Origin of the sequence: Actinobacillus suis ATCC 33415 (genome assembly GCF_000739435.1) — a bacterium.
GTDB lineage: Bacteria > Pseudomonadota > Gammaproteobacteria > Enterobacterales > Pasteurellaceae > Actinobacillus > Actinobacillus suis.
The window spans coordinates 749,156-806,826 of record NZ_CP009159.1; the positions used below are offsets into that span (position 1 = coordinate 749,156).

At 39.2% G+C, this 57,671-nt stretch carries 47 protein-coding genes and 1 tRNA gene (2 of these 48 running past the window's edge); 24 read left to right on the plus strand and 24 right to left on the minus strand.

All coding sequences use genetic code 11. The features are described 5' to 3' along the window. Positions 1 to 271 carry the 5' portion of an iron uptake system protein EfeO gene (gene efeO, locus ASU1_RS03505; protein WP_014991481.1) on the minus strand. 542 nt of this gene lie to the left of the window's left edge, so the window shows 271 of its 813 coding nt (coding positions 1-271); its start codon is at positions 269 to 271; the stop codon falls past the left edge of the window. A gap of 176 nt (positions 272 to 447) precedes the next feature. Here efeO and uvrB point away from each other — a divergent pair, with 176 nt between their 5' ends. From uvrB to pepP, 4 genes are all read left to right on the plus strand, one after another. Then, on the plus strand, positions 448 to 2,469 hold the full coding sequence (uvrB, locus tag ASU1_RS03510; RefSeq protein ID WP_014991482.1) for an excinuclease ABC subunit UvrB: 2,022 nt from the start codon (positions 448 to 450) through the stop codon (positions 2,467 to 2,469). Position 2,470: 1 nt separating this feature from the next. Next, positions 2,471 to 3,694 carry a hypothetical protein gene (locus ASU1_RS03515; RefSeq protein WP_014991483.1) on the plus strand — a complete coding sequence of 408 codons (1,224 nt, stop codon included), beginning with the start codon at positions 2,471 to 2,473 and terminating at the stop codon, positions 3,692 to 3,694. Between the two features lie 399 nt (positions 3,695 to 4,093). After that, on the plus strand, positions 4,094 to 5,317 hold the full coding sequence (locus tag ASU1_RS03520) for an ATP-binding protein (protein WP_039195011.1): 1,224 nt from the start codon (positions 4,094 to 4,096) through the stop codon (positions 5,315 to 5,317). A gap of 423 nt (positions 5,318 to 5,740) precedes the next feature. Then, positions 5,741 to 7,027, plus strand: a complete 1,287-nt coding sequence (pepP, locus tag ASU1_RS03525) for a Xaa-Pro aminopeptidase (RefSeq protein WP_014991485.1) — start codon at positions 5,741 to 5,743, stop codon at positions 7,025 to 7,027. Positions 7,028 to 7,207: 180 nt separating this feature from the next. Here pepP and ASU1_RS03530 read toward each other — a convergent pair whose 3' ends face one another. The 4 genes from ASU1_RS03530 to purE all read right to left on the minus strand — a co-directional run bounded on the left by ASU1_RS03530 (position 7,208) and on the right by purE (position 11,205). Next, on the minus strand, positions 7,208 to 8,404 hold the full coding sequence (locus ASU1_RS03530) for an amino acid aminotransferase (protein ID WP_039195012.1): 1,197 nt from the start codon (positions 8,402 to 8,404) through the stop codon (positions 7,208 to 7,210). Positions 8,405 to 8,535: 131 nt separating this feature from the next. Further along, entirely contained in the window at positions 8,536 to 9,624 is a 1,089-nt protein-coding gene (purK, locus tag ASU1_RS03535) for a 5-(carboxyamino)imidazole ribonucleotide synthase (RefSeq protein ID WP_014991487.1), read from the minus strand. Between the two features lie 110 nt (positions 9,625 to 9,734). Next, complete coding sequence (locus tag ASU1_RS03540) at positions 9,735 to 10,700, minus strand: asparaginase (RefSeq protein WP_039195013.1); 966 nt, start codon at positions 10,698 to 10,700, stop codon at positions 9,735 to 9,737. 10 nt (positions 10,701 to 10,710) lie between these two features. After that, positions 10,711 to 11,205 (minus strand): 5-(carboxyamino)imidazole ribonucleotide mutase, encoded by a 495-nt coding sequence (gene purE, locus ASU1_RS03545; protein WP_014991489.1) that lies wholly within the window; start codon positions 11,203 to 11,205, stop codon positions 10,711 to 10,713. 223 nt (positions 11,206 to 11,428) lie between these two features. On the opposite strand from purE, the gene sspA reads away from it, so the two are divergent. After that, positions 11,429 to 12,073, plus strand: coding sequence for a stringent starvation protein SspA (gene sspA, locus ASU1_RS03550; protein WP_014991490.1), 645 nt, complete (start codon positions 11,429 to 11,431; stop codon positions 12,071 to 12,073). Continuing rightward, the gene (locus tag ASU1_RS03555) at positions 12,073 to 12,489 is read left to right on the plus strand and encodes a ClpXP protease specificity-enhancing factor (protein WP_014991491.1); all 417 of its coding nucleotides are present in this window, start codon (positions 12,073 to 12,075) and stop codon (positions 12,487 to 12,489) included. The genes sspA and ASU1_RS03555 overlap by 1 nt, the downstream gene beginning before the upstream one ends. 151 nt (positions 12,490 to 12,640) lie before the next feature. Here ASU1_RS03555 and ASU1_RS03560 read toward each other — a convergent pair whose 3' ends face one another. Then, positions 12,641 to 13,414: an FNR family transcription factor gene (locus tag ASU1_RS03560; protein WP_014991492.1), complete on the minus strand. Its 774-nt coding sequence runs from the start codon at positions 13,412 to 13,414 to the stop codon at positions 12,641 to 12,643. Between the two features lie 264 nt (positions 13,415 to 13,678). Between ASU1_RS03560 and ASU1_RS03565 the strand changes: the two genes are divergently transcribed. From ASU1_RS03565 to galU, 5 genes are all read left to right on the plus strand, one after another. Then, positions 13,679 to 14,104, plus strand: coding sequence for a universal stress protein (locus ASU1_RS03565; RefSeq protein WP_014991493.1), 426 nt, complete (start codon positions 13,679 to 13,681; stop codon positions 14,102 to 14,104). Positions 14,105 to 14,300: 196 nt separating this feature from the next. Continuing rightward, positions 14,301 to 16,925, plus strand: coding sequence for an alanine--tRNA ligase (alaS, locus tag ASU1_RS03570; RefSeq protein ID WP_014991494.1), 2,625 nt, complete (start codon positions 14,301 to 14,303; stop codon positions 16,923 to 16,925). 89 nt (positions 16,926 to 17,014) lie between these two features. Beyond that, positions 17,015 to 17,209 carry a carbon storage regulator CsrA gene (gene csrA / locus ASU1_RS03575; protein ID WP_005622704.1) on the plus strand — a complete coding sequence of 65 codons (195 nt, stop codon included), beginning with the start codon at positions 17,015 to 17,017 and terminating at the stop codon, positions 17,207 to 17,209. A gap of 30 nt (positions 17,210 to 17,239) precedes the next feature. Then, on the plus strand, positions 17,240 to 17,395 hold the full coding sequence (locus ASU1_RS11720) for a phosphomannomutase (RefSeq protein WP_081541505.1): 156 nt from the start codon (positions 17,240 to 17,242) through the stop codon (positions 17,393 to 17,395). Between the two features lie 841 nt (positions 17,396 to 18,236). Beyond that, positions 18,237 to 19,124: a UTP--glucose-1-phosphate uridylyltransferase GalU gene (gene galU / locus ASU1_RS03585; protein WP_014991495.1), complete on the plus strand. Its 888-nt coding sequence runs from the start codon at positions 18,237 to 18,239 to the stop codon at positions 19,122 to 19,124. A 56-nt stretch (positions 19,125 to 19,180) separates the two neighbouring features. Here galU and priC read toward each other — a convergent pair whose 3' ends face one another. Next, a complete protein-coding gene (priC, locus tag ASU1_RS03590; RefSeq protein ID WP_039195018.1) occupies positions 19,181 to 19,699 on the minus strand; it encodes a primosomal replication protein PriC in 519 nt (172 codons plus the stop codon). A gap of 476 nt (positions 19,700 to 20,175) precedes the next feature. Between priC and ASU1_RS03595 the strand changes: the two genes are divergently transcribed. Together ASU1_RS03595 and ASU1_RS03600 are read left to right on the plus strand one after the other, a co-directional pair. Further along, entirely contained in the window at positions 20,176 to 21,255 is a 1,080-nt protein-coding gene (locus ASU1_RS03595) for a porin (RefSeq protein ID WP_014991497.1), read from the plus strand. Between the two features lie 578 nt (positions 21,256 to 21,833). Then, positions 21,834 to 23,312 (plus strand): nicotinate phosphoribosyltransferase, encoded by a 1,479-nt coding sequence (locus ASU1_RS03600; protein ID WP_014991498.1) that lies wholly within the window; start codon positions 21,834 to 21,836, stop codon positions 23,310 to 23,312. Between the two features lie 78 nt (positions 23,313 to 23,390). On the opposite strand, the gene cpdB is transcribed toward ASU1_RS03600, so the two are convergent. Next, positions 23,391 to 25,373 carry a 2',3'-cyclic-nucleotide 2'-phosphodiesterase gene (gene cpdB, locus ASU1_RS03605; protein WP_014991499.1) on the minus strand — a complete coding sequence of 661 codons (1,983 nt, stop codon included), beginning with the start codon at positions 25,371 to 25,373 and terminating at the stop codon, positions 23,391 to 23,393. 307 nt (positions 25,374 to 25,680) lie between these two features. On the opposite strand from cpdB, the gene ASU1_RS03610 reads away from it, so the two are divergent. Together ASU1_RS03610 and pta are read left to right on the plus strand one after the other, a co-directional pair. Beyond that, positions 25,681 to 26,889 carry an acetate kinase gene (locus ASU1_RS03610; protein ID WP_014991500.1) on the plus strand — a complete coding sequence of 403 codons (1,209 nt, stop codon included), beginning with the start codon at positions 25,681 to 25,683 and terminating at the stop codon, positions 26,887 to 26,889. A gap of 54 nt (positions 26,890 to 26,943) precedes the next feature. Then, positions 26,944 to 29,082 carry a phosphate acetyltransferase gene (gene pta / locus ASU1_RS03615; protein ID WP_014991501.1) on the plus strand — a complete coding sequence of 713 codons (2,139 nt, stop codon included), beginning with the start codon at positions 26,944 to 26,946 and terminating at the stop codon, positions 29,080 to 29,082. 104 nt (positions 29,083 to 29,186) lie between these two features. On the opposite strand, the gene ASU1_RS03620 is transcribed toward pta, so the two are convergent. Further along, positions 29,187 to 29,369, minus strand: a complete 183-nt coding sequence (locus tag ASU1_RS03620; RefSeq protein WP_005622847.1) for a YegP family protein — start codon at positions 29,367 to 29,369, stop codon at positions 29,187 to 29,189. A 175-nt stretch (positions 29,370 to 29,544) separates the two neighbouring features. Here ASU1_RS03620 and dld point away from each other — a divergent pair, with 175 nt between their 5' ends. Continuing rightward, positions 29,545 to 31,239, plus strand: a complete 1,695-nt coding sequence (dld, locus tag ASU1_RS03625; protein WP_014991502.1) for a D-lactate dehydrogenase — start codon at positions 29,545 to 29,547, stop codon at positions 31,237 to 31,239. A gap of 74 nt (positions 31,240 to 31,313) precedes the next feature. On the opposite strand, the gene ASU1_RS03630 is transcribed toward dld, so the two are convergent. The 8 genes from ASU1_RS03630 to ASU1_RS03665 form a co-directional block, all read right to left on the minus strand. Further along, entirely contained in the window at positions 31,314 to 32,402 is a 1,089-nt protein-coding gene (locus ASU1_RS03630) for a lytic murein transglycosylase (protein ID WP_014991503.1), read from the minus strand. Between the two features lie 57 nt (positions 32,403 to 32,459). After that, positions 32,460 to 33,377, minus strand: a complete 918-nt coding sequence (truB, locus tag ASU1_RS03635) for a tRNA pseudouridine(55) synthase TruB (protein WP_014991504.1) — start codon at positions 33,375 to 33,377, stop codon at positions 32,460 to 32,462. Further along, on the minus strand, positions 33,378 to 33,761 hold the full coding sequence (rbfA, locus tag ASU1_RS03640) for a 30S ribosome-binding factor RbfA (protein WP_014991505.1): 384 nt from the start codon (positions 33,759 to 33,761) through the stop codon (positions 33,378 to 33,380). A 169-nt stretch (positions 33,762 to 33,930) separates the two neighbouring features. After that, the gene (gene infB, locus ASU1_RS03645; RefSeq protein ID WP_014991506.1) at positions 33,931 to 36,450 is read right to left on the minus strand and encodes a translation initiation factor IF-2; all 2,520 of its coding nucleotides are present in this window, start codon (positions 36,448 to 36,450) and stop codon (positions 33,931 to 33,933) included. Positions 36,451 to 36,470: 20 nt separating this feature from the next. Then, complete coding sequence (gene nusA, locus ASU1_RS03650; protein WP_014991507.1) at positions 36,471 to 37,952, minus strand: transcription termination factor NusA; 1,482 nt, start codon at positions 37,950 to 37,952, stop codon at positions 36,471 to 36,473. 16 nt (positions 37,953 to 37,968) lie between these two features. Next, the gene (rimP, locus tag ASU1_RS03655; protein WP_014991508.1) at positions 37,969 to 38,430 is read right to left on the minus strand and encodes a ribosome maturation factor RimP; all 462 of its coding nucleotides are present in this window, start codon (positions 38,428 to 38,430) and stop codon (positions 37,969 to 37,971) included. Positions 38,431 to 38,649: 219 nt separating this feature from the next. Next, a tRNA-Met gene (locus tag ASU1_RS03660) sits at positions 38,650 to 38,726 on the minus strand. 84 nt (positions 38,727 to 38,810) lie between these two features. After that, positions 38,811 to 41,951 carry a type I restriction endonuclease subunit R gene (locus tag ASU1_RS03665; RefSeq protein ID WP_014991509.1) on the minus strand — a complete coding sequence of 1,047 codons (3,141 nt, stop codon included), beginning with the start codon at positions 41,949 to 41,951 and terminating at the stop codon, positions 38,811 to 38,813. Positions 41,952 to 42,199: 248 nt separating this feature from the next. Here ASU1_RS03665 and ASU1_RS03670 point away from each other — a divergent pair, with 248 nt between their 5' ends. Next, entirely contained in the window at positions 42,200 to 42,703 is a 504-nt protein-coding gene (locus ASU1_RS03670; RefSeq protein ID WP_014991510.1) for a transposase, read from the plus strand. A gap of 132 nt (positions 42,704 to 42,835) precedes the next feature. Here ASU1_RS03670 and ASU1_RS03675 read toward each other — a convergent pair whose 3' ends face one another. The 5 genes from ASU1_RS03675 to accD form a co-directional block, all read right to left on the minus strand. Continuing rightward, entirely contained in the window at positions 42,836 to 43,480 is a 645-nt protein-coding gene (locus tag ASU1_RS03675) for an abortive infection family protein (protein ID WP_014991511.1), read from the minus strand. Then, positions 43,464 to 44,768 carry a restriction endonuclease subunit S gene (locus ASU1_RS03680; protein WP_039195709.1) on the minus strand — a complete coding sequence of 435 codons (1,305 nt, stop codon included), beginning with the start codon at positions 44,766 to 44,768 and terminating at the stop codon, positions 43,464 to 43,466. The genes ASU1_RS03675 and ASU1_RS03680 overlap by 17 nt, the downstream gene beginning before the upstream one ends. Before the next feature lie 149 nt (positions 44,769 to 44,917). After that, positions 44,918 to 46,567, minus strand: a complete 1,650-nt coding sequence (locus ASU1_RS03685) for a class I SAM-dependent DNA methyltransferase (RefSeq protein ID WP_039195022.1) — start codon at positions 46,565 to 46,567, stop codon at positions 44,918 to 44,920. A 119-nt stretch (positions 46,568 to 46,686) separates the two neighbouring features. Further along, positions 46,687 to 47,991 carry a bifunctional tetrahydrofolate synthase/dihydrofolate synthase gene (gene folC, locus ASU1_RS03690; protein WP_081541512.1) on the minus strand — a complete coding sequence of 435 codons (1,305 nt, stop codon included), beginning with the start codon at positions 47,989 to 47,991 and terminating at the stop codon, positions 46,687 to 46,689. Between the two features lie 55 nt (positions 47,992 to 48,046). Continuing rightward, complete coding sequence (gene accD, locus ASU1_RS03695; protein WP_039195023.1) at positions 48,047 to 48,940, minus strand: acetyl-CoA carboxylase, carboxyltransferase subunit beta; 894 nt, start codon at positions 48,938 to 48,940, stop codon at positions 48,047 to 48,049. Between the two features lie 339 nt (positions 48,941 to 49,279). On the opposite strand from accD, the gene mazG reads away from it, so the two are divergent. The 5 genes from mazG to ASU1_RS03720 all read left to right on the plus strand — a co-directional run bounded on the left by mazG (position 49,280) and on the right by ASU1_RS03720 (position 55,080). Beyond that, the gene (gene mazG / locus ASU1_RS03700) at positions 49,280 to 50,062 is read left to right on the plus strand and encodes a nucleoside triphosphate pyrophosphohydrolase (RefSeq protein ID WP_039195028.1); all 783 of its coding nucleotides are present in this window, start codon (positions 49,280 to 49,282) and stop codon (positions 50,060 to 50,062) included. A gap of 89 nt (positions 50,063 to 50,151) precedes the next feature. Beyond that, positions 50,152 to 50,880, plus strand: a complete 729-nt coding sequence (locus tag ASU1_RS03705; protein ID WP_039195030.1) for a response regulator — start codon at positions 50,152 to 50,154, stop codon at positions 50,878 to 50,880. Between the two features lie 74 nt (positions 50,881 to 50,954). Then, positions 50,955 to 52,181 (plus strand): ATP-binding protein, encoded by a 1,227-nt coding sequence (locus tag ASU1_RS03710; protein ID WP_039195031.1) that lies wholly within the window; start codon positions 50,955 to 50,957, stop codon positions 52,179 to 52,181. 110 nt (positions 52,182 to 52,291) lie between these two features. After that, positions 52,292 to 54,214, plus strand: a complete 1,923-nt coding sequence (locus ASU1_RS03715) for a MacB family efflux pump subunit (protein ID WP_039195033.1) — start codon at positions 52,292 to 52,294, stop codon at positions 54,212 to 54,214. 92 nt (positions 54,215 to 54,306) lie between these two features. Further along, a complete protein-coding gene (locus tag ASU1_RS03720) occupies positions 54,307 to 55,080 on the plus strand; it encodes a Nif3-like dinuclear metal center hexameric protein (protein ID WP_039195035.1) in 774 nt (257 codons plus the stop codon). A gap of 58 nt (positions 55,081 to 55,138) precedes the next feature. Here ASU1_RS03720 and glpX read toward each other — a convergent pair whose 3' ends face one another. Continuing rightward, positions 55,139 to 56,137, minus strand: a complete 999-nt coding sequence (glpX, locus tag ASU1_RS03725; RefSeq protein ID WP_039195036.1) for a class II fructose-bisphosphatase — start codon at positions 56,135 to 56,137, stop codon at positions 55,139 to 55,141. 184 nt (positions 56,138 to 56,321) lie between these two features. On the opposite strand from glpX, the gene zapB reads away from it, so the two are divergent. Then, positions 56,322 to 56,540 carry a cell division protein ZapB gene (gene zapB, locus ASU1_RS03730; RefSeq protein ID WP_018650966.1) on the plus strand — a complete coding sequence of 73 codons (219 nt, stop codon included), beginning with the start codon at positions 56,322 to 56,324 and terminating at the stop codon, positions 56,538 to 56,540. 58 nt (positions 56,541 to 56,598) lie between these two features. Continuing rightward, entirely contained in the window at positions 56,599 to 57,180 is a 582-nt protein-coding gene (locus ASU1_RS03735; protein WP_039195039.1) for a thymidine kinase, read from the plus strand. Between the two features lie 53 nt (positions 57,181 to 57,233). On the opposite strand, the gene ASU1_RS03740 is transcribed toward ASU1_RS03735, so the two are convergent. Further along, positions 57,234 to 57,671 carry the end of a sugar efflux transporter gene (locus ASU1_RS03740; RefSeq protein ID WP_014991524.1) on the minus strand. Its footprint extends 771 nt past the window's final position, so only the last 438 of its 1,209 coding nucleotides appear in the window; the start codon falls outside the window, past its right edge — the gene reads right to left on this strand; it ends in the stop codon at positions 57,234 to 57,236.

Consider the following 57,671-nt stretch of genomic DNA (forward strand, 5'->3'; position numbering starts at 1 on the left):
CATCAATACGAGGATCTAAATCACCAAAACTTTCGGCAATCGGTTCTGAACGTTCAAAATACATTCGTGCAAGCGGGTAAATTTGCTTCGCTTTTTGCACATCGCCTTGGTTTAAATAATCAACAAACTTTTCCGTATCCATCACTAATTGATCAATCTGTTCAACCACAAATTGCTTATATGCTTCGGTTTCTTTCGTTAAATCTAAAGCAAAAGATTGGGTCGTGAGTAGTAAACCCGAAAGCAAAGCTGCTAATTTTGTTAACTGCATAAAAATGTCCTTTTAGCTAAATATAGTGTTGCAACTATATTCTTATTAATAATCATTATCAAATTAATACTGGTAATTTTGTTATCTAATTCACATTTTTATTTGCAAATTTTCTTAAAAAATTCACCGCTTGCTTATGTTAAAATAACGATAAATTTTCTCGGATAGGATGTTATATGAGCAAGCAAGGCAAACCTTTTATTTTACACAGCCCATTTAAACCCACTGGCGATCAGCCATCAGCGATTGCTAAATTGACCGAAGGGTTAAATGACGGATTGGCGCATCAAACATTACTTGGGGTAACCGGTTCGGGTAAAACCTTTACTATTGCGAATGTGATCGCTCAACTCAATCGTCCGGCAATGTTGCTTGCGCCGAATAAAACGCTTGCCGCCCAGCTGTATGCGGAGATGAAAGCCTTCTTCCCTGAAAATGCGGTGGAGTATTTCGTTTCCTACTATGACTATTACCAACCGGAAGCCTATGTGCCGAGTAGTGATACCTTTATCGAAAAAGATGCGTCGATTAATGAACAAATCGAACAGATGCGACTGTCGGCAACCAAATCATTCCTTGAACGCCGAGACACCATCGTAGTTGCCTCGGTTTCCGCCATTTACGGTTTGGGGGACGTGGATGCCTATATGCAAATGATGCTGCATTTGCAAGTGGGGGCGATTATCGACCAACGAGAGCTCCTCGCTCGTCTTGCCGAATTGCAATATACCCGCAATGATCAAGCATTTCAGCGTTCGACTTTCCGTGTGCGTGGCGAAGTAATTGATATTTTCCCTGCCGAATCGGATGAAATTGCGTTACGTGTTGAATTGTTTGACGATGAAATCGAAAGCCTTTCGTTGTTTGATCCGCTTACCGGACATAGCTTGGGCAAAGTGCCTCGCTATACTATTTATCCGAAAACGCACTACGTTACCCCTCGTGAACGCATTTTGAATGCGATTGAAGAAATTAAACAAGAGCTGGTGGAACGCCGCGAGTATTTCATCAAAGAAAATAAATTGTTGGAAGAACAACGTATTACTCAACGCGCGCAATTCGATATTGAAATGATGAATGAGCTGGGCTATTGCTCGGGCATTGAAAACTATTCACGCTATCTGTCGGGCAGAAAAGAGGGTGAACCGCCTCCGACATTATTCGACTATATGCCGGCGGACGGCTTGCTGATTATTGACGAAAGCCACGTTACCGTGCCGCAAATCGGCGGTATGTATCGAGGCGACCGAGCCAGAAAAGAAACGTTGGTGCAATACGGTTTCCGCTTGCCGTCTGCATTGGATAACCGCCCATTACGCTTTGAAGAATTTGAACGCCTTGCACCGCAGACGATTTATGTTTCGGCAACACCGGGCAATTATGAATTAGAAAAATCAAACGGTGATGTGGTGGATCAAGTGGTTCGCCCAACGGGATTATTAGACCCGATCATAGAAGTTCGCCCTGTGGCCACGCAAGTTGATGATGTGTTATCGGAAATCCATAAACGAGTGGCGGTTGATGAACGAGTGTTAATTACTACGCTAACCAAAAAAATGGCGGAAGATTTAACCGATTATCTCGATGAACACGGCGTGCGTGTGCGTTATCTGCATAGCGATATTGATACGGTTGAACGGGTAGAAATTATTCACGACTTGCGTATGGGAATGTTTGACGTATTGGTCGGCATCAACTTATTGCGTGAGGGCTTGGATATGCCGGAAGTGTCGTTAGTAGCGATTTTAGATGCGGATAAAGAAGGCTTTTTACGTTCCGAACGTTCATTAATTCAGACCATCGGACGTGCAGCTCGAAACCTGAACGGTAAAGCAATTCTTTACGGCGACCGCATTACTAACTCTATGCAAAAAGCGATTACCGAAACCGAACGCCGCCGAGAAAAACAACAAAAATACAACGAAGAACACAGTATTACTCCGCAAGCCCTCAACAAAAAAGTAGGCGAATTGCTCGACATCGGACAAACCAACAAGCCGAAACGAGGCAAACAAGCGGTCAAAGTCGAAGAAAAATTTGCAAATACCTACAAACCAAAATCCCGCAAAGAGCTGGAAAAAGAACTTAAACAGCTCGAGCAACAAATGCGAGATTTCGCTAAAGATCTCGAGTTTGAAAAAGCGGCAGCGGTAAGGGATAAAATTGGGCAGTTGAAGGCGGTGTTGTTGGAGGTTTAGTATGAGTAATAATCTTTTTGAAAGAGAAGCAGATATGCAACTTTGGTTAAAGAATAAACTTGAAGAATGTGAGGGATTAAGCGAGCTTATTGTAAATATAGAACAACTAGAAGAATTCTTTCCAAACAATGAGGAAGAGCAAAAGATTTATACTAGTTTTAACAATTGCTTAGAAGCATTACATTTAAATACTATTTTCTCAGCAGATGAAAACATCTCTCTTGCAGATAATGAGATTTTGAAACCCGATTTTGTACTATATGCACCAGAATCTCAAGGAGTAGTGATTGTTGAATTAAAAAATTCTGCAAATGCAGCTAGACAAGCAGGAACAGAAATCAGTGCATATTCAGCGGAATTAAAAAATCATCTTTTATTTTTATCTGATGGCGATATTTTTAATGTCATTATTTCACCAGAGTGGAGAACTTTATTAAAGCGTAATGTATTGCATGAAATTTTCTGGAAGCATAGGAATGTTTTATGTTTAAAGCCTATTAAGCTGGAAGATGGAGAAATTAAATTAGAAATCTTATCAATTAAAGAATTATTAAATACCCCATTAAAATATAATATTCCCGAGGAGTATCTGTGTGGTTACCTAATCTGTCTATATGACGATGAACTTTATAAGAAATCTGATAAATATGAAGCAAACTTTGACACTAATATTAATCAAATGAAGGCGGCTTTATCTCTTATGGCAACAGAGGGAGAGCATAAAGCAAGTCATGGATTTGCTTTTTTATGGAAAGATAACGGATTAGTTCCAAATGGTTATTCTCTTTGCCCATATAATATAACCTTGATGAATATTGCTCCATTTCAATCAGTGGAGCGTTTTTTACAGAATGATAGCGATTTATCTAATATGCAAAGAAGATGGCTTGAATTAGTTAGAAAAGAAGATCCAACAGGGCATGGCTATACTTTTAATAGTATTACAGGTATAGGAGAAAAATTTTTATCATCTTTTTGTAAACCTAGATGTGAAGGTTATGACTATTGGACAGTCCATAAAAGAATAATGTTTGAAACTAATCGGGCTAATTTAGTTGCTTTTGTTGGATGGGGTATTTTTAAATCTGTATTTAATGAGAAATTATTAATTGAATATAGTAAAGGTAACTTGAATACGTCTATAGACAGCCCTAAATTAGGTTTAGAGACTATAGATACTATTATTGATAAGTGTCATGAATATATTAATCCTTCTTGGCTTTAGATGAAAACGACGTTTAAGAGTAGATGAAGGACTATCTCTCAATAGCGGATGCCTCCTGATGCGTGCTTGTTTGGTAAGATATGCCAAAAGTATTATCGAGAGTTTTATCTTACAACTTTCTCCTTTCTCTGATTTTTGTAAAGCTGTGACTTTACTTAAATCTGTCTCTCTCCCGCAGGGGAGAGAGTCGTTTAACAAGCGGTTAAATTTCTTGAAAACTTTGCAAATTGCAAAAATCTAGCAAATTTGGCCGCTTATTTTCCGTAAACAATAAAGAAAACACCTAAAAGTTAGTTTAATTTACGATTTCATCTTAAATTAAACTAATTTTTCCTTTACTTGTATTGTATTTTTTAGTTTAATTTAAGATGTAATCTTAGATTAAACTTATTTTTGCCTATGAACTTATATTCTCGTCAAATGAAGCCGTTGATTGAGGCTTTAATCAAACAATTTCCTGCGGTGTTGGTGACAGGTCCAAGACAAGTGGGAAAATCAACGCTGTTACAGCATATTAGTGAAGATTATCAATATGTGACCTTTGATGATCCTATGTTGCTATCAATGGCAAAAAACGATCCTGGCCTATTTATGCTTAACTATTCAGGTAAGTTGATTTTAGACGAAGTGCAATATGCACCGGAGCTATTTTCTAGCTTGAAATTGGCGATTGATAAGCAAAAAATGTCAGGGCTGTATTTGCTTTCGGGATCGCAAGCCTTTCATTTAATGCAAAATGTAACGGAAAGCCTTGCGGGGCGAGTGGCGGAGTTGAAATTACAAGGTTTCTCATTGCGAGAAATTCAACAGCTCGATTTTTCGTTGCCTTTTATTCCTAACCAAGATTATCTTTCCGCCCGAGAAAAAGCTGCTCAACCGATTGAAAACATTTGGAAAATTATTCATCAAGGTTATATGCCACGCTTGTATGAGCAAGAAACGAACTGGGAAATTTACTATGCTTCCTACGTTTCCACCTATATTGAACGAGATGTTCGCTCGCTTACGAATGTGAGTAATATCACGGATTTCACTCGTTTTATGGTGGCGATTGCCGCTCGTAGTGGCGAACTGCTAAATTACAGCAATGTGGCACAGGAAGTGGGCGTATCGGTGGATACTATCAAGCGTTGGACGGCAATTTTGGAAACATCGGGCATTATTTATTTGCTCAAGCCGTACAGCAATAATCATCTAAAACGAGCGATTAAAACCCAAAAAGTGTATATGTTGGATACGGGCTTAATGGCGTGGCTAACCAAATGGCTCACGCCCGAAACTATTTCAAAAGGGGCTAAAAGCAGTCAATTCTTTGAAACTTTTGTCGTGAGCGAAATCATTAAATCGTTCTATAACAAAGGGATAGAGCCGCCGATTTATTTTTATCGGGATACTAACCAAAAAGAAATCGATTTACTGATTGAATATGACCGCACTTTATACCCGGTGGAAATTAAAACATCGGCAAGTCCTGATAAAAAAATGGTCAAAGCCTTCGGTATTTTGAAAGATAATCTGCCCGAATCAGAAATTAAAATCGGCACGGGCGTAATTATCAACCAATATCCGCAACGCCTTTGGTTAGCGGAAGATTTGGTTGCCTTGCCTGTTTGGTATATTTAAGTTTAATTTTACAGCTTCCCTTCTCTCTGATTTTCGCAAAGCTGTGACTTTGCTCAAATCTGCCTCTCTCCCGCAAGGGGAGAGAGTCATTTAACAAGCGGTTGAATTTCTTGAAAACTTTGCAAATTGCAAAAAATTCAGCGAATTTGACCGCTTGTTGTATGTTTTAATGTAGGCGGATTGTATTAGAAATACGTTATAGCACATTACACTCTCGCCCCTTGCGGGAGAGAGACAGCTTGTTGAAGCGTGTAGCGAAACAAGCAGAGAGAGGGGAAATACCTTAAAAGTCAGTTTAATTTACGATGTTATCTTAGATTAAACTGACTTTTTCTTTTTTTATGCAGTTTCTTTGTGAAATTTGCGAGAAATCAGACCGCTTGCTTGTGTTAGAATAAACAGACATTTGAAGAGGAGAATAGTATGGATCTTGCCTACCTAGCTGAATTGCCGAGAGAAGAATTTATTGAGCGTAGAAATCGTGTATTTGAGCAAATGCAGGATAATTCTGCGTTGGTGGTGTTTACCGAAACTGAGAAACGCCGTAATAGCGATTGCGATTATTTGTTCCGACCTGATAGTTATTTCTGGTATTTAACCGGTTTTGCCGAGCCGAAATCGGCATTGTTGCTGATTAAAAAAGACGGCAAAAATGAGAGCGTGATGTTTGTGCGTAAAAAAGATCCGCTAATGGAAACCTGGAATGGTCGCCGTTTGGGTATTGAAAAAGCCCCTGAAGCTTTGAACGTAGATTTGGCGTTTGATATTGAGGATATTTCCCGTGTTTTTGCAGAAAAAACGCAAAATTTGACCGCTTGTTATTATGCCAAAGGCTTACAGGAATGGGGCGATAGCGTGGTGGCGGAACAGTTTGTTGACGTGATTGACTGGCTGCCCATGTTGTCAGAAATGCGGTTGATTAAATCGACAGCGGAAATTGCATTGATTCAGCAAGCCTGTCATATTTCGGGCTTGGCACATATTCGTGCGATGAAACAAACTCGTCCTAATCGTTATGAATTAGAAATTGAGGGCGAAATCCAGCACGAATTTACCCGCTTTGGGGCGAGATTCCCTGCTTATAATTCGATTGTGGCAAGCGGTGAAAATGCCTGTATTTTGCACTACAACGAAAATGATCAGGTATTAAAAGACGGTGATTTATTGCTGATTGACGCAGGTGCGGAATTTGCTCATTATGCGGGCGATATTACTCGAACCTTCCCGATTAACGGTAAATTTTCTGAACCGCAACGAGAGATTTATCAGCTCGTGTTGGACGCAATGAAAGAAGCGGCTAAATGGCTTGTTCCGCAAAGTTCGATCAAAATTGCTAATGAAAAGGCAGTACAAGTGCTAACCGAAGGTTTAGTCCGCTTAGGTATTTTAAAAGGCGAAGTGGAGCAGTTAATCGCCGATAAAGCCTATCGTCAATTTTATATGCACGGCTTGGGGCATTGGTTAGGGCTAGATGTTCACGATGTGGGCAATTATGGCACGGAGCGAGATCGCCCGCTTGAAATCGGTATGGTGCTAACCCTTGAGCCGGGTTTATACATTTCAAGTGATGCAGATGTGCCAGAGCAATACAAAGGCATTGGCGTACGAATTGAGGATAATTTATTGATTACCGAATATGGTAATAAAAATCTGACAAGCGGCTGCCCGAAAGAAATTGCTGATATTGAAGCGATTATGAATGTTCAGTAGATAGGAAAAGTAAATAACCACAGAACGCACGGAATACACGGGAAAGTTATTTGTATGACGTGAAAACTGTGGTTTTTTATTACCTAAAAGCTATACATAAAAATAACCACGAACTATACAGCGTTCACAGAATAAATTTTCCGTGTATTCAGTGTAGTCCGTGGTTTTACAAAATAGTGATTAAAGCACTTTTACAATCGCTTCGCAAAGGGCATCAATGTTTTGGTCGGTGATACCTGCAACATTAATACGACCAGAACGTACCACATAGATTGCGAACTCTTCACGTAGGCGATCCACTTGTTCCGGTGTTAAACCGCTAAATGAGAACATACCGTTTTGTTGTGCGATAAAGTCGAAATCTTGTTTTGCGCCTTTCTCTTTTAATAATTGCACCATACGGTTACGCATTGATTTAATACGATCACGCATTTCATCTAACTCAGCGACCCATTCTGCACGTAACGCTTCATCACCTAATACACGAGCAACTGTGCTTGCGCCGTGTGATGCCGGGTTAGAGTAAAGCACACGAATAATTGATTTAATTTGGGTGAATGCGTTATTGGCTACTTCGGCATTTTCTGCAACTAAGGTAAATGCACCAACACGCTCGCTATATAAACCGAAGTTTTTCGAATATGAGCTTGCGATTAATAATTCTTTGTGGTTTTTCACAAATGCACGTAAACCGTATGCATCTTGGTCTAAACCGTTGCCGAAACCTTGGTAAGCGAAGTCAAATAACGGTAACCAACCTTTTTCTGCAGAAAGTTTCGCTAATGCATCCCATTGTTCAGGGGTTGGGTCGATACCGGTCGGGTTATGGCAGCAACCGTGTAATAACACTACATCGCCGGCTTCCGCTTGGCTTAAATCGGCGAGTAAGTTATCCCAATCTAAACCGTGTATATCTTTATTGTAATAACGATAGCCTTTCACATTTAAACCGACCGCTTCGGCAATTGCATTGTGGTTTGGCCAAGTCGGGTTTGAAATCCAGATATTTTTTGCTGACGTTTGGCGTTTGATAAATTCAGCCGCAATACGTAACGCGCCTGTACCACCTAAGCTTTGTGCGGTTTTTGCACGACCTGAAGCGATAATTTCCGCCCCTTTACCGAATAAAAGTTCTTGCGTGTAAGAATTAAAAGCTTGTACGCCGTCAATCGTGAGGTAGTTTTTATTCGTTTCTTGTTCTAACAATAACGCTTCGGCTTTTTTAACCGCTTTCACGATAGGCGTTTTACCTTCCGCATTCATATAAACACCGATACCGAGATTGATTTTCCCTGCACGTTGTTCCGCTTTAAATGCTTCGCCTAAACCTAAGATTGGATCTGCCGGAGCAGCCTGAATATGGTTGAACATTGACATGTGTTGTCCTCTAAAAAGTTGTGTTTGAAATTAGAAATACTTATACAATTCATTAGCTATTTTAGCAATAGAAAAGCAGTCTGTTTTTCAAAATTTTTTGCAAATTTCAGAAGAAAACAGACCGCTTGTACTTATTTGAGTTTATTAATTGCCCAATCTAACCCCGAATGGAAATCGTCGGTTAAATGCGGATGAAGCTGTTCGAGTAATTGAACCAACTGAGCTTGTTCCGGATGACATAAATTAATATGTCCAACTTTACGTCCAGCACGTACTTCTTTACCATACCAATGTAATTGTGAGAACGGCACTTCCAGCCACGCATTATTGTGTTCAATACCAATTAGATTGACCATCACGCTCGGTGCAATTTGTTTAAGTTGCGGTGTCGGCAAGTCAAGTAATGCACGTAAATGCAATTCAAACTGGCTAATTGAGCAGCCTAGCTGCGTCCAATGTCCACTGTTATGTACACGAGGAGCAAGTTCATTAATTAATAATTTCTCGCCCACCACAAAACATTCCATCGCCATTACGCCGATATAGTCTAAGTCTTGCATAATCGTGCCAAGCATTTGCTCCGCTTGGGTTTGGTAAGTTTGCTGATTTGGTAAATTCACATCACAAACGGAGTAACGCAAGATGCCGTTTTGTTGCAAGTTATGGCTAATCGGATAGAAACGGGTAGAGCCGTCACGGAAACGAGCGCCGACAATTGAAATTTCTCCATCAAACGGAATAAATTTTTCTGCAATCACTTCACCGAAAAGATCCGGCGTGATTTGGTCAATGCTGTCTTGCGTCACAATCCATTGACCTCTGCCGTCATAACCGCCGGTACGGCGTTTTACCACCACTTTTTCACCGACATTGCTGAATACGCTTTGCCATTGCTCGGCAGATTCCAATAATTGCCATGGTGAAGTAGAAAGCTGAAGTTTGTCTAACAGTGATTTTTGGGTGAAACGATCTGCGGTTGTGCCGAATACGTTTAAATTGACAAAGTTTTTATGATTACCGAGTAATTGGGTGAGTGGCGTTTCTGCCCAACGCTCGATTTCTGCGGTAATGATACTGTTTTCTTCAAGGTCAAAAACCGGTGCATCAAAAGCAAGCGGTTTTACTTCAATATCAAGCGGTGCGCCGGCATAGCGTAACATTCTGCCGAGCTGACCGTTACCAAGCACATAAATTGGAGGATAAATAGCACTTTTTTGCATTTTTTATGATTCCGTTTGCGGAAAGTTAGAGACTCCGATTTGCAATTTTTGGGGTAAATTTGACCGCTTGTACGGCTCGGAAACCTCAAACTTTCTGTGTTTATCAGAGATTAAAAATATTCGGCGAGTGGTTTACTCAAGTTTTGGTTTAGCAAGACTAACAATTTGATACGTGCTTTTTGACCGCTTAAACCGGTAGTGAAAATGACGTTTTGTTGTTTAAGTTGTTTACCGCCGCCTAAATAGTCGTATACATCTTGAGTGACACCGTTAAAGGCACGAGAAACTAACACAACAGGAATATTAGCTCGTAATAGCGCATCTAAACCGGCTAAACAACTCGGCGGTAAATTACCTGCGCCGAGAGCTTCAATCACCACACCATCACAGCCGTGATGAGCAAGCTGTTCAAGTAAGAAACTATCCATTCCGGCGTAACTCTTGACGAGCTGCACGTTGGTACGGGTAATTGTTTGAGCTGGGAAGCGTTCATATTCGATTAATTGTTGGAAATATAGCACGCGGTTTTTAGCAATTAATCCGCAAGGACCGAATGTTGGCGTTTGGAATGTCGCTACGTTGGTCGTATGCGTTTTAGTCACAAATTTAGCGTTATGGATTTCATCATTCATCACCACTAATACGCCTTTGTCTTGGCTTTCCGGACAAAGCGCAACCAAAATCGCACTTTGTAAGTTAATTAAACCGTCCGAACCCAATTCGTTACTTGAACGCATTGCACCGGTAATCGCAACCGGTACATTTACATTCAGTGCTAGGTCAAGGAAATAAGCAGTTTCTTCTAATGTATCCGTACCGTGGGTAATCACGATACCATCATAGTTTTCTTCATTAACCGCTTTTTCAATACGTGTTTTCAATAGCAACCAATGCTGTAAAGTAATATGCGGTGAAGGCACATTCAGTACAGATTCTTGGCTGAGCTGAGCAGGGTGGTTTAAACGTTCTAACGCGGCAAGTAGCGGATTTTTCTCAGAAGGCGAAACCTTACCGTCTTCGCCTTCACTCATTGAAATAGTACCGCCTGTATGTAGGATTAAAAGTTTCTTTGTCATGAAAAATAGATTAATTACGTGGATCTGGATTGTCTAATACCGATTGCGTTTGTTCATTGCGGAATGCGTGTAATTTTTTCGCTAATTCAGGATCAAAAGCTGCTAAAATTTGTGCAGCTAATAAACCGGCATTCGCTGCACCTGCAGGACCAATCGCAAGTGTACCAACCGGAATGCCTTTTGGCATTTGAACGATAGAGTATAAACTATCTACGCCACTTAGCATCGAACTTTTTACCGGCACGCCTAACACTGGCACAATCGTTTTTGCCGCAATCATACCCGGTAAATGTGCCGCACCGCCTGCACCTGCGATAATCACTTTATAACCGTTTTGTTCGGCACTTTCCGCAAATGAGAAAAGCTTATCCGGTGTGCGGTGTGCTGAAACCACCTCGACATGATAAGCAAGCTTAAACTGATCTAAAATTTGTGTTGCTTCCGACATAGTTGCCCAGTCGCTTTTTGAACCCATAACAATCGCAATTTCAGGTTTTTGTGACATAGTTGTTCCTTGATAAATGAAATAGAGGAAAGTATTCGAATTATAGCATGATAGGCAAACGATTGCTTTAGAAATTATGCTAACTGAAAACAATCTGAACAATGTAAAGAATTATCCACAAAGCACAATTTAAAGCTATTAAAGGGATGACGAAATGTGTTACTATATGCGACCATTTTTTCAAATTCATGTAGTTGCAATCAGAATCGGAGATAGAATATATATGACGAGTAGTGCGAATAAACGTTCAGTAATGACCCTTTTTTCAGATAAAAATGATGTGTATAGCCATCAAGTACGAATCGTATTAGCGGAAAAAGGCGTTCCTTACGAAATTGAAAATATTAGCCCTGATACGATTTCTGAAGATTTAATGGAAGTAAATCCTTACGGTAATGTGCCCACATTAGTTGATCGTGATTTAGTGTTATTCAATTCACGTATCATTATGGAGTATTTGGACGAGCGTTTTCCTCATCCACCATTAATGCCTGTATATCCGGTGTTACGTGGTAAATGCCGTTTAACTATGCACCGCATTGAGCAAGATTGGTACTCGCTGATTGATATCGTAAATAAAGATCCTGAATCAAAAGAAGCGAAAAAAGCTTTACTTCAATTACGTGATGAAATGTTAGCTTTAGGCCCAGTATTTGCAGCAACACCTTATTTTATGAACGAAGAGTTTAGCTTAGTGGATTGCTACGTAGCGCCGTTATTGTGGAAAATGCATAACTTAGGCGTGGAATTTACCGGTGCTGGCAGCAAAGCGATTAAAGCATATATGACTCGAGTTTTCCAACGTGAAAGTTTTGTGCAATCAATTGGTGGGGCCGCGCCTAAACACTTAATGGATGAAAAAGACTAATGAAACCTTTACGCCCTTATCTTTATCATGCTTATTACAGCTGGATTATCGATAATGACAATACGCCGTACTTGCTAGTCAATACAGATTATCCGGATGTGGATGTGCCAACAGAATTTATTCGTGACGGTAAGATTATCTTAAATATTGCACCTCGTTCTATTGGACAATATATTGTAACCGATGAAGCAATTCGTTTTAATGCGCGTTTCCAAGGAATGTTACGAGACGTATATATTCCACTTGGTGCATTAGAAGCCATCTATGCACAAGAAACGGGGGACGGTATTATGTTTCAAGATGAGCCTTATTACAGCGAGCAAGCTTATCATGAGCGTAATGTTATTTCTCACGAGGAAACGGCTAAACCTAAAGTTGTGAAGAAAAAGGCAACGCATTTGAAACTGGTTAAATAATTCATTGATTGTTAAGCGGTTAAATTTTATCGAACTTTTGCAAGTTTTGAGACAAATTTAACCGCTTATTTATATGCGAAATAAGCCCTATTGGCTGAATATAAGAAAAAAGCCACCATGAAAAGGTGACTTTCTTTGTTTTTAATATTATTTACGCCGTTGTTTGTGCAATAATCGGAGATTGTGAACGCGTCACACCTGCCATATCCGTAAGTTCATCCATACGGTTAATCGTAATATACTTACCTTGCACAGTAATCATACCACTTTTTTGGAAACGGCCTAATAAACGGCTGATCGTCTCGATGGTTAAACCTAAATAGTTACCGATATCTCCACGTGTCATTGTTAAACGGAATTCACGTGCCGAGAAACCACGAGCAGAGTAACGCTGAGACAGATTATGCAAAAATGCAGCTAATTTTTCTTCCGCACTCATTTTTGAAAGTAAAAGAATCATTTCTTGATCGCTTTTAATTTCATTACTCATTAAGCGCATAATTTGGTGCCGAATTTTAGGCATTTTACCAGCAAGATCATCTAAAATATCAAATGGAATTTCGCAAATCATTGACGTTTCAAGCGCTTGTGCGAAACCAACGTGTTTCATATTAGTAATCGCATCAAAACCGACTAAATCACCAGGCAAATGAAATGCTGTAATTTGTTCTTCACCGCTCTCGCTGATGGTATAACTTTTGATTGTACCTGAACGAATTGCATAAATAGAACGAAGTTCATCACCTGATTGGAAAATAATCTGAGATTTTTGGACAGGTTTTTTTCGCTCAATAATATTATCAAGCTGAGTTAATTCATGTTCGTTCAGTGTGAATGGTAAACAGAGCTGACTAATACTGCAATTTTGGCAATGAATAGTACAAGCTGTACGATTCGTATTTTTTACGTCAGAAACGATTTTCATAAGACTTACCGTATTGTAAAGTAGGCAAAAGTTTGATTTGGCGCAAATATTATCACTAATTATTGTTAGAATAAAGATATATCAGAATTAATTTAAGTGAAAAAGTTATTTTCAATACAGCTTTTATTTTTATTTTGAAGAAAACTGACTCCATTATTTGAAACATTTTTTCAAAAATGAGATCTAGTTCAAACTTTAATTGGAAAGAATATGCTAGTATTTGAACCAAAGATAAGATTTAGACAGGCAAATAAGGAGTCTATTATGTACAAACATATTTTAGTCGCAGTTGATCTTTCTGAAGAGAGTCTCATTTTACTCCGTAAAGGTGCGGATCTTGCTGAAAAATGTGGTGCGAAACTCTCGCTTATCCACGTTGATGTCAATTTTTCAGACCTCTATACAGGTTTAATCGACATTAATATGTCTTCTGTACAAGATAGTGTCGTGCAAGAAACCACTAAAGCACTCAACGAACTTTCTTCTAAAATCTCGTATCCGGTATCAGAATGTTTAAATGGTACCGGCGATTTCAGTCAAGTATTGGAAGAGGCAGTTGAAAAACATCAAATTGATTTATTAATTACCGGACATCACCAAGATTTCTGGAGCAAGTTTATGTCTTCAACTCGCCAAGTGATGAATAATGTTAGTGTTGATATGCTCGTCGTGCCGTTAGCAGACGAATAAAATTTTTATAAGAAGGTTTTATAACCCGACCGCTTGAAAACATCTCCGTTTTCAAGCGGTCTTTTTGATGCATTATATTAAAAATAAATTAAAAAGTTTTTTACTTGCCAATTAGCAAAGAAAAGAAAAACGTGTAGAATAGTAAGGCTTACAACTAACATTATTATTTGTTATACATTTTTAGAGTGCTATTTAAATGAAAACAACTTCAGAAATTAGACAATCCTTCTTGGATTTCTTCCATAGTAAAGGACATACCGTTGTACCAAGCAGTTCTTTGGTACCAGAAAATGACCCTACCTTATTATTTACTAATGCAGGGATGAACCAATTTAAAGATGTTTTTCTCGGCTTAGAAAAACGACCTTATACTCGAGCAACTACCGCGCAACGCTGTGTTCGTGCCGGTGGTAAACATAATGACTTAGAAAATGTAGGCTATACGGCACGCCATCATACTTTCTTTGAAATGATGGGTAACTTCAGTTTTGGTGATTACTTTAAACAAGATGCAATTCAATTCGGCTGGGAATATTTAACTTCTCCGCAATGGCTTGGGCTTCCGAAAGAAAAATTATATGTAACGGTTTATGAAACGGATGATGAAGCTTATGACATTTGGAATAAAATTGTAGGTGTACCAACTGATCACATTATTCGTATCGGTGATAACAAAGGCGCACCTTATGCTTCGGATAACTTTTGGGCAATGGGCGATACTGGTCCGTGTGGTCCTTGTACAGAAATCTTTTATGATCACGGAGATACTTTCTGGGGTGGTTTACCAGGAACGCCAGAAGAAGATGGCGACCGTTATATCGAAGTATGGAATATCGTATTCATGCAATTTAACCGTCAAGCAGACGGTACCATGGAAAAGCTACCGAAACCATCTGTAGATACGGGTATGGGTTTAGAGCGTATGACGGCAGTAATGCAGCACGTAAACTCAAATTATGAAACAGATATTTTCCAAACATTGATTAAAGAAGTTGCAGGTTTATTAAATGTAACCGATTTAGACAATAAGTCTTTGCGTGTTGTGGCAGACCATATTCGTGCTTGTTCATACTTAATTGCGGATGGAGTTATTCCGTCAAATGAAGGACGTGGTTATGTATTACGTCGTATTATTCGTCGAGCAGTACGTCATGGTAACTTATTAGGTGCAAAAGAAGCTTTCTTCTACAAATTAGTACCTACACTTGCAACCGTAATGGGACATGCAGGTGAGATTTTAACCCAAAAACAAGCGCATATTCAGAAAACGCTAAAAGCGGAAGAAGAGCAGTTTGCTCGTACACTTGAGCGTGGTTTAGCATTATTAGAAGATGCTTTGACTAAAGTAGAAAATAATACGCTTTCAGGTGAAGTTGCATTTAAACTTTATGATACTTACGGCTTTCCATTAGATTTAACTGCCGATGTATGTCGTGAACGTAATATCACGATTGATGAAGCAGGTTTTGAAGCAGAAATGAGCGCTCAGCGTGAGCGTGCTAAAGCAAGCAGTAACTTTGGTACTGACTATAACAATGTGATCAAAGTAGATGGCCAAACTGACTTTATCGGCTACGATAACTTAGAAGCTCAAGCGACAGTTGTTGGTTTATTTAGTAATGGTAAGGCAGTTGATACAATCCACTCAGGCGAGTCAGCAGTTATTATTCTTGATCAAACTCCATTCTATGCAGAAATGGGGGGACAAGTTGGTGATAGCGGTTTAATTTCTACAGAAATTTGCGAATTTACTGTAAGTGATACTCAAAAATATGGTCAAGTTTTTGGACATATCGGCCAATTAACATCAGGTAGTTTGGCTATTGGTGATAAAGTTACTGCACATGTGGAAATAAACCGTCGTCAGGCAATCACAGCAAATCATAGTGCAACACACTTATTACATTCAGCATTGCGTGAAGTATTAGGTGATCATGTAGCACAAAAAGGTTCATTGGTGTCTGAAGATGCATTGCGTTTCGATTTCTCTCAACCAGAAGCCATTACCAAAGCGCAGTTAGAAGAAATTGAACGTATCGTAAACCGTAAGATTCGCGAGAATATTCAAGTAGTTATCGAAACAATGGATATTGAGTCTGCGAAGCAAAAAGGTGCGATGGCATTATTCGGTGAGAAATATGGTGATGTTGTCCGAGTTGTCGGCATGACTGAGTTCTCAATTGAACTTTGTGGAGGTACCCACGTCCAACACACAGGCGAGATTGGTTTATTCAAACTAGTTTCTGAAGGCGCTGTTGCTGCAGGTGTAAGACGTGTAGAAGCCGTAACAGGCGAAAAAGCAATGGATTGGTTACATAATCAGCAAAGAGTCATTCAGCAAAGTGCTGAATTATTAAAAGCGGATAGTAACTCATTAGTTGAAAAAATTCAGCAGCTTCAAGATAAGGCTAAGCGTACAGAAAAAGAGCTTCAACAGCTTAAAGATAAATTTGCTGCACAAGCCGGTTCTGAATTAGCAAAACAAGCTAGTCAAATTAACGGTGTAAATGTCATTGTTCAGAAACTTGAAGGTGTAGAAACTAAATCGTTACGTACGATGGTTGATGATCTTAAAAATCAATTTGAAAATGCCATTGTCGTTTTTGGTAGCGTAGCAGATGATAAAGTAAACTTAATTGTTGGTGTTACAAAGGATCTTTCAAGCAAAGTTAATGCTGGTGAACTGGTAGGTGCTATGGCACAACAGGTTGGTGGTAAAGGTGGTGGGCGAGCTGATATGGCGATGGCTGGCGGTTCAGAACCACAACATCTTGATTCAGCACTCAAATTTGCGCAAGAATGGATTCAAGCGAAACTTTAATAATTTAAAAGAGGCAAGGCTGAGGGATAAAGCCTTGCCATAAAAGTTCTATATGAGTGTAATAGAGCTTTTAACCCAGGAGATTAACTATGCTTATACTAACTCGTAAAATTGGGGAAAGTTTACTAATAGGGGACAACGTTGAGATAACTGTACTCAGTGTTCGAGGTAATCAGGTAAAATTGGGTGTAAACGCACCAAAAGAAATCTCAGTTCACCGTGAAGAAATTTATCACAGAATTAAAGCATTGGCAGATGATACTGCTGATGAGAAGCAAGAATAAATATTTCTCCAATTAGTAGAGATAAGGATCATGAGTAAACTTACTTGTTCTAAAGCCTATGATATTCGTGAGCAATTCAGTATTGAATTAAATACGGATATTGCCTATCGAATCGGAAGTGCTTTGGGCCAATTTCTGAATCCGAAAAGTATTACTATTGGTGATGATGTACATATTAACGAGTAATGAACTTAAAAGTACAACTCACCATTAATTACTAGATTCAGGTGTAAATGTTATTGATTTGGAATTAACGGATACGGAAGATGTTTACTTTAAACTTCATTTTTGAAAATGATAGATGGCGGTATTCAAGTAACCGCTAGCTATATCCGAAGGACTACAATAGGATGAAATTGGGGCGGATTGACGCCCAATTAGTGCCGATACAGGTTTAGTGGAAAATAATTTCCCAGTAGCAATAATGTGGTGTATATGCACAGAAAAGAGTGCAAGGAGAATATGTAGAGCATCTGTTTTATATATTGACGCACATAAACTTACCTCAAAAAAAACGGTGGGAATAGCTGCAGGACATTGTATGTTGATGCTATTAAGCACAATTCAAGGCAAAAATGTACCGGTTGAATTTGTTAAGGTTCATAATAATCCGAATGGGTCTTTCCAAAATGGTATTCCTAATCTGATTCTTCATGAAAATCAAGCAGATTCTATTCAAGCTGAGTGATCAAATAAGGCAGATATCGGATGCATTTGATGGTGGTTTTAGCTGTTACTTCTTTTTTGATGAAAAAGCCGGATTTTTAAAGTTACAATGTAGCAAGCTTATTGTCTCTAATTTACGTAGTTCGAATACAGAACTCGTAGCCAGTTTAAATTTAGAGATGAGGGGCGGAAGCAATTAAGGTAAGAAAAAAATAGGTGAAACTCTTGCTTTACTTCTTCGGTAATTGTTAGAATTTAGACAAAATTAGACCGCTTGCATAAATTGCTAGCGGTTTTTTATCAATGCGCATAAAAGCGTATATTTATTGATGCAATCGCATCTATTTATAAGGATTATATAATGAAAGTGATTATTCCTGTAGCGGGTCTTGGTACTCGTATGCTTCCGGCGACTAAAGCAATTCCAAAGGAAATGTTAACAATTGCAGATAAGCCGTTAATTCAATATATTGTTAATGAGTGTGTGGCCGCAGGCATTAAAGAAATTGTGTTAGTAACACATTCATCAAAAAATGCTATCGAAAACCATTTTGATACGTCTTTTGAGCTTGAAACAATGCTTGAAAAACGTGTAAAACGTCAATTATTAGATGAAGTACGTTCAATTGTACCGAAAGACGTAACATTAATGCATGTACGCCAAGGGCAAGCAAAAGGTTTAGGCCACGCAGTGTTATGTGGTAGAGCGGTTGTGGGTAATGAACCGTTTGCTGTTGTTCTTCCTGATGTGATTTTAGCGGATTTCACAGCAAATCAGAAAACTGAAAACCTTGCAGCAATGATCAAACGCTTTAATGAAACTAAACATAGCCAAATTATGGTTGCTCCGGTACCAAAAGAAGATGTAAGTAGCTATGGTGTAGCCGATTGCGCAGGTGTGGAAATTCCGGCGGGTGAGACAGCGAAAATCGTGAAAATGGTGGAAAAACCAAGTGTTGAAGAAGCACCGTCTAACTTAGCGGTTGTTGGTCGTTACGTATTCTCTGAAAACATTTGGGATCTGCTTGAAAAAACACCAGTGGGCGTAGGTGATGAAATTCAATTAACTGATGCGATTGATATGCTAATTGAGCAAGAAACCGTGGAAGCATTCCATATGACTGGGCGTACTTTTGACTGTGGTGATAAATTAGGCTATATGCAAGCATTTACTGAATATAGTTTACGTCATGATAAGTTTGGCGATGATTTTAAAGACTTCATCAAAAAATTAGCTAAAACATTATAATTTTAAAAGGAAGGCGCTTTTATAGCGCCTTTCTTATTACCTTCTCTAAAACATAATTATTTAAATTGTGTTTGCTCTTCAAGATCCTCAATTGCCTTTAAGCACTTCATTTTACGGTATTCTGTTTCTTGAATCTGCCTTTCTAACAAGACTTTGTCAGCTTCTGAAGCATTATAACGCTTTTCAACTAACCAGCTAATTTTCTCATTTAATGCTCTTAATGCTTTCCGGTATTCATTTAAACGGCGGGTAGGCGCAAGCGAATGAATATTTTTAGGGAATTGAAAGGATGACTGAAAGAGCAGAGTATCATTACTTTGCGTTAATTTTAAGGTCTTAACAGCTTGTGCTAATGCTTCATATTGATGAAAAAGTTTAGCCGCATATGCATTAGCATAATCTTCAGAATATTGTTTATTTAATTCATTTGCTGTTTGTGTTATTTCTTGAACAAAAAATGATACTTTTTGTTTGGATATAGAGAATATATTTTCAGAAATAATCACCTCATAATCATAAAAAGGTAAAAAAATATCTAATTGTTTTTGTACTAAAATTGGAAAGTTTCTAATCATATCGGTGTAGTTAAGAGTGATTTTTAACTATTATAAATTGATTTTTAATGATTGTAACCGTTTGCTTTTGTGTAAAAACTCTACTAAAAAATAAGAATTTTCTAAATTTGTGAGCTTTATCACAAAAAAAATAACTTTTTTTGTAAGTTTAATAAATATCAAAGTTATACAAAAAATGACTTTTATATCAATAACTTAGATAAAGCTTAAATTTGGAGTGTTTTATCTTTTTTTAAGCAAATTTCATTTTGATTTGTAAATGTTTTTTGCAACCTGTTGTTTTTAAATGGTTTTTTACGCATTTGTGTTTGGAGTGTAGCACTATTGACAGGTTATGTTGATTTTGCCATTATTCGCTCGCAATCACATTTACTGAAGAATTCTTACACGGTAAATGTTAGTTTTGGAAAATTACTCTTACACCTTATCGAGAGTAATTTTAAATAAACTTAAAATTAAAAATTAAGGTGAACATTATGAAAAAAACTCTAGTTGCATTAGCAGTAACGGCATTCGCAGCATCAGCTTCAGCTGTAACAGTGTATGACGCAGAAGGTACTAAAGTACAGGTTGATGGTTCTTTACGTTTAGTGCTTGAACAAGCAAGTTCAAAAACTAAATATGCAAACGGTCAAACAGTAAAAAATAAAAATGCGCATTCACAATTACGTAATGCTGGCTCACGTTTTGGTGTACGTGTAAATCATGACTTAGGTAATGATTTCTATGCATTAGGTCGTTTAGAAATTCGTTTTGATAAAAACAATTCAGATGATCAATTTGGTGATTTATACGCTAAACGTGCATATGTTGGTTTAGGTAGCAAACAGTATGGTGAAGTAACATTTGGTCGTCAATTAACAATTGCTGATGATTACGGTCAAACAGATGATTACGAATACGGTATCGTACCATCATATATCGCAACTTCAGGTAACCAAGTGATCCGCTATGACTATAAAGGTATTGAAGGTTTACAGATCGGTGCAAACTATAACTTTGCAGAAAAACGTGATGCGGCTGGTGAAGTATTACCGAATGAACTTAAAAATGCATATGGTTTAGGTGCGGTATATGAAACGCAATTAGGTGGTAACACATTTAATGTTGAAGGTGGTATCGGTCGTTCTAACTATGCAACAGGTACAAACCACAAACATTACCAAGATGGTTATGAAATCGCATTAGGCTATACTATTGGTGATTTAAAATTAGTTGGTGACTTTGGTTATAAATATGAAAAAGATGGTAGCGAACGTACGAAAGCATTCTTCGTAGCACCAGGTTTCCAATACCAAGTGATCCCAGCTTCACGTATCTATGGTAACTACTTATATGAGCGTGCAGAAACAACTGTAGCTAAAGCTGATTCTGCAAAAGAGAAAACTCACGGTTTCTTATTAGGTGTTGACTATCAATTCCACAAACAAGTTGTAGCATTTGTTGAAGGTAAATACGTTCAAACTAAAGACTACGATGCAGTGGGCAATGGTTACAGCTATAACGGCAAAACAACTGATAAAGCTATCGGTGTAGGTATGCGTGTTTACTGGTAATATTCTTGCCAACGCTTAACTAAATAAGCTTAAAACCCCAATGGTGAAAACTGTTGGGGTTTTGTTTTTTATGAAATATTAACTACGGAATACACAGAGTACGCGGAAGGAATGGGGCATGTTTGTTGATGTAAGATAATAAACCAAACTATATATATTTCGGCAATAATCAAAGGATTAAGCTTTCTGTGTAATCCGTGTGTTCTGTGGTGGTTAAATAAAGAAAGTAGTACAAGCTAATATTTCTAAATATATAAAATAATTTTCTATTTAACATAATCTACATTATGCGAAGTAAAATGATTGTAACTTTGATAGCATATCTAGTGTTATTCTTTTTAGTTTTAATGCTATCTATAAGCGGTCAAATTTGTACAGGCATTTGCAGCTTTTGATACTAGTTAATATTAACTCTATAATGCGAGTTACATATAAGATCACCAAATGCATTTGGTTAATATATATTACAAATTTGTTGTTATCTGTACATATGGTTATAGAAATAAAATAAATCCTTATCATTTGTTTGTTGCATATGGTAGACTTTATTTTAGTTTAAAAAAGATTAAGGTAGCATTATGTGTAGTTTATTAAACAAATATCAAAGATCGAGTGCGATTCCATCCTTATTATGCGACTTTTATAAAACGTCTCATCGAATTCAGTATCCTGAAAATACGCAAATTCTGTATAGCACCTTTACCCCTCGTAGCAATAAACAAGCGCCTTATTTAATCCGTGTTGTTTCTTTTGGAGTCCAAGCATTTATTACTAAATATTTAATCCATTACTTTAATGATAATTTTTTTAATCGCCCAAAAGCTGAGGTTGTATCAGAATATTCGCAATTTATTGCTCAAACACTACAGATTAAGGATTCCGGTGAACATATTGCGCAATTGCATCAATTAGGCTATTTACCTATTCGTATCAAGGCGATTCCGGAAGGAAAATCGGTTGCAATTAAAGTGCCGGTAATGACGATTGAAAATACACATCCGGATTTCTTTTGGTTAACCAACTATTTAGAAACGCTGATTAATGTCTGTTTATGGCAGCCTATGACGTCTGCATCAATTGCATTTGCTTATCGCTCTGCTCTGGCTAAATTTGCAGAGAAAACCTGTGATAATAAAGCTCATATTCCATTTCAATCGCATGACTTTTCAATGCGAGGAATGAGTTCGTTAGAATCCGCTGAGATGTCCGGAGCCGGTCATTTAACCAGTTTTTTAGGTACGGACACTATCCCAGCGATTTCATTTATCAGCAGTTATTATGGTTCACAGAACTTAATTGGCACTTCTATACCCGCTTCTGAACATTCGGTTATGAGTGCGCATGGTGTGGATGAGCTACCTACTTTCCGCTATTTAATGCAGAAATTTCCGGATAGTATGTTATCAATTGTAGCGGATACGACCGATTTTTGGCATAACATTAGTGTTAACTTGCCATTACTAAAAGATGAAATTATGGCTCGCCCTGCGCATGCTAAGGTCGTTATTCGTCCTGATAGCGGTGATTTTTTTGCAATTCTTTGCGGAAATTCGACCGCTTGTAATGAGCATGAGCGTAAAGGTTTAATTGAATGCTTATGGGATATTTTTGGTGGAACAATTAATACCAAGGGCTATAAAGTTTTAGACCCTCATATTGGCGCTATTTACGGTGATGGTGTGACTTACGATAAAATGTTATCCGTGTTGAAAGGGCTTGAGCAAAAAGGCTTTGCTTCAAGTAATATTGTGTTTGGTGTTGGGGCACAGACTTATCAGCGCAATACGCGAGATACGCTTGGTTTTGCGGTAAAAGCAACTTCAATTACAATCAATGGTGCTGAGAAAGCGATTTTTAAAAATCCTAAAACAGATGACGGCTTAAAAAAATCACAAAAAGGTCGAGTAAAAGTAATTGCTTTCGATCATTATATTGATGAGTTAACTGCTAAGGATGATTTTTCTGATGATCTATTAGAACTGATTTTTGAAAACGGTAAATTAGTGAAACAGATTAGTTTTGATCAAATTAGAGCGAATATCAATATGCAACGATAAAACCACGGAATACTCAGATAGATTAGATAAAATATCGGTGTAATCCGAGTATTCCGTGGTAATTAAAAATAACGCAAATTATTTCGTTAAATCAACTTGATATACAGCAAAACCAATTTCGTCTGTGCCGACTAAAGTCATTGGATATTGCGCTTTTTCTTTAATAAATGCTGCTGCTTTTTCGGTTGGAGAAGTTTCAAAACGAACATCTAATTTAGCTTTTGCATTAATTGGTGCAATGCGCCAGTTCTTGTCTGCCGTTGGTACAACATGACCGTTTGCTTTACTTTCTGCCGAAATGTAATTTGCTAAAATCTGACGATTTTCATCAGGTGCAGCAAAAACGATATGGCTATCACCAGTACCTGGGAATTTACCGCCGTATGCACGGTAATTGTTGGTCGCAATTAAGAACTCTTGCTTCGGATCAACTGGTTTGCCATTGAAAGTCAAATTAACCACACGATGTGCATTTTCATTGATTAATTTGCATTCACCATCGTAACGCGCCGGTTGAGTAATATCAAATTGGTACTCTACTCCATCAATTACGTCAAAGTTATAAGTACGGAAACCGGTCCAATCTAATAAACCTTGAGGTTGTGAGCTAGCCGGATCAATTTGTTTGAACATACCGGCACTGCACTCTAACCACTCTTTTAACTCTGCTCCAGTCGCTTTTACTACCACTAAAGTATTTGGATAGAGATATAAGTCTGCTGCGTTACGGAAAGTTAATTGACCTTTATCCACTTCGGTAAAGCCTGTTGGGTCATTTTTACGACCGCCTGCTTTAAATGGCGCGCCGGCACTTAATACTGGTAAGCCGGCAAGTTCCGGTAAACCTTTAACAACAACGTTTTCTACATAAGCTTTTTGCGCTTGGTTTACAATTTGGATCGTTGGATCATCTTGTACTAACGCTAAGTAGCTATACATATTATCTGTAGCTTTACCAATCGGTTGTGACACAAATTTACGGGTTGCTTCGTGTGTTTCTTTAAGTAATGTTGTAATTTCCGGATGATTTTCAATCGTTGCTTTTTTCTTTTCAGCGTCATAGATCGGGCGCAGTGCCGCTTTTCCGTCTACAACTGCCCATTTACCGTTCTGCTCCGCTAAACTTAAATCAACCACGCTGAGGTTATTACCCCAATAGCCGGCCATACTTTCAGGAACACCTTTCATTGTGCCTTTTGCAATATCGGCATTCGGTGATTTTTCAAATTCTTTATTTGGGAATAAGCGGTGCGAGTGACCAAAAATAACCGCATCAATGCCTTTCACATCAGCAAGGTAGAATGCACAGTTTTCTGCTCCTTCTTTATATGGTTCATCAGAAGGGCCTGTGTGTGCTAATGCGATAATCACATCAGCACCCTTCGCTTTAACAATTGGTACATATTTTTCGGCAGTTTTGACAATATCACGTGCTTCAACTTTGCCTTCAAGATTTGCTTTATCCCAAACCATAACTTGTGGTGGAACAAAGCCGATATAACCGATTTTTAATGTTTGAGGTTTGCCGTTTGTATCAACGATAGCTTTTTCTTGAATAAAGTAAGGCTGGAAGAACGGTTCGTCTGTACCTGGTTTTACAATATTAGCATTCACGATCGGGAACTGCGCTTGTTTAATCACGTTATTTAAGTAGCTTAAACCATAGTTAAATTCGTGGTTACCGAGCGTACCGACTTCATATTTCATTGCATTAAGTGCCTTAATAGCCGGATCTGCTTTTCCTTCTTTTGAACCCACCGCTGCTTGGTAATCGGCGATTGGGTTACCTTGGATTAAGTCACCGTTATCCACCAACACACTATTTTTCACTTCTTTACGAGCTTGTTCAATTAAACTTGCCGTACGAGTAAAACCGAATTTTTCGGTTGGTGCGTCTTTATAATAGTCAAAGTCGGTTAAAAAACTATGAATATCAGTTGTTGCAATAATACGTAAATCCGCATTATTACTTGCCCCACCAGCTGCAAATGCAAAACGTTGTGTGCCTAACACAAGCATTGCGCTTGCACCTAATTGAATAAAACGTCTTCTATTTAGCATAGAAACACTCCTCCTTGTTTGACATAAAAAATTGCAAATTATTGTAAGAAAATAACCGCTTATGCTCTAGCGCTTTTTTCCTATTTCGTGATCGAGTGCAAATAAAAATTGGTCCTTTATTCAGAATTTGTACTTTAATTTGAAATAAAACGCTGGCTCGAATCAAATTTTAAGCAGTTTTTCACTATTATTTTGGAATAGGAATTTATTTTATGTGCCGAAAAGTGTATTCTTATAAAGACGTACACACGCCACTGTGTGTCAATTTATCAATCCTTTCATAAACAAAGAAAAAAAGGTGTTTGACATGTCTAAAAACTTAATCCTTATCCTTAACTGTGGTAGCTCTTCTCTAAAATTTGCTATCTTAGATCCTAAAACAGGTGATGAAAAATTATCTGGTTTAGCAGAAGCATTTCATTTAGAAGACGCTCGTATCAAATGGAAATTAAACGGCGAAAAAGGCAATGCAGATTTAGGTGCGGGTGCAGCACATAGCGAAGCATTAACATTCATTGCAAATGAATTATTATCGGAAGAATTAAAGGCAAGCATTGGTGCTATCGGTCATCGTATCGTTCACGGTGGTGAGCAATTTACTTCATCTGTAGTTATCAATGACGATGTAGTTAAAGGCATCGAAAACGCAATTCAATTCGCACCACTTCACAATCCGGCTCACTTAATCGGTATTCAAGAAGCGTTCCGTATTTTCCCTGAATTAAAAGAGAAAAACGTTGCCGTATTCGACACGGCTTTCCACCAAACAATGCCGGAAGAAGCATTCTTATACGCACTTCCATACAAACTATATAAAGAAAATGGTATTCGTCGTTATGGTGCGCACGGTACTAGCCACCTATTCATCACATCACAAGTTGCTGAATTAGCAGGTAAACCGGTAGATCAAACAAACGCAATTATTTGTCACTTAGGTAACGGTGGTTCTGTATCTGTTGTTCGTAACGGTAAATGTATCGATACTTCAATGGGTTTAACACCATTAGAAGGTTTAGTGATGGGTACTCGTTCAGGTGACATCGATCCTGCAATCATTTTCTACCTATACAAAAACTTAGGTATGTCAATGGAGCAAATCGAAGATACATTAGTGAAAAAATCAGGTCTTTTAGGTTTAACAGAAGTAACTAGCGACTGTCGTTATGCAGAAGATAACTATGACGATGCATCAAAACCGGAAGCAAAACGTGCATTAGACGTATACAGCTACCGTTTAGCAAAATATATTGGTGCATATATGGCAATCTTAGGTGATTCTCACTTAGACGCTATCGCATTTACTGGCGGTATCGGTGAAAACTCAGGTCACGTACGTGAATTAACCTTAAATCACTTAAAATTATTCGGTATCAAATTAGATAACGAACGTAACTTAGCAGCACGCTTCGGTAAATCAGGTACAATTACTGCTGATGACTCAGCATTCAAAGCAGTAGTAATCCCTACAAACGAAGAATTAGTGATTGCACAAGATACAGCTAAATTAGCATTATAATTCCAAGGGGCAGACAATTCTGCCCTTTTCCTATTTCACATAAACGGATTAAATATGTCTAGAACGATTATTCTTATTCCAACCACAACCGGCGTGGGTTTAACAAGTGTTAGCCTTGGTTTAGTTCATGCATTAGAGCAAAAAGGCACAAAAGTTGGCTTTTTAAAACCTATCGCACAACCGATTACCGGTGAAGATACTTTAGACCGCTCTACTTCTATCATTAAAGCTGCACAAACCACAGAAGTGGGCGAACCATTTATGCTAAGCGAAGCGGAAGCGTTAATTGGTCAAAACCAAAGTGATGTTTTATTAGAAAAAGTGGTTGAGCGTCACCAACAGTTATCAAAAAATAATGAAGTTATCGTTGTTGAAGGTCTAATTCCAACACGTAAAAACTCATACGCAAATAGCGTAAACTATGATATTGCTCAAGCGTTAGATGCGGAAATCATCTTAGTTGCGGCACCAGGTTCAGATAAACCGGCACAATTAAAAGAACGCATTGAAGCGGCTGCTTCAGAATTCGGTGGTCGTCACAACCCTAACTTATTAGGTGTGATCATCAACAAATTTAATGCACCGGTTGATGAATCTGGCCGTACTCGCCCGGACTTAACGGAAATTTTCGATTCATTCCAACATAGCACACAAAATGTTGCTGAAGTGGAAGCATTATTTGCGAAAAGTCCAATCAAATTACTTGCTTGCGTTGAATGGAAATCGGATTTAATTGCGACTCGTGCGATTGATTTAGCGAAACACTTACACGCTGCAATTATCAATGAAGGTGACATCCAATCTCGTCGTATCCGTGGCGTAACGTTCTGTGCTCGTAGCCTTCCACATATGGTTGATCATTTCAAAGCAGGTAGCTTATTAGTAACTTCTGCGGATCGTCCGGAAGTTTTAGTAGCTGCATCTTTAGCGGTAATGAATGGCGTTGAAATCGGTGCAATCTTATTAACCGGCGGTTATAAAATTGAAACTCCAATTGCAAAACTTTGCCAACAAGCATTTGAATCTGGTGTACCGGTATTCCGTGTAGAAGGTAACACATGGCAAACAGCGCTTAGCTTACAAAGCTTTAGCTTAGAAGTGCCAGTAGATGATAAAGAGCGTATTACTTCAATCAAAGAATATGTTGCAAGCCAATTCAACGCTGGTTTCGTTGATGAAGTATCTAAAGCGGCAACTCGTGCTCGTCGTTTATCTCCAGCAGCGTTCCGTTATCAATTAACTGAATATGCGCGTCAAGCGAAAAAACGCATCGTATTACCTGAAGGTGATGAACCTCGTACCGTGAAAGCGGCGGCATTATGTGCTGAACGTGGTATCGCAGAATGTGTACTTTTAGCAAATCCTACTGATGTTCAACGTGTAGCGGAATCTCAAGGTGTGGTATTAGGTAAAGGTATCACAATCATCAATCCTGAAGAAGTACGTGAAAACTATGTTGCTCGTTTAGTTGAGTTACGTAAAAACAAAGGTATGACAGAAGTTGTTGCGCGTGAGCAATTAACAGATACCGTAGTACTTGGTACGATGATGTTAGAAGCTGGTGAAGTTGACGGTTTAGTATCTGGTGCGGTACATACCACAGCAAATACAATTCGTCCGCCGATGCAAATCATCAAAACTGCACCGGGTAGTTCAATTGTTTCTTCAATCTTCTTCATGTTATTACCAGACCAAGTGCTTGTGTACGGTGACTGTGCGGTAAACCCAGATCCGACAGCAGAACAATTAGCTGAAATTGCGATTCAATCTGCAGAATCAGCGAAAGCATTCGGTATTGACCCACGTGTTGCAATGATTTCTTACTCAACAGGTACATCAGGTTCTGGTGCAGACGTAGAGAAAGTGAAAGAAGCGACTCGTATCGCACAAGAAAAACGTCCTGATTTAATTATCGATGGTCCGTTACAATATGATGCGGCGGTAATGGAAGATGTGGCTCGTTCTAAAGCGCCTAACTCTCCGGTAGCCGGTAAAGCGACGGTATTCGTATTCCCAGACTTAAATACCGGTAATACGACATATAAAGCGGTACAACGTTCTGCAGATTTAGTGTCTATCGGTCCAATGCTTCAAGGTATGCGTAAACCGGTTAATGACCTTTCTCGTGGTGCGTTAGTTGACGATATCATATATACAATCGCATTAACTGCGATTCAAGCAACTCAAGGTTAATTATAATCCTTTTAAAGCAAAATGCCCTCGTTTGAGGGCATTTTTTATATACAAAGAAAAAAGCGCTGAATCTCAGCGCTTTACTTATTGCATAGAGGTTATGCTTATTCTTTGGTTAAGTCTTTAACTTCAGTTTCCGCAGTAATTTTTTTCACCGCTTCAATACCCTTCTGGCAGCTTTGCTTAGTTGCATAGCCTTCCCCACCTGTTGCGACAGTTTGGTGATTGCCAGATTTTAAACGCCAACGGAATTCACCTTTCGCATCTTTATAAATTTCAAAATACATATTTATTTCCTCATTTAAAACCAAACATCGTGTTTGGTAGCGACAAGATTACTTATTTAATGAAAAATTGCAAATTTTTCGCAAAAAATGACCGCTTATTTACGTAAATTTGCTCAACAAGTAGATATTTTGTCTGTTATGATGTTGTTAATTCTTATTACAAGAGGATAACAAAATGTCTGCACAACAACTTATTGCACAACTTACTCAAATTGTAGGTAATCAACATATTATTACCGAACCGGCTAAAACAGAGTCATATCGAAGCGGTTATCGCTTTGGTTCCGGTGCAGCGCTTGCAGTCGTTAGACCTGCCAATTTATTGGAGTTTTGGCAGATTTTAAAAGCTTGTGTTGCGCATGATGTGATTGTGATTAACCAAGCGGCTAATACGGGCTTAACCGGCGGCTCTACCCCAAGTGGCAATGATTACGATCGTGATATTGTGATTATTAATGCGATGCGGATTAACGGTATTCAATTGATTAATCATGCAGCGCAAGTAGTTTGTTTACCCGGTTCGACACTGAATGAACTTGAAAATCAGTTAAAACCATATGGGCGAGAACCTCATTCGGTCATCGGTTCATCTTGTATTGGTGCTTCTGTAATCGGTGGAATTTGTAATAATTCGGGCGGTGCATTGGTACAACGAGGGCCTGCTTATACGGAAATGGCACTTTATGCGCAATTGAATGAGCAAGGCGAACTGGAATTGCATAACCACCTTGGTATTGAGTTAGGTTCGACACCGGAAGAAATACTAACGAATTTGCAAATGCAACGTTACCAACAAAAAGATATTCAGCAAGATTGCGGAAAAGGACATGATCACAGTTATTGCAATCATGTTCGCCAAGTAGATGAAAACTCCCCTGCTCGTTTCAATGCTGATCCAGCTCGCCATTTTGAAGCTTCTGGTAGCGCCGGAAAACTCGCTATCTTCGCTGTTCGTTTAGATACTTTCCCTCTCGAAAAAGATACCGCCGTATTTTATATCGGTACCAATCAAACCAATGTTCTTAATGATTTACGTCGCCATATGCTGAGTCAATTTGAACAATTACCAATTTCTGGTGAATACATTCATCGTGATGCCTTTGATGTGGCAGCTCGTTATGGTAAGGATACATTCTGGGTTATTAAAAAATTTGGTACTCAATGGCTACCGAAGTTGTTTGCTCTAAAGGCAAATGTCGATCGTCTCAGTAAAAAGATACCATTCTTACCACATCATCTGAGTGATAAGGTCATGCAATTGATCTCAAAGGGATTGCCGGAACATTTGCCACAAAGTTTATGGCAATTCCGTGATCGTTATGAACACCATTTAATTATCAAAATGGGGGGTAAAGGTGTTGATGAAGCTCGTAACTACCTTAAACACTATTTTACTCAACATGAAAAAGGCGACTTTTTTGAATGTAATGCGTTAGAAACGCAAGCAGCGATGTTACACCGGTTTGCGGTTGCCAGTGCGGCTATTCGTTATCGTGCAATCCATGAACAAGAAGTGGAAGACATTGTCGCACTGGATGTTGCTCTGCGCCGTAACGATCCAGATTGGTTTGAACAATTGCCGGCAGAAATTGATGCACAAATTAGTCATAAACTCTATTATGGCCATTTTATGTGTCATGTGTTCCACCAAGACTATATTGTCAAGAAAGGCTGTGATTGTGTGAAGTTAGAACACGAAATGCTGAAGTTGTTAGATAAGCGTGGCGCGCAATATCCGGCGGAACATAATGTCGGTCATCTCTATGAAGCAAAACCAGAATTACGTAAGTTCTATAAGGCTCTCGATCCGACCAATAGCTTTAATCCGGGGATTGGGCAAACCACTAAGAAAAAATATTGGCAAGAATAGCTTTTACGCCATTCATTAAATAAACAAGCGGTTAGATTTGCAAAATTTTTTACAAATTTAACCGCTTGTTTTAGCTATTGCCCAACAGAAGCATTAATACGATCAGCAAATTTACCAATACTTATACCGAAATTATTTGATCTATTCCAATCCATTAATGTACGGAAATTACTGGTTACTAAGAATGCTCTGCCGACCTCTTTATCCGGACGAACCAACCATAATTTTTTACCACTTAGTGCGCTTAATTTTGCGCTATCTTGTGCAGTTGGGTAAGCGAGATAGACTCCCCAAGATTGCCACTCGCCTAAGCTTTTTGCTTGGTTCTCCGCAAGTCCTGAAAATGACATATCAATTGGGCTAGATAACTTAACTTCAATTCCCCAAGGCAATCTGTCTTCCCATCCGACTGTAGAAAGATAAGAAGCAATTGAAGCAAACGCGTCCGCTTCATTGTTCCAAATATCTTTTTTACCGTCACCGTCACCATCGGCGGCATAGCTTAAATAAGCAGTCGGCATGAATTGTGTTTGCCCCATAGCGCCCGCCCAAGAACCTTGCATTTCATAACGATTGATCGTGCCATCATCTAGCATTTTCATCGCATTGACAAATTCTTGCGTGAAGAGCTTTTCACGGCGACCGTCAAAAGCGAGTGTCGCTAAAACGGATAACACATCAAAATCACCTTGGTAACGACCAAAGCTACTTTCCATGCCCCAAAGTGCCATAATATATTCTTTTTGAACGCCGTATTTCTGGCTTGCTTTGGTTAGTGGTGAACCAAATTCATACCAATTCTCAACCGCCGTATTCACTTTAGCCTGTGTTAGCACTTTGTTGAGATAATTGGTTACACCATTAGGATTCGGCTGCGGTGTAGGCGCATTTGGATCTCTTTTTCGCCCGGCTTGCTGCTGATCTAGCTGTACCGCACGTGCATTGTAATGAATGAAACGTTGTGCATTGAGTGTTTTATCCGAAACGCCGGCAGCCGCTGCTTTTTGTTTTAGAAAATGTACGTAATCATTAAAGTTATTGAGCGTACGAGCTTTGTTATATTGCGCATCAAGCGGTAATTCTTGAAATGAATTTTTATTTGAACAGCCTGCAATTACCAAGGTAATCACGGTAAAAGGAATGGCTAAAAATTTGAATTTCATATTGTTCTTTGCATTAAAGCGGTCTGCTCCTACTTTTGCAGAAACAAACCGTAAAAACTAAAGGTTTACCATTCGACTCGGGCGAATCACATTATCATTGGTGATTTCCGCTACTCCGAGGAATTGACCATGTTCTGAAAATAAACGAACTTGACCGTAAGTTTGATCGATATTTTCAAATTTGACTCTTTGACCGAAACCGACCGCTTTGGTTTGCTCTGCTGTTAGATTTATTTTAGGCAGACTTTCTACGGCGGTATCTAAAGGTAAAAGATATTGATCCAATGCTTCAAGCGGTTGATTTTCACTTAAATTTTGCAAATCTGCATAGCTCATCATCGCTTCAATCGGATAATTTGCAACCGCCAAACGGCGTAAAACCGTAACATGTGCGCCACAACCTAATACTTCACCTAAATCATCCACCAAAGTACGGATATAAGTACCTTTTGAGCAATGTACTTCTAACGTAAGATAAGGCGCGGAATATTCGATAAAGCGTAACTCAAAAATCGTAATCGGGCGCGCTTCTCGTTCCACCGTAATGCCTTGACGAGCATATTCATAAAGTGGTTTGCCGTTATGTTTCAATGCGGAAAACATAGTTGGAACTTGTAAAATATCACCACGAAATTGATCTAACGCTGAAATAATTTCCGTTTCACTTACGTTCACAGCACGGGTTTCAACAACTTGCCCTTCTGCGTCCGACGTATCGGTACGTTCACCTAATTTTGCAGTAACTTGATAACGTTTGTCCGAATCAAGCAAAAATTGCGAAAATTTAGTCGCTTCCCCCAAACAAATTGGTAACATTCCGGTCGCAAGCGGATCTAATGCACCGGTATGCCCCGCTTTATTTGCTTGAAATAAGCGTTTGACCTTTTGCAGAATATCATTTGACGACATTCCTTGCGGTTTATCTAATAAAAATACGCCGTGAACATCACGCCCTTTTTTACGAGGTCTAGACACCTATTCTTCCTCTTTATGTTTAGCTTCGTCGTTTTTAATCACATTCGATACAAGGTTAGACATACGCATGCCTTCAACTAATGATTGATCGTAAATAAAACGAAGCTCAGGCACGATACGTAAACGCATTGCTTTACCGACTAACGAACGAATATACGGGCTTGCTTTTTCTAAACCTTTCATACCCTGTTCAATTGCGCTTTGATCATTATCGAATAAGAAAGTCACAAAGATTTTTGCATAAGCCAAATCACGGCTCACTTCCACATCCGATACCGTTACCATACCGATACGAGGATCTTTCACCTCACGTTGTAAAATCACAGCAATCTCTTTTTGTAGCTCTTGCGCTACACGATCACTGCGTTTAAATTCTCTGCTCATGTTTTCTCCAAAATGCAAATGAGGCACCACGAAGCGCCTCAAAATTTTGTTAGGATTATACCCTAATTTGTCGTTATTAGCGATGTTACGCCAAAAACAAGCGGTCAGTTTCTACTAAATTTTTGCAAATTTATGCAGAAATCTGACCGCTTTCACTAATGAAACGAAATTAGATTGTGCGTTTCACTTCAACTACTTCGAATACCTCGATTTGGTCGCCGACTTTTACATCGTTGTAGTTCTTAACGCCGATACCACATTCCATACCGTTACGCACTTCTGAAACGTCGTCTTTGAAACGGCGGAGCGATTCTAACTCGCCTTCAAAGATTACTACGTTGTCACGTAATACACGGATTGGGTTGTTACGTTTCACCACACCTTCAGTTACCATACAACCAGCGATTGCACCGAATTTTGGATGACGGAATACGTCACGTACTTCTGCTAAGCCGATGATTTCTTGTTTGAACTCAGGCTGTAACATACCGCTCATTGCCGCTTTGATTTCGTTGAGCAATTCGTAGATGATTGAGTAGTAACGTAAGTCGATGTTTTCCGCTTCGATTACACGACGAGCCGATGCGTCCGCACGAACGTTGAAACCAACCATAATCGCATTTGAAGCTGCAGCTAAAGTTGCATCCGTTTCGGTGATACCACCTACACCAGAACCTACTACTTTCACTTTTACTTCGTCTGTTGAAAGTTCTGCTAATGCTTGGCAAATTGCTTCTACCGAACCTTGTACGTCCGCTTTAACAATCACATTAAGTTCTGCAACATCACCTGCCGTCATATTGCTAAACATATTTTCAAGTTTCGCTTTTTGCTGACGAGCAAGTTTCACTTCACGGAATTTACCTTGACGGAATAATGCTACTTCACGTGCTTTTTTCTCGTCACGTACAACGGTTGCTTCATCACCGGCTGCCGGTACGCCTGAAAGACCTAATACCTCAACAGGAATTGATGGGCCAGCAGAATTGATGTCTTTACCGTTTTCATCACGCATCGCACGCACACGACCGTATTCGAAGCCACAAAGTACGATATCGCCTTTGTTTAATGTACCTGATTGCACAAGAATCGTCGCTACCGGACCACGACCTTTATCAAGATAAGATTCGATTACGACACCGCTTGCCATACCTTCTTTAACCGCTGTAAGTTCTAATACTTCAGATTGAAGAAGAATCGCTTCTAGTAATTCGTCAATACCTAAACCTTTTTTCGCTGATACAGGTACGAACTGAACGTCACCACCGAATTTCTCTGAAATCACTTCGTGTTGAAGTAATTCTTGTTCTACAAGATCAGGATTTGCTTCCGGTTTATCAATTTTGTTTACCGCAACGACAATCGGTGCGCCTGCCGCTTTCGCGTGCTGAATCGCTTCGATAGTTTGTGGCATTACACCATCGTCTGCCGCTACAACAAGAACAACGATATCCGTTGCTTTCGCACCACGTGCACGCATAGAAGTAAACGCTGCGTGTCCCGGTGTATCTAAGAAGGTAATCATCTTACCGTCATCGGTTTCAACGTGGTAAGCACCGATGTGCTGAGTAATACCACCCGCTTCACCTGCTGCAACTTTCGCTTTACGGATATAGTCAAGTAATGACGTTTTACCGTGGTCAACGTGACCCATGATGGTTACTACCGGAGCACGTGTTACTTTTTCCGCATCAACGTCACGATCTTCCATTACTGCGTCTTCAAGTTCGTTTTCGTTACGTAAAATAACTTTATGACCCATTTCTTCCGCAACAAGTTGAGCAGTTTCTTGGTCGATAACTTGGTTAATCGTTACCATCTCACCCATTTTCATCATCGTTTTGATAATTTCGGTTGCTTTTACCGCCATTTTATTAGCAAGTTCAGCAACAGTGATGGTTTCACCGATAACGACATCAGCTTTATTTACTTGAACAGGTTTAGTGAAGGCTTGTTGTAATGCAGAACCTTTCTTCGCATTTTTACCTTTACCTTTCACATCTTTTTGGTTACGACGGTCTGCGCTACGCTCGTTTTTATCTTCACGATCGCCTTTTTTCGCTTTATTTACACCGCCTTTACCACGACCGCGATTTGCTTCGCTACGGCGGTCATTATCACGATCCGCTTCACGTGCATAGCTTGAAGTAAAACGATCATCTTCAAATTCTTCACCGCTTTCAGCCGCTTCTTCACGTGCAATTTCCGCTAAACGACGCGCATTTTCTGCTGCGCGTTTCGCTTCCATTTCCGCTTTTTGACGCGCTAATTCTTCTTGTTTACGGCGGAGTTCAGCTTCTTCTTTTTTCTTCGCTTCTTTTTCCGGATCAAGCGCTTTTTCTTGTTTTGGTTGTTCTACTTTTGGTGTTGCCGCTTTTGGCTTGCTGTTAGGCATTACCGGTACAGCGTGCTTTTTCGCTTCAGCCGCTTTTGCTTCTTCCGCTTTTTTAGCTGCCTCTGCTTCCGCCTTCGCTTTTTCCGCTGCTTCTTTTTCAGCTTGTGCTTTTGCTTCCGCTTCTTGTTTTGCTTTTAAAGCAGCTTCTTCTTGCGCTTTTTTTACCGCTTCTGTATCGATTTTACGAGATTTGCGCACTTCAACTTGAACTTTACCGTCAGCCACTGTAGTTTTTGTGCGACGTTGTAAGCTCAATTTTTTAGGTGCTTCGTTTTTAATTTCGTTATCACTCATAGTTATACTCCTTACAACGATTAACTAAACCAACAAATTTGACGAGCAGCCATAATTAATTCGCTTGCTTTGTCTGCTGGTAATTCTTCAATATCTGAAAGGTCATCTGTAGCTTGTTCTGCTAATTCTTCAAGCGTTGTGATACCTTTTTCAGCCAGTTTAAATGCGATATGACGATCTAAACCTTCTAAGTTTAATAAACGATCTTCAATATGCGCTTGTTTTAATGCTTCTTCTTCCGCTAATGCTTTTGCAGTAATTGCATTTTTTGCACGAGCTTGCAACTCTTCCACTAAATCTTCATCTTCAAGACCATCGATAGAAGTTAATTCGCTTACCGGAATGAATGCAAGTTCTTCTAGGCTAGAGAAACCTTCATCTACTAAGATTTGTGCAAATTCTTGGTCGATTTCTAATGAAGTTACGAATAAATCGATAACTTTATTATCTTCCGCTTGATGCTTCTTATCTAAGTCTTCCGTAGTCATTACGTTTAATGTCCAACCGGTTAATTGGGTAGCTAAACGTACGTTTTGACCATTACGACCGATTGCTTGCGCAAGGTTTTTGCTTTCAACGGCAATATCCATTGCGTGTTTATCTTCATCAACTACGATAGAACTTACATCAGCCGGTGCCATTGCATTAATCACAAATTGTGCCGGATTATCGTCCCAAAGTACGATATCTACACGTTCACCGCCTAATTCGTTACTAATTGCTTGAACACGCGCACCTCGCATACCAACACAAGCACCTACTGGATCGATACGTTTATCGTGTGATTTAACTGCAATTTTCGCACGAGAACCCGGATCACGAGATGCACCTTTAATTTCGATAACATCTTCACCGATTTCCGGTACTTCAAGTTTAAATAACTCTTCTAACATAATCGGTTTTGCACGTGTTACGAAAAGTTGTGGGCCTTTTGACTCAGGTTTAATCGCATATAATACGCCACGTACACGGTCACCCGGACGGAAGTTTTCACGTGGAAGCATATCTTCACGTACGATTACCGCTTCCGCTTGGTTACCTAAATCTAAAATAATTTGATCACGGTTTACTTTCTTAACGGTTGCAGTGATGATGGTATTTAATTGTGAACGGAATTGATCAATAACTTTGTTACGCTCAGCTTCACGAATTTTCGTACTGATCACTTGGCGTGCAGTTTGCATCGTAATACGGTCGAATGGAATTGAATCTACTTCATCTTCAACGATATCGCCTAATTGCACGCTAGGGTTTTCGTATTGCGCCGCTTCTAAGCTGATCTCACGTGTCATATTGTGTACTTGTTCAACCACAATCCAACGACGGAAAGTTTGGAAATCACCGGTTTTACGGTCAATTACCACACGCACATCAATATCCATTTCTTTTTTCTTTTTAGTCGAAATGGCTAATGCCGTTTCAAGCGCTTCAAAGATAGCTTCTTTTGGCAGTAACTTCTCGTTAGATACCGCTTCTGCGGCTAATAAAATTTCTTTACTCATTTTCTGGGTTAACCTTCTAGAAATTAAAAACTGGAACTAAGTTTGCTTTTTGAATATTACCGAATGCAAATTGGCGAGCTTCGTTATCCACCGAGAGTGTAATTAAATCGCCTTCTACGCTCTCTAATTTACCCTGCCATTTACGGCGATCGAACATCGGAATACGTAAATGAATCACGACTTCTTGTCCGATAAAACGTTGGTAATGTGCAAGCGTAAAGAGCGGACGATCTAAACCCGGTGATGAAACTTCTAAGTTGTATTTATCCGCAATCGGATCTTCAACATCTAGAATTGCGCTCACTTGACGGCTCACATCACTGCAATCATCAATGGTTACGCCGCCTTCTTTATCAATATATAAACGTACTGTTAAAAAACGCCCTGCTCGTTGACACTCAATACCGACTAATTCGCAGCCCATTGATTCAATGGTGTCAGAAACGAGTTCTTCTAATTTTTGTTCTAAAGTTGCCAAGGAGGCCTCCTAAATGACAGATATAAAAAAAGAGCCTTAACCAGCTCTTTTGATACGATTATTATGTACCAGCCACAAAAAAACCCCAGACGGAAAACCGTGGGGCTTTAAGCGGTTTGTTTTATACAAAATTTTGCGAATTATGTTCGTTATCGAAAATTAGCAAAGGCTATATAAAACAAAACTCACAGTTTTAATCAAAACTGTGAGCCTTAAAACTGGTTGCGGGGGCCGGATTTGAACCAACGACCTTCGGGTTATGAGCCCGACGAGCTACCAAGCTGCTCCACCCCGCGTCTGATGTGGCTCATTATAGAGATTTCCAAAACCAATGCAAGCACTTTTTTCAAATTTGTTTTTGTTTGGTTAACAAAGCAACACTAAGGTGAACTTAATTCATCGGCAATCACTTCCGCTTGTCTTAATACAAACTCAACTGCTTCCACTTGTTTATCGGGCGGATATTTGAATAATCTTAACGCTCGGCGGATTTCAATTCGCATTTTGGCTCGCACGGAATCTTTAAATTGCCAGTCAATGGTGGCAGATTGGCGGATCTTCTCGGTGATTGTCATTGCCAAATTTTTCAAGACTTCATCGCCTAATTCTCGCACCGCACTTTCGTTTTGAGCCAAAGCGTCATAAAAGGCGATTTCCGCAGGCGTTAGCCCTAATTTTTCGCCACGAGCCAAACGTTCGGCAAATTCTTTCCCCATTGCCAATAATTCGTCCAAAATTTCAAGTAACGTGAGATTTTGATTGCGATATTTATTCATCGCCTCTTTTAATCGAGTTTCAAAATCTTTTTGCACGGAAAGATTACTCGCTCCTTTTTCCTTAATTTCCGCTTGCAGATAACGTTGAATCGCCTCAAGCCACAACGCTTGGTGGCGGCTATTTTTCACTTTTTCTAAAAACTGCTCCGACAAAATCTCAATGTTCGGCTGATCTCGATTAAGCAACGCAAATAAGTCCACTGCCCCATCGGCTTTTACCGCTTGGTTTAGCAACGCCACCAATTTAAGCTGTCGGTCGGCAGGGTTAACGGTCGAATTTGGCTCACGTTTTGCAAGCATTGCTCGCACCGCATCAATAAACGCTAATTCTCGCTGATAAACCTGCACTTCAGGCAACGAACCACACAAACCGTAACCCTTTTTCGCTAATCTTACCGCTTGCAAGAAGCGATTTTTGCGTGGCGTTTTATCCTTCGCTTTGTCATCAACAGGATTTTGCTGATCGAGGCTTAAAATATGGTTTGCTGCCGTTAGAATTTGCTCAAATAACGCCATTTCATCGTGAATTTTTAATGCGTCAAATAATGGAAAAATCTGGCCGCTTACAGGGCTGGCAAACATTCCTCGCACAATATCAAGGCACTCTAAAAATTTGAGTTTGATTTGCTCAATATCTTGCGTCATTTCGCCCTTACCATTTGCATTGGTATATTCAGCCGTTGCCGATTTAAGTTCGTCCACCAAGCCCACATAATCGACAATTAACCCACCATTTTCACGGCTTTTATTGCGGAAAACACGGTTTACTCGGGCAATTGCCTGCATTAAATTATGCCCTTTCATCGGCTTGTCGATATACATTGTATTACAACAAGGGGCGTCAAAACCTGTCAGCCACATATCTCGCACAATCACAAGTTTGAACGGATCACTCGGATCTTTAAAACGTTTTTCGAGGCTTTTCTTCTCTTGATTGCCATAAATGTGCGGTTGAAAATGGTCAGGATCACTTGCTGAGCCTGTCATCACAATTTTAATCGCCCCTTCGTTGAGATTATCGCTATGCCATTCAGGGCGAAGGGCAATGATTTTGTCATACAACACCACACAAATTTGACGGCTCATTGCCACAATCATCGCCTTACCGTCCATTAAAGCGGTGCGATTTTCAAAATGTTTTACCAAATCTTCCGCTAATTTTGTGAGCCGTGTATCCGCCCCTATTAGCTTTTCACGCAAGCGGAAACTGTAACTTTGCTCATCGTCCGAAAATAAATCGTCCGCCTCACGCACCGCATTTTTGAAATCTTGGCTCTCGTTAATCGGAATTTGGCGAGCCTCATACACAATCGGCACGGTTGCACCGTCTTCCACCGCATCTTGAATGTCGTAAATCGACACATAACGCCCAAACACTGCTTGAGTATCTTTATCTTCAAGGGAAATTGGCGTACCAGTAAAGCCAATAAACGAGGCATTCGGCAACGCATTTCGTAAATGTTTGGCATAGCCCACTCGGTAAGTAGCGGATTGTGTTCCCATAGCTAAATGTTGGCTAAAACCATATTGCGAACGATGAGCCTCATCGCTGATGACGATAATGTTGTGGCGATCATTCAAAATCGGGTGCTGATTTTCGCCCTCGTGCAAGCCAAATTTTTGAATGGTGGTAAAAATAATGCCGCCTGTTTCACGCTTGGCAAGCTCGGTTCGCAATGCTTCTCGTCCGTCTGCTTGAATGGGTGTTTGGCGAATAAGATCTTTACCCGCTGAAAAGGTCGCAAATAGCTGACCGTCTAAGTCGTTACGGTCGGTTACCACTACAATGGTTGGGTTGCGTAAGCTTGGCTCGGCTTGCAATTTTGCCGCATAGAACAGCATCGAAATGGATTTGCCCGAACCTTGCGTATGCCACATTACCCCAATTTTGCGATCGCCTTGCTCGCTTGCGGCAAGCAACGTGGACTCCACTGCCTCATTCACGCCATAGAATTGATGATAAGCGGCAATTTTTTTGATTAACAGACCGCTTTCCGAACGCTCAAATAGCACGAAATTCTGCACATAATTGAGTAAATTTTCAGGCGACATCAAGCCTTGCACCAGCCCCGCCAATTCATTCTCAAACGGCACTCGCTGTTTAGCTTTTTCGTCCACCACTCGCCACGGTGTAAAGCGGTCAAAATTGGCGGTTAAAGAACCAATGCGAGCGTGCGTACCGTCACTAATCACAAGGGCTTGGTTGAAAACAAAGAGATCGCTAATTTCCGCTTTATAAGTTTGGAACTGCTGAAATGCCTGTTGCAAATCGGCTGATTCTGTAAGCGGATTTTTCAACTCAAACACCACCAACGGCAAACCATTCACAAAGCAAATCACATCAGGGCGGCGGTTGCCTTTCACCCCCTTAATGGTAAATTGATTTACCACATCAAACTGGTTGTTGTGAACATTTTGAAAATCAATCAAACGAACAATGTCGATTTTCTGCTCATCATTTTCACGATACTCCACCTGCACGCCTTCACGCAACAAGCGGTAAAATTGCTGATTACGCTCAGTTAAATCGGTAATATCGCCCTTACACACCAACGCCACCACGTCATTGACCACATTACTCGGTAACTGCGGATTTAGCCTTGTTATCGCATTCGCCAACACCGATTTCAGCACCACCTCTTCAGCTCGCTCCCGCTCAATCTCCGAACCAAAGGTATAAGCCCACCCCAAGCCTTGTAATGCCTGAATACAGGCTTGCTCTATTGTGTTTTCGTTGATGTGCATTGTTGTTCCCTCTTTTTTTGCGATCGAGATCGAAAAATTAAAAATTATTGATTTTAATATTTCTAAAAAATGTAATCGTTGTATTACGGACGCACGCAGTGCGTCCCTACCGATCACATTGAATTAATATCAACGTGAATTTTGAATAAATTATTTTTAAAGCCCCAAAATTTCAAATAACGTGATCGTAGGGACACTCTGCGTGTGTCCGATTTTTTCAAATTCATCATATTTTTTAATTACATATTATGAATAAACCAAATCGAAAATCTGTCCGTGTAAAATGGGATTCTTACCAAAATGGTTGTTATTTCGTCACAGTTTGTACCAAAGACAAATACCATTATTTCGGCGAAATTATGAATAATGAAATGCAATTCACACATTTAGGATTGGAATTGCAAAAAATCATCGAAAATACACCGCTTGTGCGAAATAACCAATATATCGAAATCCCTATTTACACCATAATGCCAAGCCATTTTCATCTGCTGATTATCATTAATTCGGATATTGACCGACATCAGCATTATTTTGGTGTTCAACGGAAAAATTTAGCCTCCGTCATTCGTGGTATAAAATCAAAATTAACCAGTTTTGCCATTAAACATAATCTTTCATTTCAATGGCAGTCAGGTTTCCACGAACATATTGTCAAATCAGAACGTGCCTTTGAGCATATTTACAATTATGTTCAAAATAACGTCATTAACTGGTCACAAGATTGTTTCCATTCCCCAAAATCTCATTAACCTGACCAGTAGGGACGCCACGCTGCCGTCCATTACGATATAAAATTATCGCTGATTTGAATTTTGGTGTTGGGGGATTTGGGACGCCAGCGTGGCGTCCCTACCAGTCACGTTGAATTAATATCAATTTATTTATAATGTTTCTTGCAGTCGCTCCTGTTCTAATGAAATATATTCTTCATAAAATCCCTTATATGCCTCAATATCTTGTTCAAATAATGCTAATGAATATGAAATACTCAATCCATCAGGAAATTTTGGAGCATATTCTTCATCTAAAAATTGATTAAATTCTGCATAGTCTTCATACCGTATTCTATGATTTATCCGAAGATCATCTGAAAAAATATATAGATGAAGAATAAATCCTAATACTGAATTTGTTGTATGTGAAACAAATAAAGCTAAATCTTTGGTTGGCTTTTTATGTTCAATATCTTGACCGTGTGAAGCATAACAACCAACACTATTTCTAATTTCACCAATATATTGAATAACTCCATTCAAACGAGAAAATAATTGATTAATATGCTCATAATCAGGGTGGTTATTTATATTTAATGAATTTAATGTTTCAATAACCAATTTAGGAAATTGTTCAGGAATTCTATTTCCTTTATCCGTCAGAATAGTTTTACAAACACCTTCAATTAATGCTTTACAAATTTCTATACTTAATGTTGGATTTCTTTCAAAATTATTTAAAACACCATCAACCTGTGCTTGATAAACTGAAAATCTCGGAGATTTAGCAAATAGTTCAATTATCCATTGCATTAAGTAAATCTCCATTAAGTAGCTTTGGTAATAATAAATCTCGTATAGAAATCAATTTTTTGTTCTCATCTGATAAATTACGGACATTTTTGTAAAAATCCATTATTAATTTATTAAATATATCATTTATTTCATTATTAGCTTTTATAAATGGAATACTATTCATATTGGCTTGATTTAACTTCATCTGAACTGCACCAGTAACATAAGCCTTAATATTAGTTAAACTCATGAAGATCATCAGTTGCTCAGTTGAAACTCCATTCTTACCTTGTAAAACATGGGCATGGTTATTAACCCAAGATTTTCCCCATATATACTGAATGAATGGCGTCCCATCTTCTTTTAAAACAGAGCCATCCTCTCCAATCAAAAGATAAATATCATCAAAAATACTTTCATCAACATAATCCATTACTGATGTTGCACCATAGTAAGGAATATTCCCTTTACGCTTTGCTCTATGGTGTTTAGATAATGGAATTCGCCTTTTATCAAAACATTCTGATACCTCACCAAAGCTCGTGACTTCCCACCCCACAGGCACGCCATCTTCCCCAATCTCATCAGGAAATGCGTCTGCGATTGCCCAGAGTTTTTGGTATTCTGTTGGGTTTTCGGTTTGCAAGCGGTGTAATTCTTCACTGTTTTTGCCTGAAATAGCTTCCATTGCGGCGAGATTACCACCTTGCATTTTGGCTTTGACAGGCTCGAAATCCACAAACCAACTTTTGAAAATCGCTTGGGCGATTTGTTCTAGGGTTTGGTTGGTTTGGGTGTTGAGTTCTATTTTTTCGTCTATTGGACTTAAAATATCTACTATATTTTTTTGAATTTCATAATTAGGTATTTTTAATTCTGTATCTTTTAATACTTGCCCTGAAATTTCTTTAAATGTTGAACCAGTAGATCTTGCCTCTAATAAGGGAACATTATGCTTCAATAAATAATAATAAAATTCTGGAATATGTCCTTCTTTTAAAACCAAACTTTTAAAGCCTTGATTTGTGGCTAATTCATTTTTTGCAATAGCAACATATCCAATAGGTGCTCGACTTGTAAATAAAACACTTCCTTTTGGTAACAATTTAGCACTACTATTCTTTAATCCTAATTCTGTTATATTTCTTTCACCTTTCGATATATAACGGTAATTATATCCTGATAAATCCTTAGGGGTTATCCAAGATATATCTCCATTAAAATATGTATCTTCTGATGATTTAGGCGTTCCCCCACCTATAATATCTGCAACATCCGATAATCTTGTTAATTTCCAATCGTTCATATTCTTTCCCAAATCCCACCGCTTGTGGATTTCATCAATAATGTTATAAAACGTGATTGGTAGGGACGCCACGCTGGCGTCCCTACCTTCATCTTGAATTAACATCAGCGTTAATTTTGGATAACTTGATTGTGTTTTCGTCCCTACGTTTAAAACCCCAACGTTTTTAAATTCGCTCGGATTTTTGCCTCTAATTCCGCCCCTTGTTTGAATTGTTGGTCTAAAAGTGCGGTCAGATTTTGTATTTTTTCTGCAAATGGAATGCCGTCATCTTCCACTTCAGCTGTGCCAACATATCGCCCCGGGGTTAACACAAAATCGTGGCTTTCGATCTCGGCAAGAGTGGCGGATTTGCAGAACGCAGGCACATCTTGGTAGCCTTCGCCTTTTTGCCATTGGTGGTAGGTTTCCGCCACGCTGGCGATGTCTTTTGGCGTGAAATCACGCATTACACGGGTTTTCATATAACCAAGTTGGCGAGCGTCAATAAACAGCACTTCGCCCTTTCGTGGTTTGGCTTTGTTCAACACCCAAATGCAAGCGGGGATTTGTGTATTGGTAAATAATTGGCTTGGCAAGGCAATCATCGCCTCCACTAAATCGGCTCGCACGATGTTACGGCGGATTTCGCCCTCGTTGTTGGTGTTGCTCGACATTGAGCCGTTAGCAAGCAATAACGCCATTTTGCCCTTTTCGGAAAGGTGGTAAATCATATGTTGTAACCACGCAAAGTTGGCGTTGCTAGACGGTGGCGTGCCGAACTTCCAGCGTGGGTCATTAGCAAGGCTTTGGTTCCACCATTCGTTCATATTGAACGGCGGGTTCGCCATCACAAAATCCATTCGTTTATCAAGGTGTTGCGGATTGCTGAAGGTGTCGGCATTACCCTTACCAAAATCAAACGACAAGCCATGAATCGCCATATTCATTGCCGCCAGTTTCCACGTGGTAGGGTTAAATTCCTGCCCATAAATCGACACACGGTTTGGATTGCCCTGATGCTCACGGATAAAGCGTTCGGTTTGCACGAAGAATCCGCCCGATCCCATTGCAGGGTCGTAAATTCGCCCCTCATAGGGTTCGAGCATTTCGATAATCAGGGTAACAATGGATTTTGGCGTGAAATACTGCCCGCCTTTTTTGCCTTCGGCGAGAGCAAATTGCCCGAGAAAATACTCATAAACGTGTCCTAAAATATCTTTTGCTGCCAAAGAAACAGGCTTGCCGTTAAGCGTTGGGCGAGTGAAATTGGTGTCAGAAAATAGTTCCACCAAACCGATTAAAATGCTTTCATCCACGTTGTAGCTAGAAATACGTTGGATCACGCCTTTCAATTTTGGGTTGTCTTTTTCGATAGCGTCAAAGGCTTCATCAATCAAATTTGCCACGCCTTTAAAGGTTTTATCGCCGAAAATAGTGTCGCCTAAATTGCTTCTCACCACCGCTTTGATTTCGTCCCAACGGGCGGTTTGTGGCACCCAAAAAACGTTATCCTGAGTGTAATAATCTCGTTCTTCGAGTTCAGATTCGATTTCTTCTTGGGTTGCGTCTGGCAAATAGTAGTCAGAATTTGGATCTTGGAATTGTGCAGAAAGGCGTTCACGCTGTGCGGTGAAACTATCAGAAACGTATTTGAGGAAAATTAAACCAAGCACAATATGCTTGTAGTTGGCGGCGTCTAATTGCTGGCGGAGTTTGTCGGCAGCTTTCAAAAGGCGATCATCAAGATCGTTAAGAAAGGATTGTTGAGCGATTGAATTTTCAGCAGTTGTTGGTTGTTGGTTGTTGGTTGTTGGCATTATGATAAATTCCTACATTAGAAAAACAATACTGATGTAGGAAATTTTATATAAATTTTAGTAAATGTTAAAGTAACATAAATAGACATCAGTAAAAAAATCACTGATGTCTATTCATTTTATTCCCCAATCCAAACTAAAAAATCGCTCACGGTGTGGAATGAGCCGAAAATCAGGATAATATCGGTTTTGCTCGCTTTGGCGAATAATGATTCAGCTGCTTCGGGAACGGTTTGGTAATAACAAGCGGTCGAATTTGGTAAAACTTTTGCCAGTTTTTGATAGACCGCTTCACCTGACTGTCCTCGATATCCGGCTAAACCGGCACAATGCCATTCATCAATAACATTTGCCAATGGCTCTACGATGCCGCTTAAGTCTTTATCAACTAATGCACTAAATACGGCAAAAATCTTTTGGTTCGGCTGTTTTAGTGAATTTAATCGTCCTGCCAAATATTTTGCTGCATGCGGATTGTGTCCGACATCAATGATCACTTGAGCAAGCGGTCGTTTTGCTGAAAAGTTTGCAAAATCTTGTTCGTTTAGCGTTTGGAAACGAGCGGTCATTTGCGCTTCTTGTAATGCGGCTCTAACCACTTGTTCATTGATTTCAAATGGAAGTTGAGCCAAAGCGGCTAAAGCGGTACCGGCATTCGGAATCGGAATTTGTGGCATCGGTAAATCTTGCCAATCAATAAATTCTGATTGCCAGTGGAAGCGGTCATTTTCTATGGAAAATTTCCAATTCACATTACGTCTTATTACTTGGCAATTAAGTGCTTTCGCTTGCTGTAAGATACTTCTCGGGCAATCCGGTTCACCGATAATCACTGGTATATTTTCACGGAAAATGCCTGCTTTCTCTCGCCCAATATCTTCTCGGTTATCGCCGAGAAAATCCACGTGGTCGATGTCGATTGAGGTAATTATCGCTAAATGCGGATCAACAATATTGGTTGCATCTAAACGCCCGCCAAGTCCAACTTCTAAAATCACAATATCCAAATTTGCTTCTTTACAAAGCTGCAATGCCGAAAGTGTACTAAACTCAAAATAGGTTAAAGAAGCGGTCTTTTTTTGTTGGATTTTTGCAAATGACTGCACATGGGCTTCATCATTGAGTAATTCGCCTTGAATTCTCACTCGTTCGTTATAACGAATCAAATGCGGTGATGAATAAACACCGACACGATAGCCGGCTTTAAGTAAAGCCACTTCCAATAAACGGCAAGTTGAACCTTTACCATTAGTGCCGGCAACGGTAATGACATAAGGTGCCGGCTGAAGTAATTCGAGCGCTTCCGCTACGCTTTTAATACGTTCTAAGCCCATATCAATTGGCTTAAAATGTGATTTTTCTAAATAGTCGAGCCACGTAGAGAGACTGTCGTTAATACTTGGAGCTGTTAAAGTACTCATTATTGCTTCTCCAAAAAGAAAGCCACGTATAACGTGGCTTAAGTCATGCTTAATAAAATTAGGCTTCTTCAACAATTAATTCTGCTGTTTTAAAAGGCGTTGGTTTATTGGTCATTTTGGCACATAAACGAGCAAGCGTATCACGCATATCTTTACGTTGCACAATCATATCAATTGCGCCGTGTTCTAATAAGAACTCCGCACGTTGGAAACCTTCCGGCAATTTTTCACGTACAGTTTGTTCGATAACACGTGGACCGGCAAAACCGATTAATGCTTTAGGTTCTGCGATATTGATATCACCTAACATTGCTAAACTTGCTGAAACACCGCCTAGTGTCGGATCCGTTAAAACAGAAATAAACGGTACACCTTTTTCACGTATTTTCGCTAAGATCGCACTGGTTTTCGCCATCTGCATTAAAGAGAACAATGCTTCTTGCATACGAGCACCGCCAGATGCAGAGAAACAGATAAACGGAATATTTTCCGCTAATGCACGCTCCGCCGCACGTACGAATTTTGCGCCGACAACCGAGCCCATTGAGCCGCCCATAAATTCAAAGTTAAATGACGCAACCACAACCGGCATATTATGCAATGTACCGTACATTGTAATAAAAGAGTCTTTCTCACCGGTTTGTTTTTGTGCTGCGGTTAAACGATCTTTATATTTTTTCAAATCTTTAAATTTTAAGATATCTTGCGGTTCTAGCTCGGCTGCAATTTCTTGTGCGCTATCTTGGTCTAATAACGATAATAAACGAGTACGTGCATCAAAACGCATATGGTGGTTACACTTCGGGCAAACGTGCATATTACGTTTAAGTTCTTCGCTGTATAGAACCTGTTCACAGCTTGTACATTTTGTCCAAACGCCTTCAGGCACTTTAGATTTGCTACTGCTTGATGATGAAGAGGTTCTTCCTAAAATTCTTTCAATCCAGCTCATTTTTTAACCTTGTTATTTTGACAAAAAATTATCGGTATTAAAGCATAATTTCAGTCTTTTGGATATGCTTTAATAATACAATCTGCTCTGATCAGCTGAAATATCAGCTATATGTATAAGTACGATAAAGAAAAGCTCCAATTAAGATACATAGCATTACTACAATTTGGATAAGTCTTTTCTTGGTGAGTTTTTCCGCTGCCATACGCTCTCCTTAACTAATCATTAACATAATGCCATAAAATTGGTCGGGGTTGTGAGTATTTTATGATTTTTAGTTGAATCTCAGGGAGATAAAGTGCCAAAATAGCTTAATGTTTTGACATTGGAGAGGTAAAAATGACTAAAATTGACCAATTTCTTGATGTTGTAGCTCAACTTCGCGATCCTCGAACAGGATGTCCTTGGGATATTAAACAGGATTTTGACTCGATGCTGCCTTGTTTGTTAGAAGAAACTTATGAAGTTGCCGAAGCAATTCATACGAAAGACCGCTCTGCTCTTCGCGAAGAATTAGGCGATTTATTACTACAGGTTGTATTTCTTAGTCAGTTGGCTAAGGAGGAAGGAACTTTTACTTTTTACGATGTACTAAACGATATTCATGAAAAATTGATTTATAGGCATCCTCACGTTTTTGGTGATAGCTCAGCCGAGAATAGTGAAGAAGCATTAAGAAATTGGGAAGAACGTAAAGCAGCGGAAGCCAAACGCCAACAACATGAATCAATTTTAGATGATGTTCCTTTTGCTTTGCCGGCGCTAACCCGAGCGAATAAACTTCAAAAACGTTGCGCAAAAGTCGGTTTTGATTGGACCGACCCTCAAGATGTGCTCGCAAAAGTAGAAGAAGAGTTGCAAGAAGTCAAAGATGAAATTGCTCAATATCCTCAAAGTGCAGGAAAACTAGAGGAAGAACTAGGGGATTTTCTCTTTGCAACGGTAAATTTATGCCGCCATTATCATATCGATGCTGAATCTTGTTTGCGCACGGCAAACGTCAAATTTGAAAGTCGATTTAAAAAAGTAGAAAAGCTTGTTAAGCAACGAGGCAAAACTGTGGCAAAATGCTCTTTATCTGAGCTAGATTCAATTTGGGAACAAATAAAATCTCAGGAATAATTGACAAACTTTGATAAAGCTGTAAATTGTAGCTGTTATGTCAAGTAATTACAGCAATAAATATAATTGAATAAAAATAGGAATTAGTTATGCCTAGAATTTTACTAGTTGATGATGATGTTGAATTGACTGAACTTTTAGCAGAGTTACTTTCACTAGAAGGTTTTGATATTCACTGTGTACACAATGGTCAAGATGCTCTCACTGAATTAGAATTACAAGCTTATGATCTTATTTTATTAGATGTAATGATGCCTGTATTAAATGGTATTGAGACCTTGAAACAATTACGTCAGAAATACTCTACTCCGGTATTGATGCTAAGTGCACGTGATGATGAAATCGACCGTGTTTTAGGTTTAGAGCTTGGTGCAGACGACTATTTACCAAAACCGTTTAATGATCGTGAGCTTGTTGCACGTATCAAAGCGATTTTACGTCGTACCGTCTCAACAAGTTTAAATAGTGCAGATGTGATTACTTCGGCAAATCAATCACTGGAAGAAAACAGCAAACAACTTTCTTTTGGTGGTGTGGAATTACATCCAGGACGTCAACAAGCTATTTTTGAAGGTCGTGATTTAGATTTAACCGGTACAGAATTCGCATTATTACAAATGTTAATGCGTAACCCAGGACAAATTCTTTCTCGTGAACTACTTAGCCTTGAAATTTTAGGTAAGCGTTTAACACCTTACGATCGTGCAATTGATATGCACATTTCAAATCTCCGTAAAAAATTACCGGAACGTAATGATAACCTACCATGGTTTAAAACCTTACGTGGACGCGGTTATTTACTCGTGACGGAAAAATAATTATCTTGTTTGATATAAAAACAATCCCTCGTTTTTCGAGGGATTTTTTCTATATTGATTGATAGGTACTTTTAATGCTTAAATTTATTTCTCATTTTCTTAGCAAAGCTATGTCGGTAAGAAATTATCTTGCCTATCAGCTTTTTGCCTATTTTGGTCTTACTTTTGCTACATTGCTGGCCATTACCCTTGCATTACCTAATTTTGATGCCCGCTCTTTTTCTCCTATTGAAACAGAAGAACGCTTTTTCTTTGAACAAGAAACTAAAAATACCGAATTGCAATATAACTTGGATGAAATTTTTGAACGTAAGCTTTTTGTTTCAACTGCTAATGGTTTTGATGTGATTCTTTTGGATCGCAAATCCGGTATTTTTGTAGGGGCAGATCCGAATAAAGTCACTTCATTCCAAGTATTCTTATATCGAGCCGAAAACATCACTGAACCGTTACAACGTCGCTTTGGAAATCTAGAAATTTATGGCCCATTTTTAGTCAAAACGAATAAGCGCGAATACTATCAATATTTTGCTAAAATGGTTGACCCTCAAGAAGAATTTTTTAACCAAATCTTTGACTCGCCTTGGCTGATGTTATTGATTGTATTAGGCGTTAGTGTACCGATTTTATTATGGTTATCATGGAAAATCGCTCGCCCGGTAAAAGCATTACGACTTTCAGCCAATGCTGTAGCAACTGGTAATTTTTCAATTAATCCGGCATTGGAGACTGAAGGCATCAATGAATTGCGAGAAGTAGGCAAAAGCTTTAACCAGATGATCACTTCATTACAAGATTTGACGTTGCATCAACAGCGTTTGCTTTCGGATATTTCGCATGAATTAAAAACACCGTTGGCTCGTTTACATCTAGCCACCGCATTAATTCGTCGTCGTAATGGCGAATCAATTGATTTATTTATTAGCCAACGTGTTGCTAATCCTGAACGTTTTTATATTAACGGTAATCAAAATATTTTGGCTAGTGCATTGGAGAATGTGATTCGTAATGCGCAAAAATATGCGAATAAAAGTATTAAAGTATTGATGTATATTGATAATACTGAATTAGTTATCTCTATTGATGATGATGGTGAAGGAGTACCGGAAAGTGAATATAAACAAATATTCCGCCCTTTCTATCGCGTAGATGAGGCTCGAGCCAGACAAACCGGAGGAACCGGCTTAGGCCTTGCTATTGTGGCGAATGCAATGCAACAGCATAAAGGTTCTGTTGAGGCAATGAAAAGCACATTGGGCGGTCTACGAGTAGAAATTCGTTTACCGCTTTGGATTGAATAACCTCTCTGAATACAAGCGGTCGTTTTTTGCAAAAACTTTGCAAAGTTCAACCGCTTTCATTTGTATAAACATTGTGAGTTTTACCGCTTATACTCGGAATATTAGGAATAATGAAGTTAATTGAAATTGAAAATCTGAATAAGTATTTTGGTTCAGGTGAGAACAAAGCACATATTCTAAGAAATGTTAATTTAGCCATTGAACAAGGTGACTTTGTCGCAATTATCGGTGCATCCGGCTCTGGTAAATCAACGTTGATGAATATTATCGGCTGTTTAGATACTGCCAGTTCCGGTATTTGCCGTATTGATGGTAAAGAAACACTGCAAATGAATAGTGATGAACTTTCGGATCTTCGCCAAAGAAAATTTGGCTTTATTTTTCAACGTTACAACCTCCTTTCCGCATTAACGGCAAATGAAAACGTAGCATTGCCGGCTATTTATGCCGGTATGGATAGTCACTCTCGGAAAGCGCGAGCCGATCAATTGCTGGATAAGTTAGGACTGTCGGATAAAACACTTAATCGTCCAAATCAGCTATCGGGTGGGCAACAACAACGGGTCAGTATTGCTCGTGCGTTGATGAACGGTGGTGAAATTATTCTTGCCGATGAGCCGACTGGTGCCTTGGATTCCAAAAGTGGTGAAACCGTACTGCAAATCTTACAAGACCTACATAAAGAGGGTCATACCATTATTATGGTTACCCATGACCCGAATATTGCGGCAACGGCTAGTCGCGTGATAGAAATTAAAGATGGTCAAATTATTCGTGATGAACGCCAACAACCGTATTCGGAAGAATTAAAATTAGCTAAACGAGAACATAAATCACCTCGCTTCTTTGATCAATTGATCGAATCGTTCAAAATGGCAACTAGTGCAATTAAGGCACATAAACTTCGGGCGCTTCTCACCATGCTTGGGATTGTTATTGGAATAACTTCTGTGATTTCTGTTGTGGCGCTCGGACAAGGTTCGCAAGAACGCATTCTATCTAACATTAATAGCCTTGGTACGAATACCATGACGATTATGAACGGAACGGGCTTCGGTGATAGACGAGCAAATTTGACTAAAAATCTTACTATCAGTGATGCAACTATGCTTAATAAACAAGCTTATATTGACAGCACAACGCCCTCAAGCAGCTTAAATGCGACTGTGATTTCTGGTAATACAAACGTCACCGCCACGGTTAATGGTGTTGGCGAGCAATATCTGAATGTTAGAGGTTTGAAAATGATCTCCGGACGCTTCTTTAACGCCGAAGACGTTGCGCTTTCCGCCCAAGTCGTTGTTATTGATGCCAATACCAAAAAGGATCTTGGCTTAGCCGAACCGGTTGAAGGTAAAGTGATTCTTGTCGGTAAAAAACCATTAAAAATCATTGGGTTAGCTGCTGAATCCAACAATATGAATCAAACCAGTTTAAAAATGTGGATGCCTTATACGACACTGATGCAACGTATTTCCGGTGAAAAACATATTGATTCATTAACCGTAAAAGTCAAAGATAATATTGAAAGCCAAACGGCAGAAAAAAGTATTACTGAACTATTAATGGCTAAGCACGGTAAAAAAGACTTTTTTGTGATGAATAGCGATACCATTAAGCAAACCATTACCAGTACCACAAATACGATGAAATTATTAATCTCGTCTATTGCGATGATTTCGTTGATTGTTGGTGGTATCGGCGTAATGAATATTATGCTCGTATCTGTCACAGAACGAACCAAAGAAATTGGTGTACGCATGGCAATTGGTGCAAAACAACGTAACATTTTGCAGCAATTTCTCATTGAAGCGATTCTCATCTGCTTACTTGGTGGGATTATCGGCATCTTATTTGCGATTACCATCATTGTGACATTCAATACGCTAGGCTCCAATTTCCAAATGGTGCTTTCTCCTGCATCGGTTGTATTGGCAGTATTCTGCTCTACCTTAATCGGCGTGGTATTCGGCTATATGCCAGCAAAAAATGCTTCGAAACTCAACCCGATTACCGCCTTGGCACAAGAGTAAATGAACTTACTGCAAGCGGTTAAATTTGTCGATGAATTTGCAAATTTTTCAGATAATTTAACCGCTTGTTTTATCTTAAAAAGGAAGAATAAATGGGACTATCTAATCTCGAACTCGAACAAATTATTGATGAAAAATTAAACAGTAAAGCGATTGGCGATTACGCGCCAAACGGTTTACAAGTAGAAGGTAAAGCACACATTCAGCGTATTGTGACTGGTGTGACCGCAACTCTGCCGCTAATTGAAAAAGCGATTGAAAAAAAAGCCGATGCGATTTTGGTTCATCATGGTTATTTTTGGAAAAGCGAATCGCCTTGTATTCGTGGTATGAAAGGTAAACGCATCAAACAATTACTCGTCAATGATATTAATTTGTTTGGCTATCATTTGCCGTTGGATATTCATTCAGAATTAGGCAATAACGCACAATTGGCGGCGAAATTAGGTGTGACTAATCTACAAGGATTAGAAGATCGCCCGAATTCAATTCCAGTATATGGAGAATTTGAAACGCCGATTTCTGCAAAAGCGTTAGCGGAACGTATTGAACAAGCACTTAACCGTAAACCAATTTTATGTGATGAATTTATTGCTGACTATCCGCATAAATTAATTCGCAAAGTCGGTATTTGTACCGGTGGTGGACAAGGTTATATCGATTTAGCAGCAAGTAAAGGTTGTGATGCATTTATTTCCGGTGAAATCTCAGAACAAACTACTCATTCTGCTCGTGAACAAGGTATTTATTACTTCGCTTGCGGACACCATGCAACAGAACGAGACGGGGTAAAAGCACTCGGCGAATGGCTCGCACGAGAATATGGTTTAGACGTGGAATTTATTGATATCGATAATCCTGCTTAACTAATTAATAAACGAAAAAGTCGTATCGGAAAAGATACGACTTTTTTGTCACTAGCACTTAGTCTTCAGATAAACGAGAAATATCGTGATAAGAAGCCAGCTTACGAATTGTACGAGAACGTCCACGGATTAATAACGTTTCGGTAAACATCATACTACCCTTGCGTTGTACGCCTTTTAATAAATCTCCGGTGGTAATGCCGGTTGCTGCAAACAGCACGTTATCATCACGCACTAAGTCATCCAGTTTTAACACTTTATTGACCGGTACATTCATTTGCGCACAGCGAGAAAGCTCTTTTTCTGCAGCAGCAAGATTTTCTGGCGAATTACCTTTTACTTGGTTACGAGGAATAAGGCGACCTTGAATATCTCCGCCTAAAGCTCGAACTGCAGCCGCCGCAACCACTCCTTCCGGCGCACCACCAATACCATAAACTAAATCTAAATCACTATCCGGCAAACAGCACTGTACCGCAGCTGCAACATCACCATCAGGGATTGCCATCACTCTTACACCTAAGTTCTGTACCACTTTAATGATTTCATCATGGCGAGGTTTAGCTAAAATGGCAACGGTCATTTGCGTGAGTAATTTTCCCTTTTTAGACGCAACTCGGCGAATATTTTGCTCAAGCGGAAGATCTAAATCGATCATTCCTTTTGCTTCGCTATCTACCACTAATTTTTCCATATACATATCTGGCGCTTTAAGGAAAGTATCTTTGCCACCGGCAGCTAAAACGGCTAATGCTCCCGCCTGTCCCATCGCGGTCATTCGAGTACCGTCAATCGGATCAACCGCAATTGCCACTTCGTCATCTTCAGGCTGAGAACGCCCAACTTTTTCACCGATATAAAGCATTGGCGCTTCATCAATTTCACCTTCGCCAATCACGATTTCACCACGCATATCCATTTTATTCATGACTAAACGCATCGCTTTTACCGCTGCATCGTCTGCGGCATTTTTATCACCTCGCCCAATCCAGTCATAAGCTGCAAGTGCAGCGGCTTCCGTTACACGGGAAAATTCGAAAGAAATAGCACGTCTCATTTAACATCCTTTATATAATATGACCAATATTTGCTATATTTTATCAGCTGGCAATCGATTTCGTTACTAAAAAATCAGCAAATGAAGAAAAATTCCAAAATGCATGAACTTTTCAATGAAATCAACGCCTAACTGAGGTATAATTCTTACACTTACATATCTGTTTTTAAGAGGGAACCCAATTATGTCATTATCAATTCTTGACCAACTTGAAGAAAAAATTAAACAAGCAGTAGAAACAATTCAATTACTTCAATTAGAAGTGGAAGAATTAAAAGAAAAAAACAACACTGTAGAGCAAGAAAAAGAAACATTACGCCAAGAATTTGAACAATTAAAATCTGAGCAACAAAGCTTCCAAGATCGTTTACGTTCACTTTTAGGTCAAATCGACAACGTATAATTTTCCTTTTTTGTAGAACGGCTAATGCGTATTAGCCGTTTTTTATTTGTGTAAGATTATGGCAAAACTCTATTTTTATTACTCTTCAATGAATGCGGGAAAGTCAACCACCCTGCTTCAATCCTCTTATAACTACCAAGAACGAGGCATGAATACTCTGGTTTATACTGCTGCGATTGATGATCGTTATGGTATTGGCAAAGTGAGTTCTCGTATTGGTATTTCACAAGAAGCGCAATTATTTCAATCGGAATCAAATTTATTCGATGAAATTCAGCTTGCCCATCAAGAAAAAACGTTACACTGTATCTTAATTGACGAAGCTCAATTTCTTACAAAAACGCAGGTATATCAATTAACGGATGTAGTTGATAAACTGAAAATTCCAGTGCTATGCTATGGTCTACGTACTGATTTCCAAGGTGAGCTCTTTGAGGGAAGCCAGTATTTATTAGCCTGGGCAGATGAATTACAAGAACTTAAAACGATCTGTGATTGCGGAAAAAAAGCCCACTTTGTTATTCGTATGAATGAGAACGGCGAAGCCGTCGCTGATGGAGATCAAATTCAAATCGGTGGTAACGATAAATACCTCTCTGTTTGTCGCTATCACTACAAACAAAAGCTAAATAAACTATAGCGTTACAAGCGGTCATTTTTGCTAAAAAATATGTAAAAATGACCGCTTATTCGTTACAGTTTTCTAACTGGTATCATCATTAAGAAGCTGACAATACATAAGATAAGTGATAAATACCATGTACTTTGATAGCCAAAATAGCTAGCCGCCATACCGGCAACAGGCCCAGCAATCACCCAACTTGCACCACTTGTATTATTAAATAATGTCGTCGCACTACCCATTTTATACGGCATTAAGTCCTGAAAATACAACATTCCAATTGAAGCTAAAATGCCAATAAACAAGCCGTTAAACACTTGTAAAGCAAGTAATTGGCTTTCCGTTTGAGCCATAGATAAACCGATGTAATAACAAATACCGGCAAGAATAGCGATAATTAGTAACATTTTCTTACTGATAAATCTTGTGCAATATCCCGCAAGAAGCATTACCGGAATTTCAATCGCCGCTGCGGTACTCATCATCACACCTGCAACTTGTTCCGATAA

Excerpts from the sequence above, each read along its gene's own strand:
- ASU1_RS03540 (WP_039195013.1), bottom strand. The coding sequence starts at position 10,700 with ATGACAAAGAAACTTTTAATCCTACATACAGGCGGTACTATTTCAATG.
- ASU1_RS03715 (WP_039195033.1), top strand. The coding sequence starts at position 52,292 with ATGAAGTTAATTGAAATTGAAAATCTGAATAAGTATTTTGGTTCAGGT.
- pta (WP_014991501.1), top strand. The coding sequence starts at position 26,944 with ATGTCTAGAACGATTATTCTTATTCCAACCACAACCGGCGTGGGTTTA.
- ASU1_RS11720 (WP_081541505.1), top strand. The coding sequence starts at position 17,240 with ATGAGTAAACTTACTTGTTCTAAAGCCTATGATATTCGTGAGCAATTC.
- rbfA (WP_014991505.1), bottom strand. The coding sequence starts at position 33,761 with ATGAGCAGAGAATTTAAACGCAGTGATCGTGTAGCGCAAGAGCTACAA.
- glpX (WP_039195036.1), bottom strand. The coding sequence starts at position 56,137 with ATGAGACGTGCTATTTCTTTCGAATTTTCCCGTGTAACGGAAGCCGCT.
- csrA (WP_005622704.1), top strand. The coding sequence starts at position 17,015 with ATGCTTATACTAACTCGTAAAATTGGGGAAAGTTTACTAATAGGGGAC.
- ASU1_RS03710 (WP_039195031.1), top strand. The coding sequence starts at position 50,955 with ATGCTTAAATTTATTTCTCATTTTCTTAGCAAAGCTATGTCGGTAAGA.
- ASU1_RS03600 (WP_014991498.1), top strand. The coding sequence starts at position 21,834 with ATGTGTAGTTTATTAAACAAATATCAAAGATCGAGTGCGATTCCATCC.
- ASU1_RS03555 (WP_014991491.1), top strand. The coding sequence starts at position 12,073 with ATGAAACCTTTACGCCCTTATCTTTATCATGCTTATTACAGCTGGATT.
- ASU1_RS03735 (WP_039195039.1), top strand. The coding sequence starts at position 56,599 with ATGGCAAAACTCTATTTTTATTACTCTTCAATGAATGCGGGAAAGTCA.
- mazG (WP_039195028.1), top strand. The coding sequence starts at position 49,280 with ATGACTAAAATTGACCAATTTCTTGATGTTGTAGCTCAACTTCGCGAT.
- ASU1_RS03610 (WP_014991500.1), top strand. The coding sequence starts at position 25,681 with ATGTCTAAAAACTTAATCCTTATCCTTAACTGTGGTAGCTCTTCTCTA.
- ASU1_RS03675 (WP_014991511.1), bottom strand. The coding sequence starts at position 43,480 with ATGCAATGGATAATTGAACTATTTGCTAAATCTCCGAGATTTTCAGTT.
- cpdB (WP_014991499.1), bottom strand. The coding sequence starts at position 25,373 with ATGCTAAATAGAAGACGTTTTATTCAATTAGGTGCAAGCGCAATGCTT.
- galU (WP_014991495.1), top strand. The coding sequence starts at position 18,237 with ATGAAAGTGATTATTCCTGTAGCGGGTCTTGGTACTCGTATGCTTCCG.
- ASU1_RS03515 (WP_014991483.1), top strand. The coding sequence starts at position 2,471 with ATGAGTAATAATCTTTTTGAAAGAGAAGCAGATATGCAACTTTGGTTA.
- ASU1_RS03720 (WP_039195035.1), top strand. The coding sequence starts at position 54,307 with ATGGGACTATCTAATCTCGAACTCGAACAAATTATTGATGAAAAATTA.
- ASU1_RS03670 (WP_014991510.1), top strand. The coding sequence starts at position 42,200 with ATGAATAAACCAAATCGAAAATCTGTCCGTGTAAAATGGGATTCTTAC.
- ASU1_RS03685 (WP_039195022.1), bottom strand. The coding sequence starts at position 46,567 with ATGCCAACAACCAACAACCAACAACCAACAACTGCTGAAAATTCAATC.
- ASU1_RS03680 (WP_039195709.1), bottom strand. The coding sequence starts at position 44,768 with ATGAACGATTGGAAATTAACAAGATTATCGGATGTTGCAGATATTATA.
- accD (WP_039195023.1), bottom strand. The coding sequence starts at position 48,940 with ATGAGCTGGATTGAAAGAATTTTAGGAAGAACCTCTTCATCATCAAGC.
- nusA (WP_014991507.1), bottom strand. The coding sequence starts at position 37,952 with ATGAGTAAAGAAATTTTATTAGCCGCAGAAGCGGTATCTAACGAGAAG.
- ASU1_RS03595 (WP_014991497.1), top strand. The coding sequence starts at position 20,176 with ATGAAAAAAACTCTAGTTGCATTAGCAGTAACGGCATTCGCAGCATCA.
- infB (WP_014991506.1), bottom strand. The coding sequence starts at position 36,450 with ATGAGTGATAACGAAATTAAAAACGAAGCACCTAAAAAATTGAGCTTA.
- purK (WP_014991487.1), bottom strand. The coding sequence starts at position 9,624 with ATGCAAAAAAGTGCTATTTATCCTCCAATTTATGTGCTTGGTAACGGT.
- priC (WP_039195018.1), bottom strand. The coding sequence starts at position 19,699 with ATGATTAGAAACTTTCCAATTTTAGTACAAAAACAATTAGATATTTTT.
- purE (WP_014991489.1), bottom strand. The coding sequence starts at position 11,205 with ATGTCACAAAAACCTGAAATTGCGATTGTTATGGGTTCAAAAAGCGAC.
- sspA (WP_014991490.1), top strand. The coding sequence starts at position 11,429 with ATGACGAGTAGTGCGAATAAACGTTCAGTAATGACCCTTTTTTCAGAT.
- alaS (WP_014991494.1), top strand. The coding sequence starts at position 14,301 with ATGAAAACAACTTCAGAAATTAGACAATCCTTCTTGGATTTCTTCCAT.
- uvrB (WP_014991482.1), top strand. The coding sequence starts at position 448 with ATGAGCAAGCAAGGCAAACCTTTTATTTTACACAGCCCATTTAAACCC.
- ASU1_RS03565 (WP_014991493.1), top strand. The coding sequence starts at position 13,679 with ATGTACAAACATATTTTAGTCGCAGTTGATCTTTCTGAAGAGAGTCTC.
- ASU1_RS03560 (WP_014991492.1), bottom strand. The coding sequence starts at position 13,414 with ATGAAAATCGTTTCTGACGTAAAAAATACGAATCGTACAGCTTGTACT.
- ASU1_RS03520 (WP_039195011.1), top strand. The coding sequence starts at position 4,094 with ATGAACTTATATTCTCGTCAAATGAAGCCGTTGATTGAGGCTTTAATC.
- ASU1_RS03530 (WP_039195012.1), bottom strand. The coding sequence starts at position 8,404 with ATGTCAATGTTCAACCATATTCAGGCTGCTCCGGCAGATCCAATCTTA.
- pepP (WP_014991485.1), top strand. The coding sequence starts at position 5,741 with ATGGATCTTGCCTACCTAGCTGAATTGCCGAGAGAAGAATTTATTGAG.
- ASU1_RS03705 (WP_039195030.1), top strand. The coding sequence starts at position 50,152 with ATGCCTAGAATTTTACTAGTTGATGATGATGTTGAATTGACTGAACTT.
- dld (WP_014991502.1), top strand. The coding sequence starts at position 29,545 with ATGTCTGCACAACAACTTATTGCACAACTTACTCAAATTGTAGGTAAT.
- ASU1_RS03665 (WP_014991509.1), bottom strand. The coding sequence starts at position 41,951 with ATGCACATCAACGAAAACACAATAGAGCAAGCCTGTATTCAGGCATTA.
- zapB (WP_018650966.1), top strand. The coding sequence starts at position 56,322 with ATGTCATTATCAATTCTTGACCAACTTGAAGAAAAAATTAAACAAGCA.
- ASU1_RS03630 (WP_014991503.1), bottom strand. The coding sequence starts at position 32,402 with ATGAAATTCAAATTTTTAGCCATTCCTTTTACCGTGATTACCTTGGTA.
- ASU1_RS03620 (WP_005622847.1), bottom strand. The coding sequence starts at position 29,369 with ATGTATTTTGAAATTTATAAAGATGCGAAAGGTGAATTCCGTTGGCGT.